Origin of the sequence: Paenibacillus sp. 2TAB26, assembly GCF_052115145.1 — a bacterium.
Lineage (GTDB): Bacteria > Bacillota > Bacilli > Paenibacillales > Paenibacillaceae > Pristimantibacillus.
The window spans coordinates 1-57,671 of record NZ_JBFRGC010000036.1; the positions used below are offsets into that span (position 1 = coordinate 1).

At 43.1% G+C, this 57,671-nt stretch carries 47 protein-coding genes and 1 pseudogene (1 of these 48 running past the window's edge); 42 read left to right on the forward strand and 6 right to left on the reverse strand.

The window, feature by feature from the left end:
• Positions 1 to 403: 403 nt before the first annotated feature.
• Positions 404 to 1,690, reverse strand: coding sequence for a kynureninase (gene kynU / locus AB4Z50_RS30635; RefSeq protein WP_441885298.1), 1,287 nt, complete (start codon positions 1,688 to 1,690; stop codon positions 404 to 406).
• 286 nt (positions 1,691 to 1,976) lie between these two features.
• Between kynU and gap the strand changes: the two genes are divergently transcribed.
• The 4 genes from gap to AB4Z50_RS30655 are packed head-to-tail and all read left to right on the forward strand — an operon-like array spanning position 1,977 to position 6,625.
• Positions 1,977 to 3,026, forward strand: coding sequence for a type I glyceraldehyde-3-phosphate dehydrogenase (gene gap / locus AB4Z50_RS30640; RefSeq protein WP_441885300.1), 1,050 nt, complete (start codon positions 1,977 to 1,979; stop codon positions 3,024 to 3,026).
• A gap of 2 nt (positions 3,027 to 3,028) precedes the next feature.
• Positions 3,029 to 3,181: a GapA-binding peptide SR1P gene (locus AB4Z50_RS30645; RefSeq protein WP_441885400.1), complete on the forward strand. Its 153-nt coding sequence runs from the start codon at positions 3,029 to 3,031 to the stop codon at positions 3,179 to 3,181.
• The gene (ppdK, locus tag AB4Z50_RS30650; protein ID WP_441885302.1) at positions 3,168 to 5,825 is read left to right on the forward strand and encodes a pyruvate, phosphate dikinase; all 2,658 of its coding nucleotides are present in this window, start codon (positions 3,168 to 3,170) and stop codon (positions 5,823 to 5,825) included. Before AB4Z50_RS30645 ends, ppdK begins: the two co-directional genes overlap by 14 nt.
• The gene (locus AB4Z50_RS30655; RefSeq protein ID WP_441885402.1) at positions 5,825 to 6,625 is read left to right on the forward strand and encodes a pyruvate, water dikinase regulatory protein; all 801 of its coding nucleotides are present in this window, start codon (positions 5,825 to 5,827) and stop codon (positions 6,623 to 6,625) included. Before ppdK ends, AB4Z50_RS30655 begins: the two co-directional genes overlap by 1 nt.
• 63 nt (positions 6,626 to 6,688) lie before the next feature.
• Here AB4Z50_RS30655 and AB4Z50_RS30660 read toward each other — a convergent pair whose 3' ends face one another.
• Positions 6,689 to 7,507 (reverse strand): MerR family transcriptional regulator, encoded by an 819-nt coding sequence (locus tag AB4Z50_RS30660; RefSeq protein ID WP_441885304.1) that lies wholly within the window; start codon positions 7,505 to 7,507, stop codon positions 6,689 to 6,691.
• 122 nt (positions 7,508 to 7,629) lie between these two features.
• Here AB4Z50_RS30660 and AB4Z50_RS30665 point away from each other — a divergent pair, with 122 nt between their 5' ends.
• The 6 genes from AB4Z50_RS30665 to AB4Z50_RS30690 all read left to right on the forward strand — a co-directional run bounded on the left by AB4Z50_RS30665 (position 7,630) and on the right by AB4Z50_RS30690 (position 13,013).
• Positions 7,630 to 8,925, forward strand: a complete 1,296-nt coding sequence (locus tag AB4Z50_RS30665; protein ID WP_441885306.1) for an alcohol acetyltransferase — start codon at positions 7,630 to 7,632, stop codon at positions 8,923 to 8,925.
• Positions 8,898 to 9,572: a DUF6320 domain-containing protein gene (locus AB4Z50_RS30670; protein WP_441885308.1), complete on the forward strand. Its 675-nt coding sequence runs from the start codon at positions 8,898 to 8,900 to the stop codon at positions 9,570 to 9,572. Before AB4Z50_RS30665 ends, AB4Z50_RS30670 begins: the two co-directional genes overlap by 28 nt.
• Before the next feature lie 191 nt (positions 9,573 to 9,763).
• Entirely contained in the window at positions 9,764 to 10,087 is a 324-nt protein-coding gene (locus AB4Z50_RS30675) for a GntR family transcriptional regulator (RefSeq protein ID WP_339203820.1), read from the forward strand.
• 50 nt (positions 10,088 to 10,137) lie between these two features.
• Positions 10,138 to 10,911 (forward strand): hypothetical protein, encoded by a 774-nt coding sequence (locus AB4Z50_RS30680; RefSeq protein ID WP_441885310.1) that lies wholly within the window; start codon positions 10,138 to 10,140, stop codon positions 10,909 to 10,911.
• 18 nt (positions 10,912 to 10,929) lie between these two features.
• A complete protein-coding gene (locus tag AB4Z50_RS30685; RefSeq protein WP_441885312.1) occupies positions 10,930 to 12,252 on the forward strand; it encodes a hypothetical protein in 1,323 nt (440 codons plus the stop codon).
• A gap of 26 nt (positions 12,253 to 12,278) precedes the next feature.
• Positions 12,279 to 13,013, forward strand: a complete 735-nt coding sequence (locus AB4Z50_RS30690) for an ATP-binding cassette domain-containing protein (protein ID WP_441885314.1) — start codon at positions 12,279 to 12,281, stop codon at positions 13,011 to 13,013.
• A 45-nt stretch (positions 13,014 to 13,058) separates the two neighbouring features.
• On the opposite strand, the gene AB4Z50_RS30695 is transcribed toward AB4Z50_RS30690, so the two are convergent.
• On the reverse strand, positions 13,059 to 14,027 hold the full coding sequence (locus tag AB4Z50_RS30695; protein WP_441885316.1) for an alpha/beta fold hydrolase: 969 nt from the start codon (positions 14,025 to 14,027) through the stop codon (positions 13,059 to 13,061).
• A 185-nt stretch (positions 14,028 to 14,212) separates the two neighbouring features.
• On the opposite strand from AB4Z50_RS30695, the gene AB4Z50_RS30700 reads away from it, so the two are divergent.
• The 4 genes from AB4Z50_RS30700 (at position 14,213) to AB4Z50_RS30715 (ending at position 17,270) form a co-directional block, all read left to right on the forward strand.
• Positions 14,213 to 14,620: a MerR family transcriptional regulator gene (locus AB4Z50_RS30700; protein WP_441885318.1), complete on the forward strand. Its 408-nt coding sequence runs from the start codon at positions 14,213 to 14,215 to the stop codon at positions 14,618 to 14,620.
• 64 nt (positions 14,621 to 14,684) lie between these two features.
• Entirely contained in the window at positions 14,685 to 15,593 is a 909-nt protein-coding gene (locus tag AB4Z50_RS30705; RefSeq protein WP_441885320.1) for an alpha/beta hydrolase, read from the forward strand.
• 41 nt (positions 15,594 to 15,634) lie between these two features.
• A complete protein-coding gene (locus tag AB4Z50_RS30710) occupies positions 15,635 to 16,315 on the forward strand; it encodes a Crp/Fnr family transcriptional regulator (protein WP_441885322.1) in 681 nt (226 codons plus the stop codon).
• 106 nt (positions 16,316 to 16,421) lie between these two features.
• Entirely contained in the window at positions 16,422 to 17,270 is an 849-nt protein-coding gene (locus AB4Z50_RS30715; RefSeq protein WP_441885324.1) for a HEAT repeat domain-containing protein, read from the forward strand.
• Between the two features lie 82 nt (positions 17,271 to 17,352).
• Here AB4Z50_RS30715 and AB4Z50_RS30720 read toward each other — a convergent pair whose 3' ends face one another.
• Positions 17,353 to 18,351 carry a LacI family DNA-binding transcriptional regulator gene (locus AB4Z50_RS30720; RefSeq protein ID WP_441885326.1) on the reverse strand — a complete coding sequence of 333 codons (999 nt, stop codon included), beginning with the start codon at positions 18,349 to 18,351 and terminating at the stop codon, positions 17,353 to 17,355.
• A gap of 169 nt (positions 18,352 to 18,520) precedes the next feature.
• On the opposite strand from AB4Z50_RS30720, the pseudogene AB4Z50_RS30725 reads away from it, so the two are divergent.
• The 15 genes and pseudogenes from AB4Z50_RS30725 to AB4Z50_RS30795 all read left to right on the forward strand — a co-directional run bounded on the left by AB4Z50_RS30725 (position 18,521) and on the right by AB4Z50_RS30795 (position 39,420).
• Positions 18,521 to 19,271: pseudogene (locus AB4Z50_RS30725) on the forward strand (SDR family oxidoreductase).
• Positions 19,272 to 19,384: 113 nt separating this feature from the next.
• Positions 19,385 to 20,641 (forward strand): glucuronate isomerase, encoded by a 1,257-nt coding sequence (locus tag AB4Z50_RS30730; RefSeq protein WP_441885328.1) that lies wholly within the window; start codon positions 19,385 to 19,387, stop codon positions 20,639 to 20,641.
• Positions 20,642 to 20,865: 224 nt separating this feature from the next.
• Positions 20,866 to 21,885, forward strand: a complete 1,020-nt coding sequence (locus AB4Z50_RS30735; RefSeq protein ID WP_441885330.1) for a LacI family DNA-binding transcriptional regulator — start codon at positions 20,866 to 20,868, stop codon at positions 21,883 to 21,885.
• 201 nt (positions 21,886 to 22,086) lie between these two features.
• Positions 22,087 to 23,502, forward strand: coding sequence for an ABC transporter substrate-binding protein (locus AB4Z50_RS30740; RefSeq protein ID WP_441885332.1), 1,416 nt, complete (start codon positions 22,087 to 22,089; stop codon positions 23,500 to 23,502).
• 82 nt (positions 23,503 to 23,584) lie between these two features.
• Positions 23,585 to 26,557, forward strand: coding sequence for an extracellular solute-binding protein (locus AB4Z50_RS30745; RefSeq protein WP_441885334.1), 2,973 nt, complete (start codon positions 23,585 to 23,587; stop codon positions 26,555 to 26,557).
• On the forward strand, positions 26,554 to 27,441 hold the full coding sequence (locus AB4Z50_RS30750; protein ID WP_441885336.1) for a carbohydrate ABC transporter permease: 888 nt from the start codon (positions 26,554 to 26,556) through the stop codon (positions 27,439 to 27,441). The genes AB4Z50_RS30745 and AB4Z50_RS30750 overlap by 4 nt, the downstream gene beginning before the upstream one ends.
• Before the next feature lie 3 nt (positions 27,442 to 27,444).
• Positions 27,445 to 28,326 carry a carbohydrate ABC transporter permease gene (locus AB4Z50_RS30755; protein ID WP_441885338.1) on the forward strand — a complete coding sequence of 294 codons (882 nt, stop codon included), beginning with the start codon at positions 27,445 to 27,447 and terminating at the stop codon, positions 28,324 to 28,326.
• 11 nt (positions 28,327 to 28,337) lie between these two features.
• Positions 28,338 to 30,377, forward strand: a complete 2,040-nt coding sequence (locus tag AB4Z50_RS30760) for a YIP1 family protein (RefSeq protein WP_441885340.1) — start codon at positions 28,338 to 28,340, stop codon at positions 30,375 to 30,377.
• Complete coding sequence (locus AB4Z50_RS30765; RefSeq protein ID WP_441885342.1) at positions 30,364 to 32,619, forward strand: DUF5696 domain-containing protein; 2,256 nt, start codon at positions 30,364 to 30,366, stop codon at positions 32,617 to 32,619. The genes AB4Z50_RS30760 and AB4Z50_RS30765 overlap by 14 nt, the downstream gene beginning before the upstream one ends.
• Positions 32,619 to 33,479: a carbohydrate ABC transporter permease gene (locus AB4Z50_RS30770; protein ID WP_083682581.1), complete on the forward strand. Its 861-nt coding sequence runs from the start codon at positions 32,619 to 32,621 to the stop codon at positions 33,477 to 33,479. Before AB4Z50_RS30765 ends, AB4Z50_RS30770 begins: the two co-directional genes overlap by 1 nt.
• A 13-nt stretch (positions 33,480 to 33,492) precedes the next feature.
• On the forward strand, positions 33,493 to 34,428 hold the full coding sequence (locus AB4Z50_RS30775; protein ID WP_441885345.1) for a carbohydrate ABC transporter permease: 936 nt from the start codon (positions 33,493 to 33,495) through the stop codon (positions 34,426 to 34,428).
• Positions 34,429 to 34,508: 80 nt separating this feature from the next.
• The gene (locus tag AB4Z50_RS30780) at positions 34,509 to 35,315 is read left to right on the forward strand and encodes a glycoside hydrolase family 16 protein (RefSeq protein ID WP_441885347.1); all 807 of its coding nucleotides are present in this window, start codon (positions 34,509 to 34,511) and stop codon (positions 35,313 to 35,315) included.
• Between the two features lie 31 nt (positions 35,316 to 35,346).
• Entirely contained in the window at positions 35,347 to 37,374 is a 2,028-nt protein-coding gene (locus AB4Z50_RS30785) for a glycoside hydrolase family 2 TIM barrel-domain containing protein (protein WP_441885349.1), read from the forward strand.
• Positions 37,375 to 37,583: 209 nt separating this feature from the next.
• Positions 37,584 to 38,384, forward strand: a complete 801-nt coding sequence (locus tag AB4Z50_RS30790; RefSeq protein WP_441885351.1) for a GNAT family N-acetyltransferase — start codon at positions 37,584 to 37,586, stop codon at positions 38,382 to 38,384.
• 1 nt (position 38,385) lies between these two features.
• Positions 38,386 to 39,420, forward strand: a complete 1,035-nt coding sequence (locus tag AB4Z50_RS30795; RefSeq protein ID WP_441885404.1) for a DUF1835 domain-containing protein — start codon at positions 38,386 to 38,388, stop codon at positions 39,418 to 39,420.
• A 102-nt stretch (positions 39,421 to 39,522) separates the two neighbouring features.
• Here the strand turns inward: AB4Z50_RS30795 and AB4Z50_RS30800 are convergent, their stop codons facing one another.
• On the reverse strand, positions 39,523 to 40,416 hold the full coding sequence (locus AB4Z50_RS30800) for an AraC family transcriptional regulator (protein ID WP_441885353.1): 894 nt from the start codon (positions 40,414 to 40,416) through the stop codon (positions 39,523 to 39,525).
• A 180-nt stretch (positions 40,417 to 40,596) separates the two neighbouring features.
• On the opposite strand from AB4Z50_RS30800, the gene AB4Z50_RS30805 reads away from it, so the two are divergent.
• The 13 genes from AB4Z50_RS30805 to AB4Z50_RS30865 all read left to right on the forward strand — a co-directional run bounded on the left by AB4Z50_RS30805 (position 40,597) and on the right by AB4Z50_RS30865 (position 57,239).
• A complete protein-coding gene (locus AB4Z50_RS30805) occupies positions 40,597 to 41,454 on the forward strand; it encodes a phytanoyl-CoA dioxygenase family protein (protein WP_441885355.1) in 858 nt (285 codons plus the stop codon).
• A gap of 257 nt (positions 41,455 to 41,711) precedes the next feature.
• A complete protein-coding gene (locus AB4Z50_RS30810; protein WP_441885357.1) occupies positions 41,712 to 43,544 on the forward strand; it encodes a UbiD family decarboxylase in 1,833 nt (610 codons plus the stop codon).
• Positions 43,545 to 43,828: 284 nt separating this feature from the next.
• The gene (locus AB4Z50_RS30815) at positions 43,829 to 44,806 is read left to right on the forward strand and encodes an ABC transporter permease (RefSeq protein WP_441885359.1); all 978 of its coding nucleotides are present in this window, start codon (positions 43,829 to 43,831) and stop codon (positions 44,804 to 44,806) included.
• A gap of 67 nt (positions 44,807 to 44,873) precedes the next feature.
• Positions 44,874 to 45,734: a carbohydrate ABC transporter permease gene (locus tag AB4Z50_RS30820; protein WP_076270966.1), complete on the forward strand. Its 861-nt coding sequence runs from the start codon at positions 44,874 to 44,876 to the stop codon at positions 45,732 to 45,734.
• Positions 45,735 to 45,806: 72 nt separating this feature from the next.
• Entirely contained in the window at positions 45,807 to 47,495 is a 1,689-nt protein-coding gene (locus AB4Z50_RS30825; protein WP_441885361.1) for an ABC transporter substrate-binding protein, read from the forward strand.
• Positions 47,496 to 47,697: 202 nt separating this feature from the next.
• Positions 47,698 to 49,335 carry an extracellular solute-binding protein gene (locus AB4Z50_RS30830; protein WP_441885407.1) on the forward strand — a complete coding sequence of 546 codons (1,638 nt, stop codon included), beginning with the start codon at positions 47,698 to 47,700 and terminating at the stop codon, positions 49,333 to 49,335.
• Positions 49,336 to 49,367: 32 nt separating this feature from the next.
• Entirely contained in the window at positions 49,368 to 50,945 is a 1,578-nt protein-coding gene (locus tag AB4Z50_RS30835) for a response regulator (RefSeq protein ID WP_441885363.1), read from the forward strand.
• Between the two features lie 21 nt (positions 50,946 to 50,966).
• On the forward strand, positions 50,967 to 52,811 hold the full coding sequence (locus AB4Z50_RS30840) for a sensor histidine kinase (RefSeq protein ID WP_339203793.1): 1,845 nt from the start codon (positions 50,967 to 50,969) through the stop codon (positions 52,809 to 52,811).
• Positions 52,812 to 52,993: 182 nt separating this feature from the next.
• Positions 52,994 to 53,731: a phytanoyl-CoA dioxygenase family protein gene (locus tag AB4Z50_RS30845; RefSeq protein ID WP_441885365.1), complete on the forward strand. Its 738-nt coding sequence runs from the start codon at positions 52,994 to 52,996 to the stop codon at positions 53,729 to 53,731.
• A 28-nt stretch (positions 53,732 to 53,759) separates the two neighbouring features.
• A complete protein-coding gene (locus AB4Z50_RS30850; protein ID WP_441885367.1) occupies positions 53,760 to 54,566 on the forward strand; it encodes a sugar phosphate isomerase/epimerase family protein in 807 nt (268 codons plus the stop codon).
• Between the two features lie 23 nt (positions 54,567 to 54,589).
• Positions 54,590 to 55,444: an AraC family transcriptional regulator gene (locus AB4Z50_RS30855; RefSeq protein ID WP_441885369.1), complete on the forward strand. Its 855-nt coding sequence runs from the start codon at positions 54,590 to 54,592 to the stop codon at positions 55,442 to 55,444.
• Between the two features lie 43 nt (positions 55,445 to 55,487).
• Entirely contained in the window at positions 55,488 to 56,084 is a 597-nt protein-coding gene (locus tag AB4Z50_RS30860; protein ID WP_441885371.1) for a YdcF family protein, read from the forward strand.
• 375 nt (positions 56,085 to 56,459) lie between these two features.
• The gene (locus AB4Z50_RS30865) at positions 56,460 to 57,239 is read left to right on the forward strand and encodes a squalene/phytoene synthase family protein (protein ID WP_076270964.1); all 780 of its coding nucleotides are present in this window, start codon (positions 56,460 to 56,462) and stop codon (positions 57,237 to 57,239) included.
• A 52-nt stretch (positions 57,240 to 57,291) separates the two neighbouring features.
• On the opposite strand, the gene mprF is transcribed toward AB4Z50_RS30865, so the two are convergent.
• Positions 57,292 to 57,671, reverse strand: the end of a protein-coding gene (mprF, locus tag AB4Z50_RS30870) for a bifunctional lysylphosphatidylglycerol flippase/synthetase MprF (RefSeq protein ID WP_441885373.1). 2,269 nt of this gene lie beyond the right edge of the window; the window shows 380 of its 2,649 coding nt (coding positions 2,270-2,649); its start codon lies beyond the right edge, outside the window; its stop codon occupies positions 57,292 to 57,294.

Genomic DNA, 57,671 nt, shown 5'->3' on the forward strand with positions numbered 1-57,671 from the left:
GTGTCGAGGTAGGAGCTAGGTTGCGAGATTAGTCTACCAATTCCTAACGAACTCAGTAGACGCTACTGGGCAGGAAATTGTGTTTTAAGAACGCTAACGAACTCCAGTGGTGTTATTGCTCAAAATGATGTCCAAAAGTGAGGTAACTTGGGTAAATAGGGAGTGTGTGGTTCGTTAGAAAATAAAACAAGCCTAATTTGATCAAATAGCGCCTGTTAAGTTCGTTAGAATACGTTTAGGGATGAGTGAGTAGGCTTACCAGATGCGTTTATTAAACGTGGATGGAGACTCATTCCATACTATTAATAAACTCCGTAATAATGTCTACCGTCTTTCTTCAAAAGCCCCCGTTCCACTATTTGCGGAGAGGGGGCTTCGTTACAATTGTTATTCGGTTAGTCAACTAGGCAACAACGCCGCGTTTGGTATCAAATGCTTCGTATTGCTTCTCTACGATGATGTTCTTGAGAATTTGTACAGTTTGCCAAACATCTGCATAGGTCGTGTAGAGAGCAACTGGTGCAAGGCGCACGACGTTCGGAGAACGGTAGTCGGGGATGACATGATTTTGCTTCAGAGCTTTGCATATTCGAATCGCCTCATCGTGCTCCAAGCTGATATGGCCGCCGCGGCGGTCATCCTCTTGTGGATTTGCAAGCACATAACCAAGACCCGGCAGCTCATGATTAATTAACTCAACCATGTAGCGTGATATATGCAGTGACTTCTCGCGAATTTGTTCGATCGAAGTCATTTCAAAAATTTCCAATGCTCCAATGAGCGGTGCGATGCTGAATATATGCGGCGTTCCGATTTGGTAAGCGCCTGCAGTGTGCTCGACTGTTAAATTGTGCTCCATATCGAATTGCTTGCTTTTATTAGAGCTGTACCAACCCGTTAAACCAGGAACACGGCCAAAATGCTTCTTGTTCACATAAAGAGAGGCAACGCCGCCCGGTCCGCCATTCAAATATTTATAATTGCACCACAGCGCAAAATCCACGTCCCAATCACTGAAATAGTGAGGAATAGAGCCTACCGAATGACAGCCATCAAACCCAATTATAATACCACGAGCATGTGCTTCTGCTGTTAGACGTTTAATATCTAGTAATTGTCCGCTTCTATATAGAACGGTAGGAAGCAGTATAACAGAGATCTCCTCGGACATTGCTGCGATAATATCCTCTTCTTCAATCATCCGGCCATCACGGCTGGCTACACGAACCAGATGTGTCTCGGGATCATACCCTTTTAGGCGAAGCTGGCTTTGCAGAGCATAAATGTCGGTCGGAAAATCGAGATCAGTTGCCATTATTTTCGTACGATTGCCTGATGGATGATAGAAGGTCGACACAAGCTGATGAATATTCGTCGATGTAGAACCTGTTATAATCACTTCCTCCGCATCTGCCCCGACAAGGGCAGCCATCTGTTTGGAAAGGGATTCAGGCAAGAAAAACCATGGGCGCTCGCCCTGGGTCCAACCATCGATCGTTTGTGTTTTCCAAGACTCAAGCATCTCAAGCATCGTTCGTTCAGCGCGTTTGGAAATGAGGCCAAGCGAATTTCCGTCTAAATAAATCATGCCATCAGGTACATAAAACTCTTCGCGCAAATGTGCCAGCTCATCCATATGATCTAATTGTTTGGCGTACTCTAACGAATAATCCTGCGTAATCGCTTTCAATTATGTCACCTCTTCTTGAGTAAATTCTACTATTGTTTAGATAACTATATTATAATTATGACATGGTGTCAATATTATTCAAAATGGTGTACAATCAACAAAAAGAGTCGATCAAGTGGCGTGCGTAAATCGTCTTAACATTCATACTCACTTCAGTATATGACGCATATATAAAAACTTAGTAAATAATATGCGATTTATGCGTCTTATATAATTATATATTGCGTACTAATTATTTATATGTTATGTATTATATAGATTCAAATCATAACAGGGGGTAATGGTAATGGAGGTTGGAGTAGGCATTAGCGGCACGGGTAGAATTGGCAGATTACTTATACGCAGAGCTTTTTCCAAAAAAATGAAAGGACTGAGGGTTAAAGCGGTCAACTCAACCTATCCTGTTGAGACCATTGCACATTTATTAAAATATGACACGGTACATGGCATCTGGGATGCAGATGTATCTGTACAAGATGGAGATCTCCTGATTAATAATAATAAGATTAAATATTTGACGGAAAAAGATCCTTCGCGGCTTCCTTGGAAGGAGCTTGGCGTAAGGCTGGCAATTGATGCGACGGGTAAGTTTACTGATCGTGAAGGTGCATCAAAACATATTGCGGCAGGTGCCGAGACGGTACTGATTACTGCTCCTTGCAAGGGAGCCGACCTTACGGTTGTGATGGGAGTTAACGAGCATCGCTTTGATTCGAATCGACATCGCATTATCTCCGCAGCCTCTTGTACGACAAACTGTGTTGCTCCAGTGCTAGATGTGCTAGATCAAGCTTACGGCATAAAGCAGGCATGGATGACTACGATACATTCCTACACCAGTGATCAGAATCATATGGACAATCCTCACAAAGATCTTAGACGTGCGCGTGCATGTGCACAATCCATTATCCCCACTTCAACGGGAGTAGGTAAAGCGCTTACTGATGTACTGCCGCACTTAGCTTCGCTCGTTCAAGGTATCTCGGTACGTGTTCCGACTCCTAATGTATCGTTAGTTGACTTGACTGTTCATCTGGACAAAAAGACTTCATATGAGGAAGTAAAACAAGCTTTTGTATTTTCCGCTGCGACGAGCTTAAAATCTTATCTTGATGTAGTCGATATACCGCTTGTTTCATCGGATTACATTGGAAATGAATTTTCAGCTATTATCGATGGTTCATCTCTTATGGTGAGCGGAGACCAATTAAAGGTTTTGGCATGGTATGACAATGAGTGGGCTTATTCCTGCAGAGTCATGGATTTGGCACAATGGGCATGCAATCCACATTCTATCGGAGGTGTAGAGGGATGGAAACAAACCGCTGCAAGGTAAAAATGGGAGTGATACTCTGTAAGCATTGCGATTCAGTCATTGATACCTTGGATACTGAAAAAGTAACGGTCTATTACTTGGAGTGCGGTCAAGCCAATTGCACGAATTACAATTCCGGGAGAAAACAAGGAGGCACGAGTGATGACGAGCAATAGAGTGCTGTTCTTTCATGAAGGCAACGCAGGGATGAAGCATTTGCTCGGAGGAAAAGGTGCGAATTTAGCAGAAATGACGAATGCCGGACTTCCAGTTCCTCCTGGGTTCACAGTTACAACGGAGGCTTGCAGAGCTTATTATGCTGGAGGGCAGCTTTTGCCGGAAGGTCTATTCGTGGAAATCCGGAATGCTTTAATGAAAGTGGAAAAGCTGAAAGGACAATCATTCGGCGGGGATGAGAATCCACTGCTGGTATCAGTCCGATCGGGCTCGGTTAATTCAATGCCTGGAATGATGGACACTATACTTAATCTAGGACTGAACGATGTAACGGTAGAGGCGCTTGCTCGTCAAACGGGAAATCCGCGTTTCGCTTATGATTGTTATAGAAGGCTCATCCAAATGTTCGGCAACGTCGTATTTGAAATCGAAGGTTTATATTTTGAATCACTGCTGCATCAATTGAAGCTAAGCAGATCTATAGAAGATGATAAGGATTTGCCGGCAGAGGCTTGGATGGAATTGATTGTTTCCTATAAACAGTTAATAGAAGCTAAATCGCGAAAAACGTTTCCGCAAAATGTTTACACCCAGCTTGAGCTAGCCGTCGAAGCGGTATTTCGTTCGTGGAACAATCACCGGGCAATCGTCTATCGGAAAGCGTATAACATTCCAGATTATCAAGGAACAGCAGTAAATATTCAATCGATGGTGTTCGGCAATATGGGGGATAACTGCGGAACAGGCGTATTGTTTACCCGGAATCCTTCAACGGGCGCCAAGATGCTCTACGGGGAGTACTTGATCAACGCCCAAGGTGAGGACGTTGTCGCTGGCGTGCGAACACCTCTGCCGATTGCAAAGCTGGAGCAGGAAATGCCAGCAGTATTTAAACAACTTGTAGAAACAGCCGCAAAGCTGGAAGCTCATTATAAGGATATGCAGGATATTGAATTTACGGTGGAGAACGGCTCACTGTTCATTTTGCAGACACGAAATGGGAAAAGAACGGCACAAGCAGCGGTTAAGCTAGCTGTTCATTTTGCCAAGGAAGGCATACTGAAGCGGGAGGAGGCGCTCGCTCGAATAGAGGTGGAGCATTTGGATAAATTGCTTCACCGAGCAATTGATGAGGATGCTAAGCTGGATGTGCTGGCAACGGGACTGCCAGCCTCGCCGGGAGCAGCTACAGGGCAAGTTGTTTTTGATGCTGACAAGTCTGAGGAATGGGTGCGCGAAGGTAGAAGGGTTGTGCTTGTTAGCGCAGAGACAAGTCCGGAAGATATTCACGGCGTAATCGCTGCCGAAGGCGTGCTAACAAGCCGCGGGGGGATGACAAGCCATGCCGCCGTCGTGGCTCGGGGAATGGGCAAGCCATGTGTATGCGGCTGCGAGGAAGTTCGCATCGATAAAGATGATGCGTTATTCACTGCCGGCGAAATCACGGTACGTGAAGGCGATTGGATTACGCTGGACGGTTCCACTGGACGCGTAATTTTGGGCGGAGTGACGCTCAAAGAACCAGAAATTAGCGTGGAGCTGGAGGAGCTGCTCGAATGGGCGGATGAAGTCCGCGATTTGGCCGTTCGAACGAATGCCGACACACCGGAGGATGCCGAGAAAGCAAGAGCATTCGGCGCAGAAGGCATCGGTCTATGCAGAACGGAGCATATGTTCATGTCCGCGGAGCGCTTGCCTGTCGTTCAAGCCATGATCCTAGCAGATACGAAGGAGGAGCGGCAACGAGCACTCGATTTGCTTCTCCCGATGCAGCAAAGCGATTTCGAAGGTATATTTACCGCGATGGATGGTTTTCCTGTAACAATAAGGTTGCTCGACCCACCTTTACACGAATTTTTACCGCATTTGGAGGAGCTGGTCGTGAGACAGCAGAAAATACTCCTAGTTGCAAATGTTCACGAGCATGTCAGCGAAAAGCAAGCATTGGATGCTCTTATACGCAAGGTGCGCAATCTGCAAGAGATGAACCCGATGCTTGGACAACGAGGCTGTCGTTTAGGTATTCTTTTTCCCGAGATTTACGAAATGCAAGCCATTGCGATATTCCATGCTGTAGTGAATTGTAAAAATAGAGGCATTCACGTTTTACCTGAAATTATGATTCCTCTTGTGGGGCATGCGAACGAGCTGAAAGTGATGCGATTGCTTGTTGAAGGTGCTGCTGATACGGTGCTTGGCCCAGATAATGAACACATATCATATAAAATAGGGACGATGATCGAGGTGCCTAGAGCGGCGTTAACCGCAGACAAAATTGCCGAGCATGCTGACTTTTTCTCTTTTGGTACAAATGATCTGACACAAATGACCTTCGGCTATAGTCGGGACGATGCGGAGGGCAAGTTTCTTAGTCATTATGTTGACCATGAGATATTACCTGTAAATCCATTTCAGGTGCTGGACACCGAAGGGGTTGGCCTCTTAGTCGAATGGGCTGTTCAGAAAGGCCGATCGCTTAAACCGCAGCTCAAAACAGGCATTTGCGGGGAGCATGGCGGGGATAAGGAATCGATCTTTTTCTGCCACAACGCGGGATTAGATTATGTCAGCTGTTCCCCTTACCGGGTGCCTCTGGCAAGAATAGCTGCGGCTCAAGCTAAGCTGAAATTCGGAAAACAATGATGCACAATGAGCAGCAATATTTAGTCATTTGCTCTGACTCAATTGGCGAAACCGCCGAGGCGGTTGCTCAGGCGACCATTCGTCAATTTAACCCAGAGCAAGTTACGGTCAGGCGGTTCAGCAATATACGAAGCGTAAATGAGGTTCGGCAAGTTGTTAAGGAAACGGCAGAAAAGGGTGGTTTTATCGCTTATACGCTAGTCCAGCCTGAACTGCGCGAGATGATGAAAGCAGAAGCCACACGATTTCAAATTCGCGCAGTGGACATTATGGGTCCGATGCTTCAGGCGTTTGTGGACACGTATGGAAATACACCTAAACGACAACCGGGCCTGCTCCATGAAATGAATGAGGATTACTTTCGGAGAATAGAAGCGATGGAGTTTGCTGTCAAATATGATGACGGTCGGGATGCCCGCGGCATGCTGCAAGCCCAGGTCGTTCTGATTGGCGTATCCCGTACATCAAAAACGCCGTTAAGTATCTATTTGGCGCATAAAGGCATAAAATCCGCGAACTTGCCCATCATGCCAGAGGTCAATTCACCTATGGAGCTATTCAAAATTCCAAGCCGCCGCATCATTGGACTTACAATGGATGCTGAGCATATTCTTAATATCCGCACGGAGCGGTTGAAAGTGCTTGGACTTCCTACGGGGTCCCAATATGCAACATTTCAGCGTATTATAGAAGAGCTCGAATACGGGCAAGCGTTAATGAAGCAATTAGGCTGCGTCATTATCAATGTGACGAACAAAGCGATAGAAGAAACGGCTGGACTTATTATGGACTATATTTAATTTTACAAAAAACGGGACTGTCCCTTAAGGTCTATGACCTTGAGAGACAGTCCCGTTTGCATTTTACTCTGAACAGGGCACCAATAACGCTTGAAGCTCATATACCCATTGAAAAATGCCTGTAAAAATAACCGATTGGACAATAAATGCTAGTTCAGCATCATATTTCGTTTTTGCATCATTTATCATATTTTGCATGGCCAATGGTTTTTGCTCTTCGGAGCAATAACCATAAATATACGTTCCGGCTGGCAATGCGGCCATATCGTCTGCCTTAGCGGGCCACTTTTCACAGACAGCAAAGAGGACAGATTGGTTTTCAGACTGCTGCTCTAATGTGGTTAAGATAAAAACGGTATGTTCGAAAATAAATGAATCTCCCTCGCCGTCACTGCTATATTGCAGGAGCAGATCTTGCAGCAGCTGGAAATTTTCAATGCTCGGCTGCTGGATAGAAGGAAACGTTAAGATCATTCTTTTTGGAATCATTTTGCTTGAAAAAATATGATCGGAAAGCTGCTCAGGTATGAGTGTCGTACGCGTTTCATACTGTTCTCTCAAAGCTAAAAGCAATTTTTTAGTTTGTTGCAGCTGTTTAATTTCCTGATCTATTTTATCTTCAGTCGCTATCAGACAAGGAATAATATATTCATAATGGTCATTTGCGAACAACTCTTTAATATCGTTTAATGGCATACTTCGTTGTTTGCAAAAGTTAATCACGTTCAGATAAACCAATTCCTCATCTGAATAATAGCGATAACCTGTGTGAACATCTACTTTTGCAGGCTTCAACAAGCCAATTCTGTCATAATGCCGTAAGGTTTCTATGGTCGTGCTGCTTCGTTTGGCAGTTTCTCCGATAGAGTAGTATGTCCTCATGTCAATCTGCTCCTATTGACTCTTATGTTACACAAGAGTTTATGATTTTCATTGTAAATAAATTCGATTGATTATACAAACAAGAGCTAAACAGCATGAATCTAGAAAGGAAGAAATTCCAATTGAACAAATGGTATAAGCTCGATAATGCTGCAAAGCTTTTTCCATCCGTTACGAATACAAAAAACACTTCAGTTTATCGAATTTCAGCCGTATTGAAGGATAGAATAGATGCTGACGCCTTGCAAAAAGCGGCTGATACTGTATTTGATCGTTTTCCGATGTTTACCGTTAAGCTACGTAAAGGTGTGTTTTGGAATTACTTGGATGAAAATACGGAGAAAATTGTGATAGAAGAGGACGAGCAGTATCCATGTCGGGATATTGATCCAAATACGAACAACGGCTACTTATTTAAGGTTTTATATTATCAAAATAGAGTATCGATTGAAGTTTTTCATTCCCTTACGGATGGCAATGGAACCATTGAATTTTTAAAATCACTTTTATACTATTACCTCATATATTTGGGGAAAAACATCGATCGCGAAGGGAAAATTTTGCTCGCGGATACTGGAGTGGATGTACTTGATATGGAGGATAGCTTTCGCAGGTATTACAAGGATTGTTATGTTGAACGAGTGATAACGAGCAAATCTTATCATGTTAAAGGTACACGCTTTGAGCATTTCGGAAACAATGTGGTGCACGGCGTTGTTAGTGCTTCTGCATTGAATGCACTTGCCAAGCAAAAGGGCTGTACGATAACAGCGTATTTAACGACATTGCTCATTTACTCTATTTATCAAACAAGGATTAAATTTAGTGAGCAAAATGCCCCGGTGGTCATATCAATTCCAGCCAATTTACGCAAAGCCTTCCCGTCGCGAACGCTTCGTAATTTTTTTGGCGTTGTAAATATCGGAATAAAAGTAACCGAGGACGCTTCATTTGATGAGCTCATTATTCGAGTAAATGAAATGTTAAAGCAGAAAACTGGAAAAGAAAATTTGCAAAATATTATTTATAACAATGTAGCGCTCGAACGCAACAAAGCTACTCTTTTTATTCCGCTGTTTCTCAAAAGCTGGTTTGTTGATTTTGGTTTTCGCACATTAGGAGAAAGCAGAAGAACGATGACGTTATCCAATGTTGGCAACATCATTTTGCCGCAGCAAATGTATGACTATATCGACGTTATTGAGGCTGTAGTCTATCCATCGAATAAAAGCCCAGTAAGCTGCGGCGTCTGTACCGTTAATGATAAGCTGACGATTACGTTTACAAGAAGTATTGTAGAAGCCGATATACTGCAATATTTTTTCTCTTATTTAGCGGATCAGGCTGGGCTTGACGTGAGAGTATATTCAAATGATTGGGGGAGGAATGGATGTGGTTATGCAATCGATGCAATGTGAGTGTTGACGATCAGCACGACTATTGTCCGTTATGCTCGAGGCCTCTTGGGAATCGCGGGAATAGTGCGTCAGAGTACCCCTCCTATGCAAAATTACATCAAGAAACAGCCGTATTTACACGTACGAAGCTATTTTTGTTTTTAACGATATCGGCTATTGTACTCTCGATTACGATTAATTTATTAACGTTGCAGCTTAATCCTAAATTGTGGTCTGCGATTGTGACGACCGGGTTAATCTATGCATGGGTGATCGTAAAAGATACGATATTGTCAAAGGCACATATCGGCAAAAAGATATTGTTTCATTACGCGATTTTAGCGCTTTTTTTACTCGTAATCGATGTTTTTGTAGGGTTTATGAAGTGGTCAACCACCTATGCCATTCCACTCTTTGGTATGGCAGCGACTTTTATGATGACTTTGCTCGCCATTATAAAAAAATCTTTATGGCATAATGATATCGGTTATTTATTAGCGATGTTTTTTATCAGCCTATGTCCTGCGATTTTATTTATTTTTCAATTAGCGGATGTCATTTGGCCAAGTGTGGCAGCGATTGTGTACTCATTGCTCACGATCATCGGCATGATTATTTTTTCGGATCGGCAATTTAAAGAGGAAATAAAGAAACGGTTTCATTTTTAAAAGGTTTGTTTTGAAAGGATTATTTCATATCATTGAAGAGGAGGGGCAGATTTCAAAATCATGCTCCTTTTTTTGTTACATATTGACAATTAAATTGTACTAGTGCAATAATACAACCAAGAGATAAGGCAGGTGATGTGTACGTGCTACATTTTTATGAATTAAAGCTAAACAACAAGGAGCCCGTATACGTGCAGGCCGCATTGTATGTGAAGAGGCAAATACTGCTGGGGAAAGTTGAATCGGGAGATAAGCTGCCGTCTAGGCGAGAAATAGCTGCACAACTGAACATTAATCCGAATACAGTGCAAAAGGCTTTTAAGCTTATGGAGGACGAAGGATATGTTCGCACGAGCAGTACGCTCGGCAGTGTCATTTATGTAGATGAGGCGATCTTAAAGCAAATTGAAGCTGAGCTGACGGATGAGTTAGTGAAAGCGTTTATTGGCTCCGCTAAGGAGATTCATTTGTCGTTCCAACAAGTCATTTCCCTCATTAGCGAGCGTTGGGAATAGTTTTTTTTGGCGTATCTGTACTACTACTATAATACAATTGAGGTGGTATTATGAGAACCTTTTATCGACTGCTGCAATATGAATTTTCAACCTGGTTGAAAGCGATAATGTTGCTTTGCACAGCTGTAATCGTTATCCCTCTTTATCTGCTCCACATGTTTGTCAAAGACTATGGTGAATATACCGTTCACGAGCGCTATGAACATATTTATGCCTCTTCAGGCTGCATCATCGTATTCCTCCTATGCATAGCAGCAGCATGCGGATTTTTCTTGAAGACGATTTATGCAGGTTATTGGGGCAGTAAAAGTATATACATGTTTTTATCACTGCCTGTAAGGCGTGAATCGATTTATTTTAGCAAAATCGTTGTTTTTGTCATTTGCTTGCTCATGCTGCTCGGGTCGCAGCTAATTAGCATAAAGCTTGGATACGATGTGGTATCGGCGAAGTTTGCGAGCTATGGTGAAGGCCGCTTTTCGATGACAAATGGACTTTTTTTAGCTGTTATCCGTTCTGATTTTTTTCGAATCATCATGCCATTAAACCTAAGCAGAATCATATCATCAGCAAGTATTTTATTTATGATTACAACAGCTCTATATTACGGGGCTTTATGCGAACGAAGCAAAAGGTACTGGGGTTTAGTCGCTATTGGAGCCGCGGTTATAGTGGGAATTAAAGTGCTGAGCTATCGAATGAGTGAATCCTATTCTTATGCAGCACCAAGTCATTTGTATATTAGCAGTTCAATTATGCTTATTTTAAGTGGATTATTCATATGGCACAGCATCAAGCTAATAAAAAAAGCAGCTATCGCTTAAGAAAGGGATGGGATCGCTATGAAAAAGCTGAAAAATCATGCAGTTCTTGTTGCTCTAATTGCAGCGATAGCTGTCATAGGGATAATGTCCGGCAGTATCTACGCGAAGAAGGATCAAGGGACATTTTATTTAAAAGATTTGCAGGGTTCACGTCAAGCAATTGAGGATGCAGTCATAAGTGGAGAGCTGAAGGATGGGAGCCATCGCACTAGCTTCCGTATTGAGAAAGGTCAAGTGAAAACGAGTACCGTGTTATTTGAGCAGATGCAGCAGCAAACCCCAAAACGATTTATTCCGGGAAATGCTAAAATAATGAATGGCATTGAATATGATATTTCGAATACTGGACCGCTTTTTGAAATCGTTGCTCGTGATCGAAGGAACACGATTCCCATTCCTATCGGTACGGCAACGGTTAACCCGCCTGTTCATTATAATAGAGCGGATCAGAAGGATAATAGCGTCACTTATACGAATGCTCTCGAATATGGACTTGCCAAAATTGGCGATAACGTATATTTTACATTGCCAACGACAACGCATTACATAGGAGAGAACGGAATCTATGAGTTAAAGTTTTCAGATAATTGGGGTTATCGAGGCATAACCGGAGACACAGGCCTGAAGCCGCGTACCGTGGCAACCTTCAGCCTGGATAAAAACAAAGACAATCCAAATTCAAGCATTGAAATTCTTGGATTAGAAGCCGTTGGCAGCAGCTTGGCATTAATTACAGTTGAAGATAACCAGCTTATTACTCGTGCATATGACAGTATCAGCGGGAAGCAATTAGGTGAGACAATAGTTCCTCATTTTTACTTGGCAGGACGGGATCGAGCGAGCTCTTTCAATAATCCGAGCGGGGATACCTATTATGAAAACTATGAAGCATTTAGCGATCACGATCAGAACACGCTAAATCTGAGTTTTAGCCGATCCTCTTCAGCAGAGGATGCTGTTGCCAATAATAATAAAACAATGTTTAGCTTTCATTTATCGAGTGAAATGAAATTAAACGAAACGATAAAAGAAAGCTTTGCGGACGGAGAAGAGGACAATTTCAGCGGTATGCTCGCGATGAGCTATCGTAACGATAAGTTATATGTCGTCAAAACAATGAGAAGCAAGCCTAAAGATGAAAGTCAGCTTCAATATGATATTGTGCTTCCTAAACGATTTATGATTTATGTGTATCAAGCCTCTACATTGCTCTACAAAGGCGAGCTTATGACTGATCTGAATGACGATAATATTAGAGCGATGAATCTATCGCCGCTGCCAGGCGGGTTTGGATACAGCCAATCAGAGTATAGGTATTACGATAACCTCAAGATTGAATAAAAGGTTTGCAGGCAGGAGGGGCATGGATGATCGAGCTGAAATATGTGGAAAAGCGCTATCCTGGAAGCAGTGAGTACTTATACGTGGATAGCTTAACGATAAACAAAGGTGAAATCGTTGGTATTCTTGGCGGTAACGGCAGCGGAAAAACAACATTGCTGAAGGCGATTATGGGAATCGGAGAAATTCAGAATGGTACCATAACAGTAGAAGGCAGACCAGTAACGGAGCAATATGACAACATTGCATTGATTACAGAGGAAGGCAGCTTCCTTCCTGATCTGACACCCGTTCAGTATGCAGAGTTTTTGGCTGGCTTTTTCCCTAGATTCAATAGAAAACATTTTGACAAGCTGATCAGCTTCTATGAGCTTGAACCGCAGCAAAAAATCAAAACATTCTCCAAAGGGCAAAAGCTGAAGCTTGAAATTTGTGCGGGGTTTGCTAAGGACGCAAAATATATGCTGATGGACGAACCTTTTCAGGGCAAAGATATGTTCACTAGAAAGGATTTTTTAAAGCTGATGGTTTCCAATTTAAAAGGCGATGAGACGATCCTGCTCACGACACATTTAATAGAAGAAATTGAGCATGTTATCGACCGTGCCATTATTGTTCATAAGGGCAGAATAAAAGCGGACTTTTATGTAGACGAGATGAGAGAACAAGGCAAAAGTATAAGTGATGTCATGTCTGAGGTTATTGGCTACAAAGAGAATAAATATAAGGAAGCTTTGGATAATTCATTTCCCGAGAAATAGTTGAAGATGCTTTCTAGTATGAATGCCATATTTTAAAAATTAGCTTTAATTATTATTAATTGTGTTCACTATTTTTTGCAATAATTCTTCTCTATTGGACCAATGAATGTAATGCTCAGAATCAGAAATAGTTTCTTGCTTACTAAGGCTGGACCATTGTAAAAGCTGTCGCTGCACTTTCGCCCACTCGTGTCCGCTATCTGAAGATAAAATAAGCAGCGGAGTGTCTTTTAAGTAACCGCCATCTAATACAGCACGAGCATTCTCATTCATATTTTTTATGACACTCAAATTATTGGACTCTCCAATATGATTATAATACATGGATAAATCAATGGCTTTCCATTCGATTGGGAGCCGTTGATTACGTATGTTCTCAGCGGTAAATGGAAGTAAAATGCCTATATTTCCTAAAGCTCTAGCTATTCCAGTTACACGCAGACCTGCCATAAAGCGATTTATCAAATAGGGCTGCAACTCCCCAGCATTTGCATAATATTCAGGGCTGCCGCCATCTAATAAAATGATTTGCTCAACTTCATCAGGGTATCGTTGTGCAAAACGAAGCACCTCTAATGATGCGAGCGAGTGTCCAATTAAAACATAGGGCGCGGTTTCATTTGATTTTTTAAGCAATTCATGCAGTTCATCAACTAATGTATCAATCGTTCTTGGGATATGTGTTTGCTCGCTCCAACCAAAACCAGCATGGTCAAAACTTACGGTTCTCGCATATTGTTGCAGTTCGTTTTGTAAGTAGTAAAAATCGGTAAAAGCATTAGGCGTACCAGACCCAGCAACAAAAACAATGGTTCGGCTACCAGCAGTTCCAACACTGTATACGTGCATGTCATGCGAGTTTATTGTATATCGTTTTCCTTGCGGCAAAAACATTTGTGATTCTTTATTCATCATATTGTATTGCCACATTCCTCCTATTAATAAAAGAACGACAACGGACACTACGATTTTCATTATGACTTTTAATTTTTGTTTACGAGTTTTTTTGTTCATGGTTGATCCTTTATCGATTTTGAAATTTGTTCAGTTGTTTACTTTTTCGTTCCATAATTAGTATATTATAGCATTTTCGTTTGGGCATAACTACAATGCTATTTTCTAATTAAACGTTAAGACCTATGATCAGCCTGTGTGTCTCTTCAGAATAATCTTTCAACCAACATAAGAGGGGGATTGAAATGACCGGTTATTTGCGAGGGCAAATTGCAAAAATGGCGAATGTGAATATCGAAACGTTAAGATACTATGAGAATCATGGTCTAATTCCGGCGCCGATGCGTTCTGAATCAGGTTATCGGATGTACTCTGAGGAAGTATTAAGTCATCTTACGTTTATAAAAAATGCTAAGGCTTGTGGTTTTACGTTAAAAGAAATCAAAAAAGCATTAACAAAGTCTAGCAGCAGTCAAATTAGTCTCGCTGATTTTTTGACTGTGATCGATAAAAAAATGGATAAAATCCGTTTAGATATGGAACGGCAAGAACAAACATTAGCAATGCTCGCAAGCTTGAAAACAAATCTGCAAGCAGAAGAAAAGCACCCGGAAACGCAGCAAACACTTCACATCCTTCACATGGAATCTTAGCTTGACGTTGTACTATGCTACAGGCTGTAAACTTACGTTATTAAGCCTGTAGGAGGAGTATTACATGGAAAAAACGAGTATCGAACAGCTTACAGCGATTAAACATTTTTTAAAACAAACGAGCAATTTTAGTGAAATGCCAGTGGAGAAAATACGAAATGAAATGAACAATACCGCAGCTGCAATGCAAATGAATACGGATATTATTGTCCAAGAGGTAGTAATCGGAAACCTATATGGTGAATGGATTACTCCTGCCAATTTAACTGTAGATGTGAAGAAGGTCATTCTTTACTTCCATGGCGGTGGTTTTATAGCAGGCACTTGTGCATTCTATCGTGATTTGACAGCAAGAATAGCGAAATCCAGTGGGGTGAAAGTGCTTGTCATTGAATATAGACTTGCACCGGAGCATTCGTATCCAGCTGCAAACGAGGATTGCCTTACTGCCTATCGTTGGTTGTTTGAAAACGGTTATTCCGCTGCTAATATGCTATTTGGCGGAGATTCGGTAGGCGGAAGCCTTGCGCTTATGACCTTGCTTTCACTTCGAGATCAAGGAGAGATGCTTCCAGCTGGTGCTTTTCTCATCTCCCCGCATACGGATCTAGTTCATCTGGATGGTGAATCCTACATGACTCGATCGGAGCTTGATCCTACAGGGAGCTTGGAGGGCAATCGCAGGATATTGAACACATATTTAGGCAACAGTACGGATGATATCCTGCTCTTATCCCCCCTTAGAATGAATTTGAGCGGGCTGCCCGATTTGTTTATCCAAATAGGCGATCATGAAGTTCTGTTAAGTGATTCTACACGGTTTACGGATCAAGCAAGAGCAGCAGGTGTCGCTGTTACGCTGGAAGTATGGGATCAGATGTGGAGTGTATTTCATTTTCTCGCCTACATGCTTCCGGAAGCGCAGCAGGCTATCGACCATATTGGTCATTTTGTGAAAAAGAAGCTGTCTTAAAATCTTTATTTTTTCATCTTGTTTAACGAACTGGAGGAGAAATGGATAACATTCAATATTTATCGCAATTCAATTTGCTTCATTCACTCACAATAGAAGACTTGATAGAGATGGATGAAATGACCTCTATTACCGTTATCCCGAAAAAGACATTTATTCAAACACCGGAATCTTTTTCAGAAGGGCTTTATTTTGTGAAAAAGGGAAAGGTTCGTTTATATAAGCTGAGTGAGGAAGGCAAGCAATTTACTTCGGATATATTGGGTGAAGGAAATGTATTTGGCGAGATGAATATCATTTCATTTGGTACGCGGGATCACTATATTGAAACGATTGAAGAAAGCCATATTTGTTTGATGAGTAAAGATAGGTTTGAAAATTTTTTAATGCAGCGGCCACGCTTCATGATGAACTTATTACAGGTATTAAGTGATCGAATTAGTGCGATGAGTCGATTAACACAAAATTTAGCTCTAGGAGGTCTTCATGATAAAATTTTGCATGTTCTCATGAAGCTTTCTGAGCAATTTGGAATTACGAGCATGGATAGGGATGAGTATTGCAAAATTGATTTTCCTCTTTCACATCAAGAAATTGCAAATCTGGTTGGAGCGACAAGAGAAGCGGTAACGGTAGCCTTACAAGAGCTTTCGGAACAAAAACACATTAAGACAGGTTTTAAAACCATCTACATCCATAAAAAAATGTTGTTGCTAAGCTAGGTTATGTAGAAAGGGTTGTAAACTAGATTACATCTTCGCTTATAAATAAGAAGTATGATTGGCGTACTTCCAATTTTAAATGTCGTATAAGCGAGGGAACCGTGTTATGAATAATGAGAAAGCGATGGTCATTTCTGACTCCATTTTATACCGCAAAGGTGCAAGAAAGTTGAGCGATATTCCAAATGAAGTGATAGAACTGATTCATATGGGGAAACTGGAGACGGTCAATTTGACGGAATGGCTCGTTGTCGATCATATTGTACTGCTGCAAAATGTACTAAACGAGCTTGGTTTGGATCAAGAATCCGATCCCATTCTGGATAGGCTGAAACATTTGAACGAGAAAAAAATTATGAAAATCATACCTGCTATCGCAAAGGAATGGCTTAGCTTATTCGCTCGACTAGCAGAAGAAGAGCAGTCTAAACTTTACGACAAATTAGCTGCTCATCCATCAGACAGTGTTCGCTGCTGGGCTGCTTTTATTATCGGAGTGGATCAACGTTTAAGTTTAGTAGAGAAGCTTGCATCGATTCGTCCTTTTGCGGCAGATCACCATTTTGGCGTTCGCGAAATTGCTTGGATGGCTCTAAGGGAATCCATCTCCAATGATTTAGTGGGAGCACTTCATTTACTCGAAGATTGGGTGCGTGATCATGATGCGAATATTAGAAGATTTGCCATTGAATCCACTCGACCGCGAGGCGTATGGGCTAAACATATTGCTGAGCTGAAAGAAGATCCTGCTATGGCTCTTTCTCTATTAGAAGCTGTGAACAGCGATGTAGCCAAATATGTTCAGGATTCAGTAGGCAACTGGATGAATGACGCTAGCAAAACTAATCCTGAGTGGGTAAGAGCTATTTGTAATGACTGGTTGGAGCGCTCAAAGGCGAAGGAAACGAAAAAAATTGTAGCAAAAGCGATAAGAAGCTTGCCGGTGTTACGCTAAGCCCAGTAATGAGGAAAAAGTTTATACATATTCAAACAATAGGGCTATCCTCAAGTAGTGTTATCTACTTTATGGGATAGCCCTATTCACCATTTAAAAACCGTTTAGAAGTAGTTGAGCGGATGACAAGTTCGGGTTCCAAGTGGACCGTCTTAATCATGTTTGGAGCATCGATAAGTTCAAGAATAGTTTTGGCTATTGCCGCTGCGATGGAGGAGAGGGCAACACCTACGACGGTCATTGGAACCTCAAGATTCTCCATCTGCGGAAGATTGTCGTAACTAACGACAGAAACATCATGAGGGACGGAGAGGCCGAGTTCACTGACGGCGCGAAGGATGCCGCGAGTTAGATCGATACCGCCGCTTATGACAGCTGTTGGTCGAAGAGGACGATCCATCATCATTCGTGCAGCAATATAACCATCGTGAAATTCTAAACCGTTCATTTGGAGAATGGAATCATCTGTTAAACTCAGCCCATGATGTCTAATCTCTTCTTGAAAGGCTTCGATTTTTACAGCTTGCAGCGGGTCATGCGACTTCGGTTCCCCGATGTATGCTATTTCTTTATGACCTAAATTTGCCAAGTGACGAACCGCTAGCCGAATGGCTTGACCACGGTTAACATCGACTGCGGAATAGGGCGTATAGTCAGCGGCACCATAGGTGAGAATTGGGATTTGCATGGCGCTGGAGTCGATTGGATTAGGTTTATTATCCCTGTCTCCAAAGGCGAGTATGGCATCCACTTGATAGCGGCGAAAAGTTTCGATCGCTGATTCGATGTTGCTAATAGACAGCAACGTGATATAGCCGTATTTCTCGAGCTCCTCATTAAGCTGTGTAAGAAGGGATGATAGGGCTGCACGTTCTATTGATGGCCATACGATGCCAATCGCGCCGCTTTTTCTCGAGACGAGACTTCGAGCAGCAATATTGGGTTGATAACCCATGTCTTTGGCGATGGAAAGGATATGCTGTTTCGTTTTATTTTGTACGAGCGGGCTGTCTCTAAGTGCCTTGGATACTGTAGAAAAGCTGACGCCTGCACGCTCTGCGATATCTTTGATGGTTACCATAGCTTCCCTCCGAAAGGAACTTTAACGACTATTATCATAAGTCATACATCCTATCATAGTCCAATTATTATGCAAATGAAAGCGGTATAATTGGTGTAGACAGTATGGGTTTATTGCGATATTATGAAAAATAACAACGTTGTTATTTTGATTATAAGGTGGTTTTCTCATGTTTAATTTAACAGATACCGTATCCGTTGTAATCGGTGGAAATGGTGTTCTTGGCAGTGCCATGGCTTCTGCACTGGCTGAAGCAGGATCAAAAGTAGCCATCGTTGGCCGCGATATGGAGAAAGCAAAATTAGTATGCAATCAAATAAATAGCAGCGGCGGAACGGCGATCTCTTTGCAAGCAGATGCAACAAAAAAAGATGAACTAGAAGCGGTGCTGAACGATATTCTGCAATGGGGAGGCCCTTGTAAATGCTTCAGGAACAAACAGCCCCACACCTTTTTTTGATTTGGAGATGGATGAATGGGATCGAATTATGGACGTCAATTTAAAGAGTGTCGTGCTGGCTTGCCAAGTGTTCGGTAAACAAATGATTGAACAGGGCAGCGGCGGCTCCATTATCAATATCTCTTCTGTTTCCTCATCACCACCGCTCTCTCGCGTGTTTACTTACTCAGCATCGAAGGCAGGAGTTAACAGCATCACGCAATTTTTAGCACGCGAATTTGCGCCAGACCGCGTAAGAGTTAACGCTATTATTCCAGGTTTTTTCCCGGCGGAGCAGAACAAAAAAATACTTTCACCCGAAAGAGTAGAGTCGATTATGCAGCATACGCCAATGAATCGTTTCGGAAACCCGGATGAGCTGAAGGGCGCGGTTGTTTATTTGGCTTCATCCAAAGCGTCTTCATTTGTTACCGGCTCATTCCTCCGCGTGGATGGCGGATTTGGTGCGATGACGATATGACATGACCGCGTTTACAGCTAAAGGGAACGGATAACAACGACTGCATTTGAACACATAAGGCGCATAAAGCTTTGGGGGAAACGGTTGAAACCAATAAGAGAGGGGAAAAGAAAATGAGTACTCAAACCATTGCAAGCCTAGCAGATATTAAAGCGACGGTTGATCGTTTAGCTATGAGCACGCCTGTTACGGATATGCATACGCATCTATATGCTCCTGAATTTGGGGAACTGCTTTTATGGGGCATTGATGAGCTGTTAACTTATCATTACTTAATTTCAGAGTCGTTCAGATGGTCAGAGGAGGAGTACAGCCAATTCTGGTCGATGACAAAGCGCGAGCAGGCGGACTGGATATGGAAGCAGCTGTTCATTGATCATTCTCCTGTAAGCGAAGCTGCAAGCGGATTTATTACGATTCTTAAACGTCTTGGTTTCGATGTATCCTCACGCAATCTGGACGATTACCGGCAAGCACTTGCGAAGCGTACGGTAGAACAGCAGGTAGATACGGTCATGCAAATCGCTGGAATTGAGAAAATCGTCATGACGAACGATCCGTTTGATCCTGTTGAACGTCCCGTTTGGTTGTCAGGAAAAGGAAAAACGGATGCCCGTTTCTATGCGGCGCTGCGAGTTGATGCGCTTCTTAATGATTGGGATCATGCGGTGAAAGAGCTGCAAAATCTTGGTTATGATGTACAAGCAGAATGGTCTGAGCGGACAAAGGCAGAAACAAGACGTTTTCTCTCGGAATGGATTACTCGGATGGATGCGCTTTATCTTGCTGTGTCGATGCCTGGTGATTTTGAATATCCAGCCGATGATCATCGAAGCAAGATGATTGATGAGGTTATGATCCCTGTATGCCAAGCAAAAAGTATTCCGTTTGCGTTAATGATTGGCGTTCGCAGACGGGTGAACCCATCACTCAGATTAGCAGGCGATATGAGCATGCTGTCTGATGTATCTGCAGTGGAAGCTTTATGCCGCCGTTACCCCGAGCAGAAGTTTCTCATCACGATGCTGGCAAGAGAAAATCAACATGAATTAACGGTGCTTGCCCGTAAGTTCCGGAATCTGATGATATTTGGCTGCTGGTGGTTTCTGCATATTGAATCGATGGTTGAGGAAATGACACGTTTCCGCATAGAGCTTCTAGGCACTTCGATGATTCCTCAGCACTCCGATTGCCGTGTGTTTGAGCAATTGATTTACAAATGGGAGCATTCCAGAAAAATCATTGGCAATGTTCTTGCAGCGAAATACGAGAAGCTGCATCATAGTGGATGGACGGTGACGGAAGAGGAGATCAAGCGGGATCTGGATGATATGCTGAATCAAAACTTCTGGCGTTTTCTAGGCAGGTAGTAAATCATTTAAGTTTATCCGTTAAAAAAGTTAAAGGTGATTCTATCCGTAAAATGCGGTGTGGATCACCTTTTCTTATGGCAATGGCGGATATGGAAACACTGGAAATATTGCTCAAAATAACTATTGAAATCGATTTCATTTTTTGCTATATTATTAAATATCAACTTGATAGCGCTTTATTTGTTTATATCTGACAAAATTTATAGCAAAGGTCGAATCTTATGGATGTTAATATCGTTGATGTAGCTAAAGCGGCAAAGGTATCACCGACTACTGTCTCGCGCGTGTTAAACAATAACCCGCTCGTTAAGAACAAAACGAGGGAAAAGGTTCTCATGGTTATTGAGCAGATGAACTACGTTCCCAATGCTGCAGCCAAAAATCTACGCCAGCAAAAAACGTTTACTATTGGAATAATTGTGCCTGATATTATGGTTGCCTATTACTCTAATTTAGTAAAAGGAATTCAGAACAAGGCGCATTTGGAGAAATTTAAAGTCATTATCTGCGACACCCAAAACAGCAGAGAAATTGAGCTCGGATATCTTCAAATGTTAACGAACAGAACGGTTGACGGCATGATCCTAATTGAGTCGTTACTGCCGAAAGAGACGGTTATGGAGCTGCTCGACAGAGGATATGTTATAGGATCTATTGGACGCAGCATTCTGGATTCCAGAATTTATAACGTCCAAACGAATACGACAGAGGTTGCCATGCACGTGGTTGAGCATCTCATCGAGCAGGGGCACAAAGATATAGCATTCATAAGCGGCTATAATGATGCTATCGATAGCTTGGATCGTCTGGAAGGCTATATCAAAGGATTAGAAAAACACGGCATTCCTTTCCGGCCAGAGCTTGTGGAAAATGGCGATTTCAACAAAAAAGGCGGATACTCAGCTTTAAAGCGCCTTTGGGATGCAGGGCAGAAGTTCACAGCTGTTTTTTCTGCCAATGATGAGATGGCATTAGGCATTTATGCCGCGTGCAGAGAAGCGAATGTAAGAATCCCTCAGGATCTAGCTGTTTTTGGCGTAGACAATGAAAGAGTTTCGAGATATTTGGTACCTCAGCTTAGCACGGTTAATCAATTGAAGATTGAAATGGGCTATGCTGCTGCGGAAATGCTTATCAAGAAAATTAAGGGTGAGATGGCGGAGGACGATGAGCGTATTGTTGTTGTTGATTCTCAGCTGTGCATTCGTGCTTCTTCTAATTATAAAAGAGTGCAATCATAATTTCAGATTATGAATATCTCTTTTTCACAAAATGAAATCGATACCATTTTAAAATATAGCCGCTTTGCATACTAGAGACACGACTTCCATGTTCTCGTATGCGACAGCAACCATTTATGAAATCGTTTTCAAAAAGTAATGCCTAACCTTAGGTACATGCAAGTGTATCCATATATCATTTGAAAAAAAGGGGATAGTGAAATGAACAGTAAGAAAATATTTTCATTATTACTGGTATTGTCGTTATTCGTCACCGTATTAGCTGCCTGTTCGGGCGGAAACAACAAAACAAATGAAGGATCTACTTCTACTGCTACGAATAAGCCGACAGAGGACAATACCAAGGCAGAAGAGACGCCATCATGGCAAACAGAGAAAATTACATTAAAGTTTGCAAGCTGGGAAGACCCGAAGATGGAAGGCGAAATGATGAAAGCCTTCATGGCAAAATATCCGAATATTACAGTAGAGAAAGACGAAACGATCAACTGGCCTTGGACAGATGCTTTGACTGCAGCAGCCAGCGCGAGCAAATTGCCTGACGTGTTCTGGGTAGAAAGTGTACCTGTAGGCGTAGAGAACGAATGGCTGCTCGATCTGTCACCATATTGGGATCAAGATGAGGAAACGCAGGCTATTTATCCGAATATTGCGAAGCAAGCGGTTTATGGCGGCAAGCGCCTAGCATCGCCTACTTTCCAGTTTATTATGGGTGTCTATGTGAATAAAACGCTGCTTGAGAAAAACAACATTCCGCTTCCTGGATATAATTGGACCATTACAGAGATGATCGACATCGCCAAGAAGGTATCCAAGCCTTCGGAACATATTTATGGGATTTCAGGCCCGTGGGGCAATCTATCTTTCAATGAACACTGGCCAATGGCGAATAATAGTGCGCTAGGCTATAACACATTTGACGGTGAGAAATTCCATTTCACGAATCAGCAGTGGATCGATGGCTACAACCAACAGCTTGAGCTTCGCAGGTTGAAAGTGGAAGAAAAAATGACTGGCGAAGAAAAAACAAAAGTATTCGGCGAAGAAGGAGCTTGGCCGCTGCAGAAAGGGCATGTCGCACTCGGAATTGACGGTTCTTGGAATATGAATTCCTTGCCGCCGGAAATGGAAAAGTCGGGAGCTGGCGTCGTAGATTTCTATCCATACCCAGCTGGCAATGCGGGACAAAAGATGCCTGTAGTCCTTGACTATATCGGTGTATCCTCCACAACCAAACATCCAGAAGCTGCTTATGAGCTGATGAAATTTATGTCATGGAGCAAGGACGGCTGGCTGAAGCGTCTTGAGCTGAACAAGGAATTGAACATCAATATCGATAAATTCCCAGTTGCTGATTTCCCTGAGGTATGGGAGAAGCTGACGGGCGAGCTGAAACTAGACGGTGCGAAAGCAGCCATTGGATTGCTCGGCGATGCAGTTCCAGATTATAACAAGGTTCTTCCGGGCTGGAGAGAATTCAGTGCTTGGGCATCCGATGAACAAAAAATATATGAGAAGTTCGCAAACGGTGAATTGAAGCCTGCTGATAAAGCGAAAGAAATGGAAGACAAAGCAAATGAGTTCGTAGGTCAAGCGCTGCAAAGATTAAGTCAATAATACTGATTGACCGTAGATGCGGAAGAAGCTATATGATCTTTCGCATCTGCGGCATTAATGAAGCATAGGCAGGGAAGAGACCATGAAAAAAACTTATCAAATTTTACTGATATGCTTGATGATTGCAGCTCTTCTTGCTAGCGGACTCCCGGGATCGTTAGTACAAGCTGAATCGGAGCAAGCGGCAGCGCCCAAGGCAGAAGGCTCAGCGGATGCGCTTAATCTGCTAGAGAAGACCTATTCAGAAAAGCTAAAAGAGTGGTCTGAGGTTCCTATCATTCCAAACGCAAACATCATCGTTTCACCTGCCAAAAATGTGGAAAACGCAGCATTACTAGTCTCTCTACAGGATAGCTTCAATTACGGTCAGGAGACACTTCGTTGGAATAAAGACGCAAAGATTACGTTCGACATTCATGTTGAAAAAACGGGGTTATATCAGCTAGCGTTTGACTATTACATGCTGGATGACAGCATTTTGCCCACAGAGGGTTATTTGCAAATCAATGGACAATACCAGTTCTATGAAAGCCGTCATATTTTGTTTCCTAGCAGATGGGAGAACAAACCTCTTGCAGAAAAGTGGGATCGTTATGGCAACGAGCTGCTGCCGCGTTCCCAGAAAGTGAAGTTATGGCAGACGGTATATGCCATGGATTCTAGTTATTTTCATATGGAGCCTTTAAAGTTTCAATTAAAAGAAGGCTTGAACACCGTTACGTTAGTCAATACCAGGGGAGAGTTGCTGCTTGGCGATGTAAGAGTAGAAGCCCCTGCCCAAATACAAACATATGAAAAGTATTTAAAGAGCTTCCCAGCAGAAGAAACGGGTGCTGAGCGTATCGACACTCTGCTCATAACCGAAGCGGAGCAAATGCTATATAAAAACGATTCCTCCATCAGAGCAGCCTCGTCACGCGATAGCAAGGTGACGCCCTACGAAACGAACAAGCTGCTGCTCAATATGATCGATGCGGGTTCCTATGAAGAAGGCGGTCAATCGTTAACATGGGAGCTGGAGGTTCCCAAGGATGGGTACTATCAAATTGCTTTGAAATACTTGCAAAGTACTCAATATGATTTGCCCGTGTTTCGCCGAATTGAGCTCGATGGCGTAGTTCCATTCCGCGAGGTGGACAATTATGCTTTTCATTATACGAAAAAATGGCGGAATGAGACGCTTGGCAGTGAGGATAAGCCTTATCAATTTTATATGACGAAGGGCAAGCATACGCTTAGCATGACAGTGAATTTATCTCATATGCGTCCTCTAGCAGAGGATATCTTCACCAAAATGAGAGAGATCAGCCGCATGACGCTGGAAATCAAGAAGCTGACAGGAAATAAACTAGATTTGTATAGAGATTGGAATCTACTTGAATACATGCCGGAACTAGATAAACAGCTCTCTGGCTGGGCGGATGATCTTGATCAACGCTTTGAAGAGATTAGCCTGCTTAACCCGAAGGTGAAGGAAATCGGCGAAATTGTCAATTTGAAGCTGGCATCGAAGCAATTGAGATCCCTTGCGAAAGACCCCAACGAATTGCCCAATCGCCTAAATCTGTTTTCTGAAGGGTCGGCGTCAGCTTCTCAATTGCTAGGTACGCTTTTGCAGAGCATTTCGGAGTCGCCGCTTGCACTTGACCGGATTTATGTTTCTCAGGATGGCAAGCTGCCATCTCCAAATGCAGGTTTTTTCAAAAAGTCAGGGGAAACGGTTAAACGCTTTTTCTTATCCTTTACGAAACAATCCTATTCAAGCTCAAACAAAATAAATGGTGAGCTGGAGGTTTGGGTCAATCGCCCAAGACCTTTCGTTGAGCTCATGCAGAAGATGATCGATGAGCAGTTTACGCCGGAATCGGGCATTGCCGTTAAGCTGTCCATTATGCCGGACGAGAATAAGCTCGTTCTGGCTAACGCATCCAATCGTCAGCCGGATGTTGCTCTTGGAGTGAGCAACTGGATTCCCTATGAACTGGCCATTCGGAATGCGGCTATGGATTTGCGGCAATTCGCTGGTTACGAGGAGAGCATCAAGCGGTTCTCCAAAGGTGCGATTATTCCATTTTCGTTCGAGGAAGGCGTATATGCATTGCCGGAAACGCAAAATTTCTGGGTGCTATTTTACCGCCAGGATATTTTGGATTCGCTGAAGCTGTCGCCGCCGGATACGTGGCAGGACGTGGTTGAGATGCTGCCTGAGCTGCAGCGGCTTGGCATGAACTTCTATGAGCCGCTTGCCCAGTACAAGGGCTTCAAGCCCTTTAATGCAACGACGCCGTTTATTTATCAATTCGACGGAGAATTGTTTGATGAGAGCGGGATGAACACCGCAATCGACAGTGAGCAAGCGCTTGAGGGCATGAAGTTTATGACCGACTTGTTTACTATCTACAACTTGCCGCAGGACGTACCGAATTTCTATCACCATTTCCGTTACGGCACGATGCCGGTAGGGATATCTGATTTCAATACGTACATTCAATTGAAGGCGGCTGCACCGGAAATCGCCAACACATGGAAGATCGCGCTGCATCCAGGCGTGGAGAAGCCGGACGGAACGGTAGCAAGATGGGCGCCGACAGGCGGACAGACGGGAATGATTTTTAAAGGCACCGACTATGCAGAGGAATCTTGGAAGTTCCTCGATTGGTGGTTGTCAACATCGGTTCAGGTCGAATTTGCCAATCTCATGCAGACTACCTATGGCATGACATTCATGTGGAACACGGCCAATCTGGAAGCGCTCGAGCAGGTACCATGGCCAGAGGAAGACAAAGAGGTTATTTCCGAGCAGTTCAAATGGGTGAGAGAACCTTCTCGCGTGCCAGGCGCTTATATGGTCGAGCGGGAAATTAGCAATGTTTGGAACAGGGTTGTCTTTAACGGGGATAATCCGCGAACGGCCATTGATGATGCTGTAGTACGGACTAATCGTGAAATCATGCGGAAGATGGAAGAGTTCGGCTATTATGCGAATGGCAAAATGATCAGGCCGTATCCGGTTCCGACCATATCATCGATAGACAAGTGGGTTGAGCGAAAATGAAGACACGCAGATTTAATGAGGCTTACCTATTTCTGACGCCTTATCTTTTGATGTTCGGCACGTTTATTATTATCCCGGTAGTGGTAGCGGTAGGCCTCTCCCTTACTTATTTCAATACGGTAGAGGCGCCGGAGTGGATCKGCTTCAAAAACTATATCGATCTGCTTACGCACGATGAAATCTTTATGCAAAATGTTCTGCCCAACACGATAAAGTTTGCTTTGATCGTAGGACCGGGCGGCTATGTCATTTCATTTCTGCTTGCTTGGATGCTGGCACAAGTTCCGAGCAAGCCGCGCACCATTCTTGCCCTTATTATTTATTCTCCTTCGATGACAATGGGAGTAGCGATGTCGGTCGTATGGACGATTATATTCAGCGGCGATCAAGCGGGATATATTAACTCCTTGCTGCTTAATTTAGGGCTGATCAACGCCCCTATACAGTGGCTGCAGTCACCGGAATATTTGATGACGATCATGATTGTTGTGTCATTATGGAGCAGCATGGGAGTTGGTTTCCTAGCCATGCTTGCAGGTGTTCTGAACATTGATCAAACGATATACGAAGCGGGTTATATCGATGGAATCCAGAATCGTTTTCAAGAAATTATTTATATTACGATTCCTTCGATGAGGCCGCAGATGCTGTTTGGCGCGGTCATGGCGGTTGTAACAACGTTCCAAGCCGGTGAGATTGGTGTTCAGTTATCAGGCGGCAACCCAACGCCGCAAAACTCAGGGCAGTTGATCGTCAACCATATTGCTGATTATGGCCTCATTCGCTATGAGATGGGGTATGCGAGCGCGATTTCTGTTGTGCTGCTGATCGGGGTTTATATGCTGTCTAAGCTTTCGTGGAAATTATTCGGTGAGAAAGAGTAGGGGGTGCAAATTTTGTCTTATCAAGGTACAAAAGTTAATCCGACCAAGTTTCACAAAAGTCAGCTGAAATTTTATGCCATTCTTATTCCTTTGGCGTTTTTCATGATGCTGCCGATCATATTTATCATCTCGCATGCATTCAAGCCGATTGATGAGCTGTTTGCATTCCCGCCGCGCTTTCTCGTACAGAAGCCGACATTTGATAACTTTAGAGATTTGTTTTTTACGACATCGACATCAGGTATTCCGTTCAGCCGTTTTATATTCAACAGCTTGCTCGTAACGATCTCTGTCATGTTTTTTTCGGTATTTATTAGCGCGTTGGCTGCCTATGCGATGGCCAAGATGAAATTCAAGCTGCGCAAGGTGTTGTTTGAGGTGAACACGCTTGCCCTCATGTTCGTGCCAATCGCGGTACAAATTCCGCGTTACTTGGTCGTAGATCAGACCGGAATGCTGGACACTTATTTTGCTCATATTTTGCCGCTGCTGGCCATGCCGATTGGGCTGTTTCTGCTGAAGCAATTTATTGATCAAGTGCCCGAGGAGCTGAAGGAAGCGGCCATTATCGATGGAGCGAGTGAATTTACGGTATTCAGGAAGGTCATTGTACCTGTCATTATGCCCGCGCTTGCTACAGTCGCCATTCTTGCTTTTCAGGCGGTATGGAACAATGTCGAGACTTCAAATTATTATGTCAACGATGAAAGCTTGAAGACATTATCGTTCTTCATGAGCTCGGTTGCGTCGGGGTCCGGCAACACCATCGCGGGTCAAGGCATGTCGGCAGCTGCATCGCTGCTTATGTTCGTTCCGAACCTCGTCATTTTTATACTGCTGCAAAGCAAAGTGATGAACACAATGGCGCATTCAGGACTGAAATAGAGGAGACTCCGATGAAGAACATTAACGGCAAGGTTTTGTTGCTTGTTCTCGCCGTCTTCCTATGGCTTGATTCCTCATCCATGGTGCTCGCTGAAGCGCCTTACAAGACCTATACGGAAGACCATAACAGGCAATTTGTACGAACGCAGGATGCATATCATCCAGCAGGTTCAATAGAGAAGGTAGGAGATCTTGAGTTTTCCGGGCCTTCCGATATTTATATCGATGCGCGCAACCACATCTATGTTGCAGATACGAACAATCATCGTATCGTGGTCCTCGATGACGAGGGGCAATTCATACGGGTCATCGGTGAAGAGGTTTTGCAGACGCCGGTTGGTGTATTCGTTGACCATAAAGGCGATGTGTACGCAGCGGACAGCGGACTGAATCAAGTCGTTAAATTTGGCGCTGACCATGCGGTAAAGCAAATCTTTGCGAGGCCGGAATCGCCGCTCTTTGGCAAAAACAATCCCTTTAAGCCGATGAAAGTGACGGTCGATAAGCGCGGAAACGTATATATCATAAGCGAGGGATCGACTAACGGCGTCGTGCAGATGAGCTCAAATGGCGATTTTCTTGGCTATTTTGGCAGCAATGAATCCAAAGCGAGCTTTCGTATTATGCTGGAGCGATTTTTGTTTACCGATGCACAGCGAGCGAAGTTATTCAAAAATGTACCGCCTTCTGCTACAAGCATCGACATTGATCAGAAGGGGTTAATTTATACGATAACCCAAGGCGACGAGGGAAGATCTGTCAAACGATTTAATATTTCCGGCTTCAATTTATTGCCTGCGGATATGACTTTTCATCCGCTGTATACGGATCTATTTATTTCGAAGAGCGGCAACATTTATACGATTAGTCAAACCGGCATTATTTTCGAATATGACACAGAGGGCAATTTGCTGTTCTCGTTCGGTGCGCCCGATGATGGGAAGTCGCGGATCGGCATGTTCATTAATGCGGCTGGCATTGCAGTAGATGCAGGCGAAAATATTTATGTCGTCGACAAGGAAAGAAATAATATTCAAATCTTTAAGCCAACCGAGTTTACGAGTATGGTTCATCACGCGCTTGAGCTTTATAAGGAAGGGCACTACGTCAAGAGCCGTGAGCCGTGGAGTCAGGTGCTGAACAAAAACAACTTGTTCGACCTTGCGCATAAAGGACTGGCAGATGCCTACTACAAGCAGCAATTATATGCAGAAGCGATCGAGGAATATGTTATTGCGAACGATAAGGAAGGGTATTCCAATGCCTTCTGGGAAATTCGCAATCGCTGGCTGCAAAACAACTTGATTTATGTGCTGTATGTCGGAATTATTTTGTTCGTGCTGCGGATATTGGTTCGCTGGCTGCATCGGAAAACAGGGGTATTTCATTCCGTCATTCGGTTGAAAGAGCAAGTTTTTTCTGCAGCGTTTATTCGGCATGTAATGTTTGTTTCCCGATTTATTAAAAGCCCGTTTGAAGGCTTTTATGGCATCAAGGAGGAACGGAAGGTTTCCCTTTGGTCCGCGACGTTCTTGTATGTGCTTTTCTTTGCCGAATATGTGTTTGCACTTTATTACACCGGCTTTATATTCAACAACGTGGAGCCTTCCAGCTTGATTTTGATGAAGGAGATTGCCAAAGTATTTGCGCCGATTGCGCTGTGGATTATCGCGAATTACTTGGTGAGTACAATCAATGAAGGCGAGGGCAAATTTTCAGAAGTGTACAAAGGTACCATTTATGCTATGGCACCGTACTTGTTGTTCAGCCCTATCATCGTCATCGTCTCGAATGTACTGACGAACAATGACGCGTTCCTGTACACCTTCTCAAGCAACATCATCGTCGTGTGGTGTGCGGTTCTCCTATTTATTATGGTGAAGGAAGTCCATGACTACACGGTCCGCGAGACGATTCGCAATATTTTGATCACCTTATTTGGCATGCTGATTCTGAGCTTAGTTGCATTTATTGTGTATGTGCTGCTCGATCAAGTATTTGATTTTGTTTATTCTGTCATACGGGAGCTGATGATACGTGCGGAACTCTAAATGGATTAGACCAGTCGTAACCGCCGTCATCATAGCTGCAGCCATTGCCATCGTATATGTCCTGTTTTTTGGTAACGGCCGCTCTAGCAGGGAGACGGGTGCGATTCCAGATTCGGAGCTGCAGTCCGCGTTTCCTGATCATGAAGAGGCAGGGTCAAAGTTATCCTCCGATTATCGCAAGGTGGCGGAGAATGAACATCTTGAGCTGTATCTCAAAGAACAAAGCTTGTCCATTCAAGTGAAGGATAAGCGCTCAGGCTACATGTGGTCTTCCGAAATCATCGACACGGAATCCAATGAATCGTGGAAAAATTTTATGGCATCGGGATTGTCTCTTGATTATTTCGAGGAGAGCAAGCCGAATGCAACGCGAACGGATCTTGTCTCTCAAGCGAATAAATCGATAACCCTCGAGTCGCTTGAAAAAGGATTTAAAGCGATTATTCGTTTAAACGATCTGAAGCTTGGAATGGAGCTCCATGTATCGCTGGAGGAGGACCAATTGGTGGTTCGGATTCCACAGCAAAGCATTCTTGAGGGAAATAAAACGAAGCTTGGGTCCATATATGTTTATCCGTTCCTTGGAGCGACCAAGGCCGGTGAAGTAGATGGTTATATGTTCATTCCAGATGGATCAGGTGCATTAATCCGGCTCGCAGACAATAAGGGGAAATTCAAAATCCCGTATGAAGCGAAGATTTATGGCACGAACGAAGGCATCGAAACGGTTAACCGTGATATTTTCACAAATCCGCCGCTCACCGTGCAATATCCCGTATTCGGAATGGTTCACGCTGAAGGCGGCAACGGACTATTCGGCATCGTAGAGAATGGTCAATACAATGCCAAAATCGTTGCGTATCCGAATGGAGTCAATACGCCATACAACTGGACGACGGCACAATTTCTATCTAGAGAATCATATCTTCAGCCAACGAGCCGGTCACTTGGCGGTGTCATCGTCTATGAGAAGGCTCGCAATCCAGAGGATATTCAAATTCGCTATACGTTCTTGAGCGGCAAGGACGCAAGTTATGTTGGCATGGCCAAGACGTATCAAGCGTACTTGGAAGGGAAATCGATTCTTGTGAGAAATGAAGGGAAAGCAGACACTGCCATTCCTCTGCAAATGGATGTTCTTGGCGCTGAAACCGAAAATGGCATGTTCGCCAAGCGCCTCATTCCGATGACGACTGTATCGCAGCTGGAAGAGATGCTCGGAGATATGAAGAAAAATGGCATTGGAAATGTGAATGTAGTTTATAAGGGCTGGAATGAAGGCGGGTATTCAGGAACGAATCCATCGCCCGTGAAATATGAGTCAGCGCTTGGCTCGAAGAAGGATTTCGAGCGACTCGCAGCATCGCTTCGGGAAAGCGGAAATCCGCTTCATTTGTACAGCGACTTTACGACAGGCAATGAAGCATCCAAACGATTCTCTGCGCAGACGGATGCCGCCAAAAAAATCGATAAGTCAATATTGACGATACCAACCTATGAGGAAGTATACGGGACCATCTATTACTTATCTGCCGAAGCAACGAGCAAGCTGGTTAAACAAAATACAAAGCAATATTTGAGCCAGAACGTAAGCGGAATTGCTGTGGATAAGACGGGCTCTGTGTTATTCTCCGAGATGGCGGGCAAAAGCCGTTCAAGCCGAAGCCAAACAGCAGAATCATATAAAGCTGCTATGCAAGGCTTGTCGGATGCCATTCCATCCTTGCTCATGTATGCGCCAAATGATTATATGCTTCAATATGCAGATCAAGTGCTAGACGTGCCGATGGAGTCTTCGCAATACATTTATATCAGTGAAACGGTGCCATTTGTACAAATGGTGCTGAAGGGCTATAAGGATTATTTTGCCCCTTACAGCAACTTCTTCGCTAATCCGCAGGCAAGCCTGCTGCGCATGATCGAGACAGGCTCTTATCCATCCTATTATTTGACGCATGTGACATCGTATAAGCTGAAGCATACTAATTCGAATGATGTTTACACGTCTGCATATAAGGATTGGCGTGATTCGATGACGGAGACTTATCGCATTTTAGATGAAGCGCTGAAGCCGACAATAGGTGCGAAGATGCAGAACCATGAGCGTCTAAGCGATGGCATTGTTAAGGTTTCTTATGACAACGGAGTCGAAGTGCTCGTGAATTACACGAATCGCGACTATCAATGGGAAGGCGTTAGCGTTCCGCCAAAAGGCTTTCAAGTAATCGAGGTGAACCGCTGATGGCCAAAATCATAATGACCAACAAACGTAGAAAGGCGATTATCGGTCTGGCGTTTGTGTCGCCATGGATCGTAGGATTTTTTGTTTTCACTTTATATCCGATGCTATACTCCTTATTTCTTAGCTTCCATCAAGTGAAAATTACACCTGTCGGCGTGAAAACAAAGTATATCGGCTTTGAAAATTTCAATTATGCATTTTTCTCTGATCCCGTGTTTGTAGAGAAAATATTGAATTATGTTATGGAAATGATGCTGAACGTACCGATCATTATCGTTTTTTCATTGATCATTGCGCTATTAATCAATCAGAAGATCAAATTTCGCGGCATGTTTCGGACGATATTTTTTCTGCCAGTCATTATAACGAGCGGGCCGGTCATTAACGAGCTGCTTAGCCAGGGTGCGTCCTCCATTCCGAATATAGAGCAGTACGGCATGTTCACGATGATTGAGAACAGCTTGAGCCCGATTATTGCGGAGCCAATTCTGTATTTGTTTAAGCAAATTATTATGGTTCTCTGGTTCTCCGGCGTTCAAATTCTTATTTTCCTAGCAGGGCTGCAAAAGGTAGACCGATCCATGTATGAAGCGGCTCGCATCGATGGCGCGTCGGCATGGGAGTCCTTCTGGAAAGTGACGCTGCCAGTGCTTATGCCGCTCGTGATCGTAAATGTAATCTATACGATCGTTTACGTTTCGACGTTCGCGCTTAATGAAATTATTATTCTGATCAAAAACAATATGTTCAGCACCATTACCGGATTCGGTTACGCAACCGCGATCGCATGGATTTATTTCATCATTATCATGATCGTGCTTGCGATTTGGACTGGACTGCTCAGAATGAAGAAACGATAAGGAGGAGAGCTGCATGTGGAAAAGACAGACGTTAGTCGCTGCGAGCAAAGTCCGTAAGCTGTTGTTCGGAATGGGAGAAAACGACGGATTTGTGTTCAAGGCTGTAGTATATCTCCTTCTGATCGCGATCGGCTTTGTCTATTTGTATCCGATGTTATTTATGCTGGTGAACAGCTTCATGAGCTTGGATGATTTGGTCAACTCCATGATCAAGTGGATTCCGTCAACGCTGTATGTCGAGAACTATTCGAAGGCGCTGAACGTGCTCGAGTATGAAAAAACGCTTTTGCAAACGATTGGGGTGGCAGGCCTTCCAGCCTTGCTGCAAACGATATCGGCGGGCGTTATCGGTTATGGCTTTGCTCGATTCGAGTTTCCTTTTAAAAAGATATTGTTCGTGCTTATGCTCGTAACCTTTGTTATCCCGCCGCAAATTACGATGATGCCAACATACCTTTTATTTAAGCAATATGGGCTGCTCGGCTCGCTGGAGACGTTTATATATCCGGCCATTCTCGGGCAAGGACTAAAAAGCGCATTGTTTATTCTCATTTTTTATCAGTTTTTTAGAAGCATACCGGATGTGCTGGAGGAGGCTGCGGAAATTGATGGAGCGGGCAGCTTGAAAATCTTTTACCGCGTTGCCGTTCCTATGGCGCTTCCTGCAATCATTATCGTCTTTCTATTCTCGTTTGTATGGTACTGGAATGAAACGTATTTAGCGGGTCTTTATTTCGGAAACGAGCTGACCATATTGCCGCTGGAGCTGCAAAAATTTACAGACAGCTACAATAAGGTGTACCCGCCGGGCACTCCTGGCAGTCAGTTGAATGAAGCGATTAAGCTGGCTGGAACGCTGCTGACGATTGCACCGCTGCTCATTCTCTACTTTGTGCTTCAGCGCTGGTTTGTAGAAGGCGTTGATCGGGCTGGTATTACCGGTGAGTAAGAGGAGGAGCTTGGGTGAAGAGACTTTTCAAGATTTCGAGTGTTTTTATAGCAATTATCTTATTAATAATGGGGTGCAGTATGGGTAATAAAAAAGAAGCTCCGCAGCAGAAAAATGGGTGGAAGCTCGTATGGAACGATGAGTTTGATGGCAAAGAAATCGATCGGACCAAGTGGAAGCATGTAACCGGAGGATCAGGCTTTGGGAATAATGAAGATCAGTTTTATACAGAGGATGCGGCCAACTCTTATATTGAAGATGGCAAGCTAGTCATCAAAGCGTTGAAGCAGGAGCATGGAGGCAAGCCGTATACGTCTGCGAAATTAATTACGGAGGGCCATGCGGACTGGACGTACGGCCGGTTTGAGTTCCGGGCTAAGATGCCGCTTGGCAAAGGAATGTGGCCTGCCATATGGATGATGCCGACGGACATGGAGAAATACGGCGGCTGGCCAAGCAGCGGCGAGATTGACATTATGGAGTATCTTGGACACGAGCCTGAGCAGGTGCATGGTACTTTGCATATGGGCAATCCTCACATTTATCGAGGCGGGAAGGTAAGTCTGGAAGATGGAACGTTCGCAGAATCGTTTCATGACTTTGCTCTGGAATGGACGCCAAGCGGGATGAAGTGGTACGTCGACGATAAGGAGTTTTATCAAACGACGACATGGTTTACGCGCAAGGATGAGGCTACGGATAATGAGCCATTCCCTGCACCTTTCGATCGTGCGTTTTTCTTGCAGCTGAATTTGGCCGTTGGCGGCAATTGGCCGGGTTATCCAGATGAGACGACGGTTTTCCCGCAAACATTCGAGCTGGAGTACGTTCGGGTGTATCAGCCGGCAGACGGAAATTATGAGACGGCAAACGATACAGCGAAATAGGAATGATAGATGTGAAATGGAGGAGAAACCGATGGATCTTCGTTTGGTACAGCAAGAAAAGATGAACATGATTCAAACGACGATGGAACTGCGCGAGGTAAGCGGAGTGGCAGTCCCGTTTCAAAATGGCATTCCTGTACCGTCATTTGATGCGCAGCAGCGTTTGAAGCTTGACTTGAAGGGTTTGTGGAAGAAGGAAAGATTTGCTGCGGATCATGATTTCTCATTGTCTGAGCGCAATGATCGGTGGTTCGAGCACGCCCTCCTTGAAGCTGGCGGCCGTACCGAAGTCGACTTTGATGATTCTGCTTGGGCGCAGCGTCAGCTGCCCTTTCCGGAAAATGAAATTCGCGGGAAAGAGGAAGCCAATTCCAGCGAAACGTATCAAGACGGCGTATGGTATCGTCGGACGTTCTGTCTCGATGCAGCATGGGCAAATAAAGCAGTTACACTACATGCGCTCGCGGTCAGCTATGTAGCTGACGTTTGGGTCAATGGGCAGTGGGTTGGCTATCATGAAGGAGGCTTTACCCCTTTTGCACTTGATTTGACGCCTTTTGTGAAGATTGGTGAAGCGAACACAATTGCGCTTCGAATCGATAATCCGCCTTGGGGAAGCCGAGCGGATATCATACCAGCGACACCAGGAACGGATTTTTTTAACTACACCGGTGTGATTCATGACCTATACATTAGCGGAACTACCAAATGCCATATACCAAGAGTAAACATCGTACCGCTTGATATTGAGGGGCGTGTGAAGTTTAGTGTCGTTCTGGAAAACCGTGGAGCTGATGCTGTAGAGGTGAGCGTTAGCGGGCAAATTTTTGATGCGGATCATGAAGCCGATGCATTCTTAAATTCACCTCTCGCAGCGGATATTAAAGGCAAGCAAACAAGATGGACGGGCGATTTAAATTGGACGGAAGCACTGGCTCCTTTTGAGACGAGGGTGATGGAAGCGATTGTCCATATTCAACAGCCTCGCTTATGGGCATTTTGGCAGCCAGAGCTGTATGTAGCGGAATTTGCAGTTGTATATGGGGACCGTACTGCCCAGTTGGATCGTTATGCGTCGCAGTTTGGCGTACGTACAGTTACGACGGAAGGTACAAAGCTGTTGTTGAACGGACGTCCAGCATTTCTTGCCGGTGTTGCTCGCCATGAAGAATGGCCGGATACAGGGCGGTCTGCGACTTGGAAGCAAATTCGAGATGATTTGGTTCAAATGAGGCAGTCCATGCATGTCAATTTTGTTAGAACGGCACATTACCCAAACCATGTATACACGTCGTTATTGACGGATCGGCTCGGACTTGCAACCGTCAGTGAAATTCCGCTTTGGCAATTCACTCGTGAGCATTTTGAGGCACAAGAGCAAAAACGGCTATCCGATCAAATGTGGAGGGAGATGATTTTCTCCCAATACAACTCTCCTTCCGTTCTGATGTGGAGCACGCAAAATGAATCCGTTGAGGTAGAGCTGCGAACGGTTTACAACAAACGTTTAGTGAAGGACCTGAAACAAAATTATGCGGATGGACGTCTCACGACCCAAAGTGCGGCAGCAGACCAGCCAGGTGCGCATGATCCTTCCATGGAGCCGCTGGATGTGGCGGGCTGGACGATGTATTTTGGCATATTCCATGGCAGTACGTATTATGAAGGCACAAAAGATTTTCTGCAAAAAGCGCATGAGCTTTGGCCGGACAAGCCGATATGGAATACCGAGTTTGGGCACTGGTCCTCTGATCAGGATACGATGGCGGCAGAGCAGCTGAAAACCTATAAGGAAACGCTGCAGGCGCTGATGGAACGAGCGGTCATATCTGAAGATGGAGAGGCTCAGCTGAGAAGTGATGGTTTTCTCGTTGGCATCGATTTCTGGATTATGTATGACTGGTACGTGAACCATAACAATTGGATTGATACGTTCGGGATCTATCATATGGATAGAATGACGATGAAGCCGGTTGGAGAAGCGCTGAGTCAGGATTATGCTAGGTACACTGCATTCGAGGGTGGGTTTATTCATCAACCAAAGCGTGAATCGCAATAGATATAAGAAGCAATTTTTCTAATATAGGGCGTTATCCTTTCATCCAAAACCTCATAAAACGAGCCATAGTAATCATTCTATAGGCTCGTTTTGTTTTGCTCATTGGTCTGTTAGTATGGCATACTGAGCAAGACAGATGTGAATCTTTTTTGCCGGCAGTCACGTACCTAAGTAAGACTATAAGAACAAATGGACGACGGAGGCATTCGATGAATAAAGAACAACTAATAGCATTATTTAATAAGGAACAACGGATCGATCAGACTATTGCGGGCTTTCGTCGTGAAGAAGAAGGTGGAATGATTAGGCAGGTTTCCCTTACAGGCGGGGAAGGATATGTAACCTACTCAGCATTAACAAATGAAACGGTTCAACATGCGATTAATGAGCAGCTATCTTACTTTGAGCAATTGGATCAGCGGTTTGAGTGGAAGCTATATGACTACGACCAGCCCGCTAATTTAAAGGATAAACTTCTTGAGCATGGATTTACGATTGGAGATCCCGAGGGTTTGCTGGTTATGCAGCTAACAGAAGGAGATTTTATGTTATCCTGTGAAATTCCTTCCTCTATCATACGAATCACAGACGAAGCAGGAATCAATGACATCGTCTCACTGGAAGAAGAAATATGGGGAGAATCACATCGCGAGCTTGGAGAGGAATTAATACGAAATCTGAAAAATGATCCAGATAGCCTGTTCATCTATGCAGCTTATGAAGATGGAAAAGCAGTCAGTGCGGCTTGGATGTATTTGCATGATGGAACTTCCTTTGGAAGCTTATGGGGTGGTTCAACCTTATCTGAATACAGAAATAAAGGGTTGTATACTTCTTTACTTGCTGTACGAGCACAGGCAGCTTGGGAAAATGGATTCCGCTTGCTGACGGTAGATGCTAGTCCGATGAGTCTACCTATTCTGAAGAAAAGGGGCTTTGATCTTCTGGCTTATTCTTATCCATGTGTATCGCCAAGTAAAGAGGAAAGGAAGGAGATAGCTTTTGAATAAAATGTTGGAAATACACAAGGCGGTCGAGGAGCTTTCTACAGATGATGTGAGACAGGCTCTAAAGTTAGTTATGCTTCAAATTGAGATAGCGGAGCAGAATTTAGAGGCTCGAGAAGATCTTTTTAATAATTTGAAAGAACTTTACGATTCATTGCTGAATTCCCAAAACAATAATAAGAAAGAGCTGGATTCGGCTGTCACGAAAATTCATATTGTGTTTGGAGACTCTGTTGCAGGCAGTTTGAAACTGGCTATTAAACAGCTTGGGTTAGCGGATTCCAATAAGGTCATTACTCTTAATGAAAGCTTCTCTATAGGCCCAATATGGCAGCTGCATACGGAAGAGGGATGGCTTAAGAGGAAGGAGTGGTTTAGAAATCATATTAATGTTGGTTATGACGAATCATATTTTGATATGGAAGAGGAAGCCTTCTCTCACCAAAGCTTATTAGCACAAATTCCAGAGCAAGCTTCAATTGTCATATGGTGTGGTAACAATGCTCATGAACAGACTGGTTTGCGTTATGCGCTTTATTTGCTCAGACACCATTTAAATGGTATTTACGTGTTTAATGCAGAAGAGGCATGCAGCAGAAGGTATAATACACCCGAAACATTCATTAACTATTTGCAATTAGGAGAGGTTCCGGTAGATAAGTTAAAGGCTGTTATAGGTGAAGCAGAGGAAAATGGGCAGACAACTGGCGACATAAGGCAGCAACTGGTGAAGGAATGGCTAGCGCTTGCAGAGCATGATGAGGTGCTGCGTATTTGGAATCAAAGTAAAATTCAACATGTAGATGAAGATTACTTGGATGATTATTTGTTCGAAACGGTAGAGTCGCTGCTGCAGCATAAACCAAAAGATGAATTTATAAAGGCGGCCAGAGTAGTTGGCCAAGCATTGGGCTATTATGAGCAATGTATTGGAGACAGCTATTTCGAATATAGACTGCGCGAGCTTATTTACGCAGGCAAATTAGAAATCAAGGGAGTGCCTCGTGCAATGAGGTTTTATAGTGTAAGGCTGAAATAAGCTCGCATGCTTTCCCTTTTATTTATCCAGATGGAGCTTTCCCGTCATGTCGACGGGAAGGCTTCTTTGGGCTGTGTATCAGAGCAAAAGTCATGTATTTATTTATAGATTAGATTTTGTAGATTGGCGATAGAGAGTTGGCGTTTGCCCTGTAAATCGTTTGAAAAATATGCTAAACGTATGAATGGATGAGAATTGCAGCTCTTCTGCGATTTGCGAGATCGCTTTCGACGTGCTACGTAGCTCGGACTTCGCTTTATCCAAGCATAAGTGACGAACATATTCTCCGAGGGGAATGCCAACGGCATTTTTGAATTCCCTTGCGAGATGCGAGCGGCTAATATGGATAGACTTTGCTAGCTGCTCGGGATCATAGTTATAGCGAACCTCACGATGCAGCTGATTCATTACTTCAGTAATCGCGTCGTTAAGCGGCCTTGGAGGGGCCTCTGCTGCTAATGCTGGATCAAGAAAATGACGGAGCGTCGTCACAAGCAGCTGTTGAAATAACCCCTCCACCATGGGCAAGCTTAAATAAGCTTTATTTTTAATTTCGGTCATTATATGCTCGAAAAGTGCTTTTACTCGGCTATCTTGATCATGAGCGATTCGTTGAAGCCCAATGCGATAAAATTCAGGATACAAATGGTGGAGCCTCTCCAGCCTAAACCCGATGTAATAGAGCTTGAAAGGCTTATGTTTTCCTGCTAATCCAAAATGGATTTCTTCAGGCTTAGTAAGCAGGAGCTGGCCTTTCTCAATTTCATAAACCGTTTTATCGATTTTGTATTGACTGTACCCTTCATCCACGTAGCACAATTCGAAATGATCATGATAATGAATCGATGTGCTCCAGTTTTCATAATGATTCACACCGAGATAATAAATATGGCTCGCATCAGAATCGAAGGGCAATTCGATTCGAAACTCACCATCGTTTTCAATAACAAGATGCTGTTTGGGCACCTCGTTCTTCAATGAATTATTTTCACTCATTCGCGTATCCCTTCTTCTCTTCAAAACAATTACCTTCGATTATACCTKTTCAGCACAAAATCTCAACAAGCAATAATGATCAAAAACTTTAAATCTATGCATGGGATTAAAAAATACAACGTAATTTAACCGGTTTATAATGATCATATGTTTAAAATATGAATTCATGAGGTGCTTAATATGTCTATGAATGGTCAACTGCGTAAAGATTGTCTCCCTGCACAAGAAGATGTCACATTTTTTGCTGAAAATGGTTACTGGATTTCGCCTATTATTTTCTCTGAGGATGAGCTAGCGGAAATCGTCGCGCATCAGGATCGTCTATATCGCGGCGAATACGAGACTGGAAAAGCACCGGTATGCAATTGGCTGGAAGGACAGGATAATCCGCGGGCTCTGAGGAAAACAGATAATTCGCATTGGTCAGATCTGACACTTCGTAACGTAGCAGTAAACGCTACAATCGGAGGAATTGCCGCTGCCTTGATGGAGACGGAAACGATAAGGTTGTTTCATGATCAGCTGCTGTATAAACCAGGAAGAGGTACAGGCAAGGAAACAGCAAATGTAGGCTGGCATCAAGATTACGCTTACTGGCAATGCTGCGCGGGTCCGACGCTCATTACGGCTTGGGTTGCATTTACGGATGTGGATCTATCGAATGGCTGTATGCAGATGGTGCCGCGCAGCCACCAGTGGGGCTTGTTGAATGTAAATGATTTCTTTGAGCAAAATTTGGAGAAGCAGCAGCAAGCAATGGACATCCCGGAAAATGAAAAGTTTTCAACGGTACCTGTTATAATGAAAGCCGGGCAAGTAAGCTTTCATCATGCATTGACCATCCATGGAAGCGGGCCTAATACGAGTGATCAAGCACGCCGCTCAATGGCGGTTCATCTCATGACGGGTGAAACCAAATATAAATATGATGCTAAGGGCAATAATCATTTTAATGCACAGATGATGAACGGCAGAGAGGGAGAAATATACGAGGGCGAAGCTTGGCCTGTATTGTATACTACAAAAAACGAATTGTAAGGCAAGGGAGGCGCTTTTTAACGGCTGCCTGCCTATACTTTTGTAGTAGAGTAAGTATATAATCAATACTATAAACTTCGTTAATAAGATGATAAAAGTACGCCATTTATGGCGTATTTTTGTTTTTTGCTAATACTTGGCTGCATATAACATTTGATTTTTGATCGCGTTTGACAATAGGCAACAATATGAATTAATTTTAATAAAAAGAGCGTGAGTTTTGATCACCCTATCAGGCTGAGATTGGAGAATTTCAAATGTATCGCAATTTAGAAGAATGTGTCATTGATTTAGAGAAAAACGGACATTTGGTTCGTATAAAAGAAGAAGTTGACCCGTATCTTGAGATGGCTGCTATCCATATGAAAGTTTATGAGGCTGGCGGTCCAGCGCTGCTATTCGAAAATGTAAAAGGCTCTAAATTTCGGGCAGTTTCTAATTTGTTCGGAACGGTAGAGCGCAGCAAATTCATATTCCGCAACACTTGGGAATCGGTGCAAAGTGTGATGGAGCTGCGCAATGATCCCATGAAGGCATTAAAAAATCCGTTTAAGCATGTCAGAACCGGTTTGGCCGCTTGGAAAGCTCTTCCGGTTAAGAAGTCGGGCAGTCTGCCAGTAACTGCGCAGGAAATACAAATTTCGGATTTGCCGCTTATTCAAAGCTGGCCAATGGATGGCGGTGCATTTGTAACCCTGCCTCAAGTCTACACGGAAGATCCAGACAAGCCAGGAATTATGAATTCAAATTTGGGTATGTATCGTGTACAGCTGAGCGGCAATGATTATGAAATGAACAAAGAAATTGGCGTGCATTATCAGATTCATCGCGGCATCGGCGTGCATCAAGATAAAACGAATAAAAAGGGTATCCCTTTAAAAGTAAGCTGTTTTGTAGGCGGCCCTCCAGCACATACGCTTGCAGCTGTTATGCCGCTGCCGGAAGGGCTGACAGAGATGACTGTTGCCGGAATGCTGTCAGGACACCGTTTCCGCTACAGTTATTTGGATGGGTTCTGTATTAGCAACGATGCTGATTTTGTTATAACAGGAGAAATTCATCAAGGCGAGACGAAGCCTGAGGGACCATTTGGTGATCATTTGGGGTATTACAGTCTTACTCATCCTTTCCCTGTCATGAAAGTTCATAAAGTGTACGCGAAGCCGGGAGCGATTTGGCCATTTACCGTTGTTGGCCGTCCGCCGCAAGAGGATACAGCGTTTGGAGAGCTCATTCATGAGCTGACAGGTGATGCGATTAGACAAGAAATTCCTGGTGTAAAGGAAGTGCATGCTGTAGATGCAGCGGGTGTTCATCCTCTGCTTTTTGCAATAGGCAGCGAACGGTACACCCCGTATCAGCAAGTGAAACAGCCGGCAGAGCTGCTCACCATTGCTAATCGGATTTTGGGTACGGGACAACTGAGTTTGGCCAAATACCTTTTTATTACAGCTGAAGATCAAAGGCCGCTGGATTCACATGATGAAGTGGATTTTTTAACGTATATACTAGAACGTATCGATCTTAGCCGTGACATTCATTTCCATACAAATACGACGATTGATACACTCGATTATTCGGGTACGGGATTAAACAGCGGCAGTAAAGTAGTCATCGCAGCATATGGGGACAAAAAGAGAGACTTATGTACAGAAGTGCCCGATGTTTTCAAAGAAATAAGCGGATTTGAGCATGCGCGTATGGTCATGCCGGGAGTTGTAGTCATCCAAGGCTCTACATTTATGAGTTATGCCAGTGCTAAGCAGGAAATGCAATTGTTATGTGATGCTATACAAGAAAAGGGAGCTCTTTCTTCATGCCCTATGATTATAGTAGGTGATGATAGTCATTTCATTAGCGAGACGATTAAAAACTTCCTATGGGTTACCTTTACGCGCAGCAATCCATCACACGATATGTATGGCGTGAATAGTCATTATGAGAACAAGCATTGGGCTTGTGACAATTTGATTATTGACGCTCGTATTAAACCGCATCAAGCACCGCCATTAATTCCAGATCCTTCGGTACTGAAGAGCATCGAGCGATTATTTGTTAAAGGTGCCAGCTTGGGTGGTTTGAACATATAGCTTTACAACACACGACACGCCTTTTAAGGCGTGTTTTTTTTGTCATTTTAAGGCCATTTTTGAAACCATCCTCACCAATTTTGTTTGCAAAAATCAATAAAATGATCGAATTTATCATAAAAGCCTGTGAAAGTATAAAAAATCGGGTTTTTATTATATAGTTTCAACATTTTGACAGAGTTAGAATGTAAATGAGCCTAATGAACGGCATTTGCTGCTGAAGATGCAGGACGCTTCAGTACTAATTTGCAAAAATTATATCAATTTATTATGGGAGGATGAGCATGTCGCAAGCAACAACGAAGGTAAAGTACACAGCGACTCCGCCGGAGAACAGCCCGAGAAAAAAAACCTTTTTCAACCGCCTGATGAAGCAAATGGATGTGCAATTGATGGTGTGGCCGGGTATTTTGCTGATATTCGTATTTGCCTATATACCTATGTATGGTGTATTGACGGCGTTTATGGATTACAACCTTTTTACGGGATCGAGAATATTCGATAACCCTTGGGTGGGCTTTAAACATTTTGAAGCGTTCCTTACTGCACCTGATATCGCTACGGTCATGAGAAATACACTTGTGATCAGCCTTTTAAAGCTATTAATAGGTTTTCCAGCACCGATTATATTGGCGCTAATGCTTAATGAAGTCAGGCATATGGTGTTTAAGAGAGTCGTACAAACGATTACATATCTACCGTATTTCATGTCATGGGTTATTGTAGGCGGCATGGTTATGGCGTTGCTTTCAACTGAAAACGGCAGTGTCAATATGCTGCTTGAAGGTGTTGGAGCGATAGATGAACCGGTCAACTTCCTGTCCCTAAAGGAATACTTCTGGGGCATACTGGTTTCGACCACGGTATGGAAGGAAATCGGCTTTGGCTCGATTATTTACCTTGCTGCAATCGCAGGTGTAGATCCGCATTTGTATGAAGCCGCAGATATTGATGGAGCCAGCAAGTTTAAGCAAATTTATCTCATTACGATACCAACGATTATGCCGGTTATTATCATCTTTATGATTCTAGCAATGGGGAATTTATTAAGTGCTGGTTTTGAAGATATTTTGATCCTTGCCCAGAATCCAATTCTAAGACCGGTGTCGGATGTTATTGATACTTATGTATATCGGGTCGGCCTGCAGAATGGGAAATTTTCTTACGGTGTTGCAGTTGGTTTATTTAGAGCAGTGATCAGCGTATTGCTCTTGACGGCGGCTAACTACCTAGCCCGTAGGTCCGGCAACGGCTTATGGTAGAACATTACTTCATAACTGGGGGCGAAATCAATTGACTTTCAAGCGTTTGAGCTATAACGACCGAGCTATGGTTGTATGCATATATGTATTCCTCATTTTGTTAGCTTTCTCCGCATTGTATCCGTTCTGGAATACACTCGTTGTATCGTTGAATGAAGGAACAGATACAGCCAAAGGCGGCATTACATTTTGGCCAAGGATGTTTACATTTGCAAATTATGAAATTGTTTTTCAAGATGACAAAATTTTAAATGCATTTTACATTTCCTTTAGCCGAACGATCATTGGAACCATATCAGCAACATTTTTGACAGCATTGCTCGCGTATGGCATGTCCAAAAACTATTTAATGGGTCGTGGCTATTATTCCTTTTATTTCATCTTTACGATGTACTTCGGCGGAGGGTTGATTCCAACTTTTCTATTGATTAAATCACTCGGTTTGATGAACAGTTTCCTTGTTTACATTATTCCCGGTCTAATCAGTGTATGGAACATGATCGTATTCCGAACCTTCTTCAAAAGCTTGCCAGTGGGATTAGAAGAGTCGGCTCAAATTGACGGCTGCAGCAACTGGGGAATATTTTTCAAAATGGCGCTCCCGCTGTCTATGCCAGTAATCGCCACACTTGGTTTGTTTACAGCCATTGCCCATTGGAATGATTGGTTTGCGCCATCGATCTATGTTTCTAATCAAGATTTGCTGCCTATTCAAACGATATTGCGGAAAGTATTGAACTCTAATGTTCTAACGGATGCGATCGGAAATGACAGTATTGCTAGTGAGAAAATGGCATCGAAAGCCCTTACCTCCAAATCTCTTATTAGTGCAATGATTATGATTGTGTCTCTTCCCATTATCGCTGTATATCCTTTTCTTCAAAGATTTTTTATGAAGGGTGTTATGGTTGGATCTCTAAAAGAATAGCTTGTTGACCAGCGGTTTAAGGCGAATGTCGCTTTGGACATATATATTAATCATGAGAGGGGTAAAATCAGCATGAAGAAAATGAAAAAGCCGCTGTTAATGGTAGTCTCTGCGGTGTTTCTACTGGTAACTGTACTTGCAGGATGCAGCAATTCGGGGGGCAATGATCCAAAACCAGCAGCAACAGATTCAGCAACGAACACAAATAAAGGGAGTGAGGCTACAGACGCTCCAGCAGATCAAGCATGGGTATTTGGTTCTAGCCCGATTGAATTCTCAGCTTATACGCACTACAGCTGGCAAGATTTTCCTGACACCATGGATGCAAACCCTTTTTGGAAATACCTGAAAGAAAATAAACAAGTAACGATCAAACCGATTCACGCAAAAGGGAACTCTGCACAGCTGATGCAGACCTTTATGGCTGACTCTAGTCAAATGCCAGATGTTATTTATGGTGATCGTTACAATCCGGATATTGAAAGACTTATTGCAAATGATCAGCTCGTAGCGCTTGATCCTTATCTTGATAAGTATCCGAATTTGAAGAAATATCTTAATCCTAAGTCCATGGAACTTCTTCGTTCCGCGGATGGCAAGCTGTACAAATTCCCTAACTGGTACACAGATAAACCAACTAGTACAGCTGGTTATGTAGTGAACAAAAAAGTGTATGCTGAGCTTGGATCGCCAGCACTTGAAACATTTGATGATTTGTACGCATACCTAAAATTAGTAAAAGAGAAATACACTGATATGATTCCATTGGAACTGGATCGTGGTTCTGAAATTCAAGGACAAGGCGTTGTTTACGCAGGATTTGGTGAAAACAACCTCTACAAATCATTGAGCAGCGATGTACAAGGCGTAATCAAAGAGGATAAGCTCGTTTCATTCTTTACAGATCCTTCTTTCCGTGAGTCTCAAAAATACCTTGCAAAATTGTACCGTGAGAAGCTAATCGCACAAGATTGGTGGACACAAACAAGAGATGTCGTTGCGGAAAAAATCGTAACTGGTAAAGTAGCTGTTTATGCAGGATCAGGCGTTACTACGTTTGCTTCACGTGGAGATTCTGAGCTTAGAAAGGCAGATCCAAATGCTGGTTATTTCATGATTTGGCCTGTTCGCAAAGCTGGACTTGATAAGAACAAAATCTTTGCAGGTGGTTACGATGCACTTGGTTGGAACGTTGTGACGATTACTAAACATGCAAAAGATCCAGAAAAAATCTTCGCAGCACTTGATTGGATGACAGGACCTGAAGGTATGACAATCTCATTCTTCGGACCTGAGGGCGGCAACTGGAAAGGTTTCGATGAAAATGAACAACCAATCTTTACTGAAAACTACAATGAAGAGGAAGTAACAGCAATTCAGGCTGCAAACGATGTTGTTCACATCGTAGGAAACGTATCGTATATCGACCCAGCAAAATTGAAATACGTTAATTCACTGCCATTAGAAAAACAAAACTGGGCAGCACGTTGGCAGAGAGATATTACTTGGCCGTCATCTAATGATACAACAGCGCTTACCAACATTAATATTGAGCCGGATTCTCCATACGGTGATACCAGACAACAAATTGTTGATCTTACTCTTGAGACTCTAGCAGAATCAACTACAGCTAAGAGTGATGCAGATGTTGATCGTATTCTAGATGCAGCTGAGAAGAAAGCTAATTCGTATAAATACAAAGAGCTTCTAGAATGGCGTACTGAAAGATGGCATGCTAACAGAACTATTCTTGGAGAATAATAAGGTTTAATAGTGAAAGAGATCATCCCAAGGGATCCATTTGGATCACTTGGGATATCTCTGTATTTTTGGTTATACTTAACTTTTATATATATAGCTTGCATTTATTTTGATATTATTAAAGGGAGATTTTTCAAAAAATGCTGCTCATATAAGGGGTGCTTGGTCAGTGTACGCGAAGAAAGAGAGGTTCCTGCGGTTCATGTTGGTCTATTTCATTGTTAGTATGCTTGTCGCCTGCAGTGGAGTAGACAGTAAACCAGTTCCAATAACTGATGAGGGAACAACGGAAGAAATACAAATAAATCTACCTCCCGATCAGCTCTATGAACTAGGCAAAGAAAGGCTTGATATTTCTTTTTATGGTCACTACAGTTATTATTCGATGCCGCAGTGGGGCGCAGATCCCTCTTCGAAGTGGATTAAGGATAATCTTAATATTCACATCAAAGGAATCGACGTAGAAGGAAACGGAAAGCAGAAGCTTCGAAAGATGATTGCCAGCAAGCAGCTGCCGGATATCATTTGGGGTGATCGCGGTTATGATCTGGAACGTTTGCGTGAAGCGGGCTTACTCGTACCGCTCGATAACTATATAGATAAATATCCAAATTTAAAAAAATGGGCAGGCACTAAAATTTTAGATTTGCTTCGAGCACCAGATGGACATATTTATTATTTTCCAAATTATTACACTAATAAACCGTACGGCAACGCAGGTTATGTCGTTAATAAACGAATATATCGGGAATTAGGTTCCCCTAAGCTATCTACGACAAATGAGCTTTATGATTACCTCAATAAAGTAAAAGCCAACTATCCTGACGTCGTACCTTTTGAAACAGGAATTGCCAGTGAGGGGCAAGGAATTGATCAATTATTTTCCGCTTTCAAGGAAAATAATTATAGCTTTACTCGCTACTACGCTGTAACGAGTGGAGATAAGATGACATCGATCTATAAAGATGAAGGATTTCGCGAGTCGGCATTATTTGTAGCAAAGCTTGTGCGTGAAGGATTGATTACCTCGGATGCTTGGACCCAAACGGATGATCAGGTAAGTGAGAAGCTTATGAGCGGTAAAGTGGCGGTTTATGCCAGTGCGGACCCTATGCGTCAAGTGATGTTGGCTAATGCAGAGCTTGTAAGGAAAAATCCGGAGGATGGTTATATCTTTATCGATCCTATTTATAAGGAAGGATTGGATCCGAATAAGATTTATCCTGGCACATACAATGTGCTTGGCTGGAATGTCTCTACAATAACGACAAGCGCAAAAAATCCAGAAGCGATATTCGCTATGCTGGATTGGATGACAGGGCCGGAAGGTTCTGCTGTTCAGATGTGGGGCCCGCCGGGGCCAAACGGGTACTGGGATGGCTTCAAAGAAGATGGAATAACGCCAAAATTTACGAGCAAATACACATCAGACCCGGATGGGCTGAGTGAAATACAAGCAATCTCTGGCGAGTTGATTTGGGTTGGCAACACGGTATATCTCGATCAAACCAAAAGCGATTATGAAAAAACATTGCCTGAGGACAAGCGAAACTGGTCTACATATTGGCAGCAAAAGGTAACTTGGGAATCTCAGGGGGATGCAACACCGTTTATCAATTTGCAACCGACACCAAATTCTGACGAAGGCAGAATCTTTGCGCGGGTGAAAGAAATATGGTTAAGCGCGCGCTCATATGCGATGTACGGGCAAACGGATGAAGAGGTATTAGAGATATTGGATTTAGCGCATAAGGATTCGATGGAATCAGGTTTTCAAGAATATTTAGATTTTATTACGTCGAAGTGGCAAGAAAACTTAAAAGTATTAAATCAAGAGTAACGTAAATTTGTTAACTTGAAGGAGCTGCTCTTATGTATAAGGTATTGTTAGTCGATGACGAAGAACTCGATCTGGAAGGAATGAAACGGTTTATTCCTTGGTCTGAGCTTGGAATGGAAGTGAAGGGCAGCGTAAATAATGCATTATCAGCATGCGAAATAATAGATGAGCAGCCCATCGATATATTAGTCAGCGATGTTAATATGCCTTATATGTCAGGACTTGAGCTTGCCCGAATTGCACTCGAACGCAAACCTAATATGCGTATTATATTCGTTAGCGGCTATCAGGAGTTCAGCTACGTACAGCAGGCGTTATCTTTAAAGGCTTACAATTATGTACTAAAGCCAATGGATGACAATGAATTGGTGTCGTCTTTGTTAAAGGTGAAGCAGGATCTTGATGAGGAGAACAAGCAGCGTGAAGTGGAAGAAGCCTATCAACAAATGATTCCGATTGCCAAAAGCGACTTTTTGATTCATGTGTTGGAAGGATTGGAAACAACGGAGGGCGTTTCCATGTCCAAGCTGATTTTACACTATGGCTTCGATCAATTGAACTGGCCTATCCGTGTTGCGATTATGGAACTGGATAATCAGTCGTTGAGACAAACCGAGAACGCATCTTCACAGAGAGAATGGTCGCGCAACTCTCTTCAAATTGTACATGAAACGATTCAAAAGATAGGCATGCTGCCATACTGCAAGCTGTCATCTCAACGCATTGCTATATTGCTGGAAGACAAAGCTATTGGTCAAACCGTCAAAACGTTATGCAATGCGCTTTCGCAGCATCTAACGGTATCGATAACAACCGGCCTCGGTGAAGCAGTTCATTCGATAGAAAAGCTGCAAGTATCCTACCGACAAGCGATAGAAGCTGTTGAAGGCAAGATGTTTCTTGGAAAAGGGGATATCATCAAATATGAAGAGGTCAGAGCGGAACCAGGCATGCTGGACGCTCGGATTCTGGATACACGAATGAAAGCACTATTAAAGGCTATGGAAGGATATGAGCTTGTTCGGATTTACGACGAATTCGAGAACTTGTTTGCATCGGCTTCTAGTCTTCGCTCCAGATTTACTGTTCATCATATGACCAGCTATATTATATGGAAGCTGGATCAATATTTAAGCGAAATGAATGAGGATTTATTTGAACTGCTAGGTATTGATATTCACCATCTCGAAGTTTTAATGCAATTCGAAACGATTAACGATATACGTTCATGGCTTGTAAAGCTCTTATATGAAATTTCTGAACGCCTGCAGAAGAAAAACGTCATGAAAGACAGCAAGTTTATACGCAGCGTCACGAAGTCAATTAAGGAGAGGATGAGTGAAAATATTACCCTTAAAGATATGGCGCTGCAGTTTTCTTTCTCGCCTAGCTATATGGGGTTTTTAATAAAAGAAAAGTCAGGTCATACCTTCAATGAACTGCTCGTGCATCTGCGTATGGAGAAAGCATGTGAACTGCTCAATCAACCCGGGATAAAAATTTATGAAGTTGCCGATCAGGTTGGTTATCGTTATCTTCCCTATTTCAGCCGACAATTTAAGGAGAAGTTTGGCATGACACCTATGGAATATCGGAAGAGAGAGAATTGATCATTAATGGGGGAGCTTTAGATGAAAATAGTCCGGGAGAATAGAAAGAGACTCGGATATATGCCGATCGGATACAAGCTTATGCTGTCCTATATGATTTTTATCGTTATTTTGGTCGTTGTCAATTTCTATGTGTCACATTCGATGTATGACTCTTCCATGCGTAAGCAGACGCGTATGAATATTGAAGGAACGATGGAGCAAATGCGCGACAACGTGAAGTATAAACTAGATGATATCGTCCGAATATCGTCTACGCTTTATGATGATTATAATCTGGTTCAGAGCATTCGAGTTGATGAAATAGGCATTGCCAATTTAAATCGAATGAATCAGATCATTAGCCCAAAGCTAGAAAGCGCCTCGAAATCTATTGGGATGAATTTAAGGTTGTCGGTCTACTTTCATAATAAAACGGTGAACCAAATTTATGAGAATAGATGGAAGAAAGACAATGCTGCCGATAACGATGAATCCAAAGAGCAAACCTATGATATTTATCATATGAGCCGCATTCAGGATAAGTTATGGTACACATCCATTCCAAAAGAAGAATACGGCGTGACTATGGAGTGGAAGCAGGTTGAAGAGGATGTACGAGATCATCGTATTTCAATGATACGACGTATCGTCGACACCGATAATCCATTGGAAGTTGAAGAGCTGGCTATTATGCGGTTTAGCGTTCAGATGAAGGAGCTGTTTAATAGCGTTGACTTCTCGAAGCTTGGCGACGGCAGCATGCTGTCAGTCGTGGATTCTACGGGATACGTTATTTTCTCCTCTGGGCAGCTTCCGGAAGGCTCAACCAAACCAGTTTCGAAAATAAACAAAAATGTATCGACAAATGAAAATAGCGATAAGCAAGAGTACTTAAGAATAGAAGAAAAATTGCTCAATCAGAATTGGACATTAGTGGCGCAAGTTCCACTTACCATTATCGAGCAGGAAGCTGCGAAGGTACGGGCATTTATTATTTTCATCTGCGTACTGAGCTTTGTTTTGTTAACGTTTGCGGGTGTCTTTATTTCACGTTATTTCTCCAAACGAATTTTGAAATTTGTATCGGTGTTGAATGCTTTCCGCGAGGGGGATTTGCATAAGCGAATTGCCTACAGAGGGAAGGATGAATTCTCTCAAATTGCAACGGCGCTAAACGGAATGGGCGAGGATGTAGAGGCATTAATTAATAAGGTATATTTGACGCAGCTTCAGAAAAAAGAGGCTGAGCTGGAAATGCTGCAGCTTCAGATCAATCCGCACTTTCTATACAATACCCTTTCATCGATCAACCAGCTGGCAAAATTCGGGGAAAATGAAAAACTGCAAAAAATGGTGTTGGAGCTCGCGAAGTTTTATAGACTTACGCTGAATTCAGGCCGTACGATGATTCCAATCGCAGCGGAGATGGAGCAGGCCAACGCATATGTAAGCATACAGAAGGTTAAGTACGGGAAACGTCTGGAAGTATTATTCGAGATTGATGAGAATATATGGCCTTTTGAGACGGTGAAGCTTATTTTGCAGCCTTTCATTGAAAATACGCTTAAGCACGCATGGAGCGGAGATCGCATTCATATTCGGATTGTTACCTATATGGAAGAAAACACAGTGCATTATAAGATAATCGACGACGGGTTCGGCATGCCGCAGGAGCGAATTGATGAAATATTCAGCGGGCTAGATAAAGGAAACATTGGATATGGGATTCGAAATATCGATCAGAGAATCAAGCTTCACTATGGTTCTGAATATGGGGTTTCCATATTCAGTCGTATAGGTATTGGAACAACTGTCCATATAAGGATTCCAGCAAGGAAAAGGAATCTTATTATTCAAGAATGCATTCCAAATATTGCAGGATAAACAACGAAAAAGCCGCGTCCATTAGGAAGCGGCTTTTTGCATGTTAAATTTATTTTCTAGATAAGCGAGCAGTTGGATCAGAAGATATGCATACTTTTGCCGATGGGATAAGAAGTAAGTTTGCTCCTGCTCCGTTATGATCATTTTATAGCAGTACACTACTTTTATTGGAGGCGATATTGATGTCGATATCTACATTGTCGGAGCAAGAAGTGCAATTTTATAAGGAAAATGGTTACGCGCTGCATAAGAAACAGTTGTTTAGCGCAGATAAGATGACAGAGCTGACTAATATTTTTGAGGAGCAATGGGAGCTTGTGGGCCGGAAGCTGAACAGCGAGCTCGATACCCCGCATTTCCGTGATGAGCGTCTACTTAAGTTTCTATTAAGCGATGAAGTGCTTGATCTGGTAGAGCCTTTAATTGGTCCTAACATTGGCTTGTGGTCCAGTCATTTCATCTGCAAAGAGCCGCTTATTGGCAAGCAAACGCCATGGCATGAAGACTCCGCATATTGGAACGGACGACTTAGCCGATTTGATAACATTGTGACCGTATGGCTGGCTATTGACCGCAGCTCTAAGGAAAATGGCTGTATGCGCGTCATCCCGGGAACGCATAACAATGGTTTCTCGGAGTACGAGCAGGTGGATGGCAATGACAACATTTTTGATACGGAAATTCGCAATAAGGATGAGTCAAAGGCCGTTTATTTCGAGCTTGAGCCAGGCGAGTGCTCTGTCCATGATTCTCGCATCATACATGGTGCAGCTCCTAACAAAAGTGAATTCCGCCGCTGTGGTTATACGATGCGTTATTTCTCAACGGATGCGCAAGTCTATACTGAAAAGAACCGTGGTCATAAAATCTGGCTAGCGCGTGGAAAAGATTTAGCCGGCAATCCTTTTGTCAATGTATAATAGGCTTAACAAAAGGGGGGGACAGGTATTGGAATTGAGACGAATAAAAGCGTTGTGGGGAATGCAGGGTAGCTATGAGGAGCTTTTGACATATGCAGCAGAAGCAGGTTACTTTGGAATAGAAGCGCAGCTGCCGCCTGCCTCTGAAGAAAAGTCCTTTAAAGCGGCATTGGAAACAAATAAGCTGGCCTTCATCGCGCAGGTAAGTACACATGATGACCATCTCGATAGCTTCGAGAAACAAGTCATGCGAGCAACGGATTTTAATCCGCTGTTTATTAACTCGCAAAGCGCTAGAGACAGCATGTCAGAAGCTGAGCAGGATCGTTTTTTTGAAGGAGCACTTACAATTGAACAAAGGTCTGGCCTGCAGGTCGGGCATGAAACCCATCGCAGCCGAGCGATGTTTACACCATGGACAACTGCAAGATTGCTGAAGCGTTTTCCTGACTTGCGCATCACTGCAGACTTCAGCCATTGGGTGAACGTATGTGAGTCGCATCTGGATAATCATGCGGATGAGCTTGCTCTTGCTATTGATCGCAGCATACATGTTCATGGCCGTGTCGGATTTCCGCAGGGACCTCAAGTGCCACATCCTGGCGCACCTGAATACGCATCGGAGCTTGCTTTATTTACAGGCTGGTGGCAGCGGATATTTATGAAGCAAGCTGCAAAGGAAAGAGCTTGGACAACTTTTACAGCAGAGTTCGGTCCACCGAATTATATGCCAACGGTGCCCTTTACCAATAAGCCTATTGTTAATTTAATAGAAGTAAATCAATGGATGACCGATTATATGGCTGCCAAATATGCCGAATGGTTTGACCAATAAAAGTCTGATAGGGGGAAATCGTCATGAAGTATGAGTTAACACCTGAGAGATTGCTTGGTAAAAACTTTTTGACCTTGTCATCCCCCTATAAGATTTTCAAACATGTGATCGATAACAAAATTACTGCCCATTGGCATGATTTTTTTGAAATGGGCTTTGTAGTGTCTGGTACAGGAACTCATGTTATAAACGGAGAGCCTTTTCCTTTAGAGAAAGGAATGACTTTTCTGCTGACAACGGCAGATTTCCATGAGATCATCCCAGATGAAGGACAAACGATTCATTTGTTTAATCTTATTTTTGATGAATCATTTATCCGCCCAGAGCTGACAGAAATGTTATTTGAACAGGTATCGCTTCATTTGCATACTTTTCGTGACGAAAGTGCTAGTGAAATTGAAATGGAATTTACTCGGATTTGGAATGAATCACAGATGTGGCAGCTAGGCAGCAGCATGCTGGTGCAGGGAAGTTTTGAGAGAATACTCATCCATCTCTATAGAAATAACGGGCATCAGCGCTTGCTTGACGACTATGTAGCCATTAGCGCAATCCCTTCTTCCATTAGAAAGTCGATCATCTATATTCAACATCATTTTCGAGAGCCGCTTTCATTAGATGAAATAGCGAGATATGCAGGAATATCAGCCAATTATTTTAGCGAATGCTTCAAAAAGCATACAGGTACATCATTTCAAGAGCATCTACAAGGAAAAAGGCTTCAGTTCGCCTCTGCATTGCTCAGCAGTTCAATCTTACCGATAACGGAAGTATGTTATGCCGCGGGCTTTAATACATTGCCTAACTTTGAACGAGCGTTTAAAAAAAAGTATGAGAAATCACCTCGAGAGTTTCGGAAAAAATATATTCGGCCATAAATGTGACGTATAAACCTATATGCCATGTTAGGAGGGTACAGCAGTGAGAAGGAGACTTATACAAGGCACAGCAATTGCTGTGCTTTTATGTTTTGTTTATATTCTCTATGCAGTATGGAGCATTATTTCGTTTGCTAAGGTGAATGAGCTCATTTACACAGATGCCGCAATTGTGCTTGGGGCAGCAGTCTGGGACGATAAACCGTCGACAGTTCTAAAGAACAGATTGAATCATGCCATTTGGCTCTATAACAATGGATACATAAAGAAAATAATCGTTACGGGAGGCACAGGTAAGGGAGATTCCTTGTCTGAAGCGGAAGTGTCAAAACGATATGTTATGCAGTATAAGGTTCCAGGTGAGGATATTGTTCTTGAAGAGCATTCAAAAATCACGGAACAAAATTTAGCTAATGCCCATGCGATAGCACAACAACAACAAATCAATACCTTTACCATCGTCAGCGATCCTTTGCATATGAAGCGTGCTCTTCTTATGACTAGACACTTAGGTATGGATGCTTACTCTTCACCAACTCAGACGTCAGCCTACAAGAGTTTGGGTACTAAGCTTCCTTTTCTTTTAAGAGAAACGTTCTTCTTAACAGGTTATCAGCTGAAAATATTATTTTTAAAGTAAGAATAAAAGAAGCCACTTATGATAAATAAACTGCTGTATCACAGCTCATCTTTTTTGCAGCCCGAAAGTTAAACACTCAATTGGATGAGTTTAACATTCGGGATTTTGTATTTTATTAAGGGTATCGTTTCAGGAAGTAAGGCTGCGTTTAAATGAAAGGAGAGGGAAATGTGTCATCCTAACTGAATAATTATGCCAAAAGCCTCCGATATTAAGGATACGGTTACAGGTTCTTCCTAAATCAAGAAGGATAAACGCAGGAAATCACAGTTGCGGTGCACATCTAAATCCATGTATGGTATTATAATATTAACGATTAAAACAAGTTAAAAGTAAAGCTGCCATAATGAAGGAGTTTTTATTTTGAATGATGCGATGATCATGTTAAAGCAAACAAGTCGTACTTTTTATATTCCCATCAGCAGGTTGAAGTCAGGTTTAAAGGATGCAGTTGCATCCGCTTATTTGTGTATGAGAGCAATTGATGAAATTGAGGATCATGAGACGCTAGCAGATGAGGTGAAAGCAGAATTATTGCTTGGCATTCATGATGCGTTTAGTTCCGATGATGTGATTAATGAATCGCAAAAACTCCTTTCTCCTTATGCAGAAACACTGCCGGAAGTTACGATGAGAATTCATGAATGGGCGCTTTTATGTCCTCCGACGGTTACGAATGTCGTTTATAACCATACAGCGACAATGGCCAAGCAGATGGCTGATTGGGTTCATGAAGGCTGGGATATCCGAACGGAAGAGGATCTGGATAATTATACTTATAGTGTTGCCGGTATGGTAGGGGAAATGTTGTCTGACATATGGTTCTGGCACGATGGCACGAAATCAGACCGAATCAAAGCAGTTGCTTTCGGAAGAGGCTTACAAGCCGTAAATATTCTGCGTAATCGCACAGAGGATCTTGAACGTGGCGTAGACTTTTTCCCTGAAGGCTGGGGACAGAAAGAAATGATTAAGTACACGCGCCGCAACCTGAAGTTGGCGGATTCGTATATATCTGATTTAAAAGGCGGTCCTGCGCTAGAGTTTTGCAAAATTCCGCTTACGCTGGCACATGCAACCATTAATCTCATTGCAGTTGGCGGTAACAAATTAACGCGAGACGCCGTTATGAAGCTTGTAGGCAGCATTAATTAGAGCTTGTTCTATAAATAAAAGCAAAGCCCATGGGATTCCATGGGCTTTGCTTTTATTTGTTTTTATTCGGGTGCCGTGAGATTAACCGTACCAGCTCGACTAGCAAGAGCGGTAATGATACTGTCGAAGGATACGCCAAATAGCGAGGCTCCCAATGTGGTGAGAACTTGTCTTTGTATCGCCGGAGTCCAACAAAGCCATACCAGCTTCCGCCATACTCGAACAGAATGCGTGCCAGCTTCTCTTCTTTTATTGCGTTTTGGCTCTGGCCTACACTCGAAAGTGGAGCCATCCCTAAATTAAATTGCGCATATCCTTCTGTTTTTGCCCACTCCATAAGGCAAATGAACAATTGATCCATCGTTCCATTTGGGGTGGATTTTAAATAGCGCATTAAATCTACAGATAAGGTCGTACCATCATAGGCAGGCG

What these genes read in the sequence shown, in the direction of transcription:
- gap (WP_441885300.1), top strand. Translation starts at nt 1,977, where the DNA reads ATGGAGGTTGGAGTAGGCATTAGCGGCACGGGTAGAATTGGCAGATTA.
- AB4Z50_RS30645 (WP_441885400.1), top strand. Translation starts at nt 3,029, where the DNA reads ATGGGAGTGATACTCTGTAAGCATTGCGATTCAGTCATTGATACCTTG.
- ppdK (WP_441885302.1), top strand. Translation starts at nt 3,168, where the DNA reads ATGACGAGCAATAGAGTGCTGTTCTTTCATGAAGGCAACGCAGGGATG.
- AB4Z50_RS30655 (WP_441885402.1), top strand. Translation starts at nt 5,825, where the DNA reads ATGCACAATGAGCAGCAATATTTAGTCATTTGCTCTGACTCAATTGGC.
- AB4Z50_RS30660 (WP_441885304.1), bottom strand. Translation starts at nt 7,507, where the DNA reads ATGAGGACATACTACTCTATCGGAGAAACTGCCAAACGAAGCAGCACG.
- AB4Z50_RS30670 (WP_441885308.1), top strand. Translation starts at nt 8,898, where the DNA reads ATGTGGTTATGCAATCGATGCAATGTGAGTGTTGACGATCAGCACGAC.
- AB4Z50_RS30680 (WP_441885310.1), top strand. Translation starts at nt 10,138, where the DNA reads ATGAGAACCTTTTATCGACTGCTGCAATATGAATTTTCAACCTGGTTG.
- AB4Z50_RS30685 (WP_441885312.1), top strand. Translation starts at nt 10,930, where the DNA reads ATGAAAAAGCTGAAAAATCATGCAGTTCTTGTTGCTCTAATTGCAGCG.
- AB4Z50_RS30690 (WP_441885314.1), top strand. Translation starts at nt 12,279, where the DNA reads ATGATCGAGCTGAAATATGTGGAAAAGCGCTATCCTGGAAGCAGTGAG.
- AB4Z50_RS30695 (WP_441885316.1), bottom strand. Translation starts at nt 14,027, where the DNA reads ATGAACAAAAAAACTCGTAAACAAAAATTAAAAGTCATAATGAAAATC.
- AB4Z50_RS30700 (WP_441885318.1), top strand. Translation starts at nt 14,213, where the DNA reads ATGACCGGTTATTTGCGAGGGCAAATTGCAAAAATGGCGAATGTGAAT.
- AB4Z50_RS30705 (WP_441885320.1), top strand. Translation starts at nt 14,685, where the DNA reads ATGGAAAAAACGAGTATCGAACAGCTTACAGCGATTAAACATTTTTTA.
- AB4Z50_RS30710 (WP_441885322.1), top strand. Translation starts at nt 15,635, where the DNA reads ATGGATAACATTCAATATTTATCGCAATTCAATTTGCTTCATTCACTC.
- AB4Z50_RS30715 (WP_441885324.1), top strand. Translation starts at nt 16,422, where the DNA reads ATGAATAATGAGAAAGCGATGGTCATTTCTGACTCCATTTTATACCGC.
- AB4Z50_RS30720 (WP_441885326.1), bottom strand. Translation starts at nt 18,351, where the DNA reads ATGGTAACCATCAAAGATATCGCAGAGCGTGCAGGCGTCAGCTTTTCT.
- AB4Z50_RS30730 (WP_441885328.1), top strand. Translation starts at nt 19,385, where the DNA reads ATGAGTACTCAAACCATTGCAAGCCTAGCAGATATTAAAGCGACGGTT.
- AB4Z50_RS30735 (WP_441885330.1), top strand. Translation starts at nt 20,866, where the DNA reads ATGGATGTTAATATCGTTGATGTAGCTAAAGCGGCAAAGGTATCACCG.
- AB4Z50_RS30740 (WP_441885332.1), top strand. Translation starts at nt 22,087, where the DNA reads ATGAACAGTAAGAAAATATTTTCATTATTACTGGTATTGTCGTTATTC.
- AB4Z50_RS30745 (WP_441885334.1), top strand. Translation starts at nt 23,585, where the DNA reads ATGAAAAAAACTTATCAAATTTTACTGATATGCTTGATGATTGCAGCT.
- AB4Z50_RS30760 (WP_441885340.1), top strand. Translation starts at nt 28,338, where the DNA reads ATGAAGAACATTAACGGCAAGGTTTTGTTGCTTGTTCTCGCCGTCTTC.
- AB4Z50_RS30770 (WP_083682581.1), top strand. Translation starts at nt 32,619, where the DNA reads ATGGCCAAAATCATAATGACCAACAAACGTAGAAAGGCGATTATCGGT.
- AB4Z50_RS30775 (WP_441885345.1), top strand. Translation starts at nt 33,493, where the DNA reads ATGTGGAAAAGACAGACGTTAGTCGCTGCGAGCAAAGTCCGTAAGCTG.
- AB4Z50_RS30780 (WP_441885347.1), top strand. Translation starts at nt 34,509, where the DNA reads ATGGGTAATAAAAAAGAAGCTCCGCAGCAGAAAAATGGGTGGAAGCTC.
- AB4Z50_RS30785 (WP_441885349.1), top strand. Translation starts at nt 35,347, where the DNA reads ATGGATCTTCGTTTGGTACAGCAAGAAAAGATGAACATGATTCAAACG.
- AB4Z50_RS30790 (WP_441885351.1), top strand. Translation starts at nt 37,584, where the DNA reads ATGAATAAAGAACAACTAATAGCATTATTTAATAAGGAACAACGGATC.
- AB4Z50_RS30795 (WP_441885404.1), top strand. Translation starts at nt 38,386, where the DNA reads ATGTTGGAAATACACAAGGCGGTCGAGGAGCTTTCTACAGATGATGTG.
- AB4Z50_RS30800 (WP_441885353.1), bottom strand. Translation starts at nt 40,416, where the DNA reads ATGAGTGAAAATAATTCATTGAAGAACGAGGTGCCCAAACAGCATCTT.
- AB4Z50_RS30805 (WP_441885355.1), top strand. Translation starts at nt 40,597, where the DNA reads ATGTCTATGAATGGTCAACTGCGTAAAGATTGTCTCCCTGCACAAGAA.
- AB4Z50_RS30810 (WP_441885357.1), top strand. Translation starts at nt 41,712, where the DNA reads ATGTATCGCAATTTAGAAGAATGTGTCATTGATTTAGAGAAAAACGGA.
- AB4Z50_RS30815 (WP_441885359.1), top strand. Translation starts at nt 43,829, where the DNA reads ATGTCGCAAGCAACAACGAAGGTAAAGTACACAGCGACTCCGCCGGAG.
- AB4Z50_RS30820 (WP_076270966.1), top strand. Translation starts at nt 44,874, where the DNA reads ATGGTTGTATGCATATATGTATTCCTCATTTTGTTAGCTTTCTCCGCA.
- AB4Z50_RS30825 (WP_441885361.1), top strand. Translation starts at nt 45,807, where the DNA reads ATGAAGAAAATGAAAAAGCCGCTGTTAATGGTAGTCTCTGCGGTGTTT.
- AB4Z50_RS30830 (WP_441885407.1), top strand. Translation starts at nt 47,698, where the DNA reads ATGTTGGTCTATTTCATTGTTAGTATGCTTGTCGCCTGCAGTGGAGTA.
- AB4Z50_RS30835 (WP_441885363.1), top strand. Translation starts at nt 49,368, where the DNA reads ATGTATAAGGTATTGTTAGTCGATGACGAAGAACTCGATCTGGAAGGA.
- AB4Z50_RS30840 (WP_339203793.1), top strand. Translation starts at nt 50,967, where the DNA reads ATGAAAATAGTCCGGGAGAATAGAAAGAGACTCGGATATATGCCGATC.
- AB4Z50_RS30845 (WP_441885365.1), top strand. Translation starts at nt 52,994, where the DNA reads ATGTCGATATCTACATTGTCGGAGCAAGAAGTGCAATTTTATAAGGAA.
- AB4Z50_RS30855 (WP_441885369.1), top strand. Translation starts at nt 54,590, where the DNA reads ATGAAGTATGAGTTAACACCTGAGAGATTGCTTGGTAAAAACTTTTTG.
- AB4Z50_RS30865 (WP_076270964.1), top strand. Translation starts at nt 56,460, where the DNA reads ATGATCATGTTAAAGCAAACAAGTCGTACTTTTTATATTCCCATCAGC.